Below are 57,671 nucleotides of genomic sequence, written 5' to 3' on the forward strand. Positions count from 1 at the left end.
ATGTGGTTTTCTCAAACCATGATGTGATTAAGGCTATGTTTGCAGATAATTAGCCGTTTCTGCACACCTTGGCGGTTATCTTATCTGCTGTTTCATGATCCGGTTCAAAAGTGAATACGGAGACGCAGGAAACGGGCTTTGCGCCAATCATTGAGTTGAGAAAATAGCAGCTTTCAAAGTCTTCCAGTTCCCATAGGCGTACTTCACGCTCTTCAACGGGCAGAATCTCTTTTGCTATCTCAAGGCTTATGCTGTTCAGGCGGTTGTCGGGGAGAGTTGTGACGAACTTGTTTCCCTGCTTGAAAAGAACTGCCCCTGAAGCCGCCTCGTAGACCTCGTTATCCTCACTTATCAGCAGAGAGTTGTCATATCCGCCTTTGACGGCACGTTTCAGTGCAAGAAAAGGGTGTGCCCAGTTCATTGATTTATGCCTGTTAAGGTGTGAAATCTGGTGACGGTCATGAATATTCAGCCTGTATTCACTGATATCTGTGGTGTATTCATAGGCACTTATATCTGTTTCAGTGTCCCCTTCGGGGTTGATTTCAAAGGAGTATATGTTTATTTTGGCCCGCTTGCCGTTCAGTGAGTTAGCTTCTATAACGTTCAGCATATGCTGTTCGTAGTCCAGCTCTCTGAACCTGCATCCGTATTCCTCAAGGGAAGCTCTAAGCCTTTTCAGATGTCTGTCAAGGTGGCAGATTTCTTTGCCGTTATAGAGGATTGACTCAAAGAAGCCAAAACCGTATTTTGTGGCAGGCAGACCGAATCTTTCTTCGGGTTCAGTAAGTTTTCCGTTCCTGTATATAATCATCCGAAAACCTCCATAAATTTTTCCGCTTTGTTCATGGTTTCCTTATATTCAGACTGCGGATCCGAATCACTGACTATACCGCTGCCGGAATAAAAAGTGAATGTTTTTTCACTCGTATCAAAAATTCCGGTTCTTATGCAGATTGATGAATCCATATCCTTCTCACTGCTGATCTTTATCATACTACCGCAATACAGACCTCTGGAAAATGGTTCGAGAGTATCTATTATCTCCATGCTTCGTTTTTTAGGGCAGCCAGTTATAGAACCGCCGGGAAATGCGTCAAGGAGCAAATCGATAACATCCGAACCCTTTTTAAGTGTTCCGGTGACGTTGCCGTACATCTGGAGCAGGCTGTTTACACGGAAAACTGACTTAAACCCGCTGACCTGCACTGAGCCGAAAACGGAGTTTATGCTTATATCATTGCGGATCATGTCGATGATCATTGCCAGTTCGGCACATTCTTTAGGATTTTCGGTGAGTTTTGCTGTCTCCTCCGGTTCGTCTGTTAATGTGTACAGAGTTCCCTTTATCGGCTGGCTTAATATCTGTCCGTCTTTAACTTTTATGAATCTTTCCGGTGAACTGCTCAGTATCTTATGCTGTCCAGCGTCAAAGTATGCGGTGAATGCTGCGGGGGAGTCTCCGCTTAGGCGGAAAAACTCATTTACAGGTTCAAATGCAGGGTCTTTGAAGGAGTGGGACATTGTGTAATTGAGCTGGTATGTATTGCCGTTTTTAATCTCCTCAAGGGTGCGTCTGCACCCCGCTGTGTATTTAGCCATATCAGCAGATGAGGTAATTTTATTATTCCGGCTTATATGCCTATGCTGCGGCACTTGCGGGAGGTTTTTCAGCAGGTCGGTATCTCCGGTTATATCGTTATTGGAAAAGGTTATTTCCGATGAGTATTTCTTCAGTACACCGAAGGGAAAGTTACTTTTTTTAGATGATTTCACGCCACGCAGAAACATGCCGTAGTCATATGACAAAAAGCCTGCTGCTGTGCCTTTGTTGAAAGCAAAATTCTTAATCTCATCCTTTGGGGTGTGTTCATTTATTTCCAATGTACTGACAGGCTCGATAAAACATGTACATTCATCGCCGTTACAGAGGATATCTGTTTTGTATTTTGCTGATAACCGCCGGAGCAGATCACTTTGCCAATGCATATCTTATGAATTCCTCCCCTTTTTCGGTGAGAAAAGATTCCGGATGAAACTGGAATCCGGTGAACGGTTTTGTTTTGTGACGAATAATCATCGGCAGACCTTCGGTGTTTTCTGCCGTTATATCAAAACATTCCGCCACGCTGCCGCAATAGAGGGAGTGGTAGCGGGCGACAGTGTACGAATTATTCTGCCAGATTATTGTATCTGTTTTTCCGTGTACAGGTTCAGGGGCACGCATTGTCTGACCGCCGTGTATTTCATTGAGAATCTGCATACCCAGACATATTCCGGTGACCGGAACATGAAGCGCAGTTATGAACGAGTAAAGGGGATACTCAGCAGGGCAGCCGGGACCGGGTGAGATGAACAAGTGTCCGGCTTCCGGTAATTTGCTCTGTCCAAGCTTCATCCACGGGATAACCTCGGGCTCAAAACCTGAAACCCTGAAAACAAGGTGGGCAAGGTTATGTGTAAAGCTGTCATTGTTGTCTGATATGATTATTTTCATCTGCAAATAAATGAACGATATTACCGCAAAAATCAATATTTTCCGCAGAGAGAAGGTTTGTTCTTGATATTTTCCGCCCCCGCTGTAAAATTTCAGTTTCCGGTATAATTATATTGAGGGTTCTAAAATGAAAAAGATGCTTGTTACACTTCTTGCCGTAATCTGTGCGGCATCCGCTTATGCGGCTCCCGTCAAGGTTGGTATTTCTCAGATAGTGGAACACCCCGCTCTTGACGCCACAAGAAAAGGTATAATAGATGCTGTCAGCGCATGCGGATTTGCCGAAGGCAAAGACGTTATCTATGATGTGCAGATAGCGCAGGGCAATGTTGCCACTGCAAACCAGATTGCAAAAAAATTCGTGGGAGACAAGGATGATCTCGTTATCGGGATTGCCACCCCGAATTCACAGGCTCTGAAACAGGTTGTTGAAAAATCCGGGCTTAATATCCCCGTGATTTTTTCCGCTGTAACCGATCCAGTGGGTGCCAAACTTGTTCAGTCTATTGAGAAAACAGGCGGAAACATCACAGGCGTTTCGGATCTGACTCCTGTTAAGGCACAGCTTGAGGTTTTTAAAGAATTCGGCATCAAGGTTAAAACTATAGGCATTCTCTACAACCCCGGCGAGCAGAACAGCCGTGCCCTTGTTGATCTTGCTAAAGCTGCTGCGAAGGAGCTTGGAATCAAAATCATTGATGCTCCAGTGACAAACTCCAGCGGTGTTTACATGGCTGCGAAATCTCTCGTGGGCAGAGCAGACGGCATGTACGTTCCCACTGACAACACTGTGGTTTCCGCTTTGGAATCAGCGGTTCAGGTTTCCTATGAAACAAACATCCCTCTTATCATGGGCGATACTGACTCTGTAGTCAGAGGCGCTCTCGCTGCTAAAGGGTTTAATTACTATAAACACGGTGTTCAGACCGGGCAGATAGTCTGCCGTATTCTCAAAGGAGAAAAAGCGGAGAATATTCCCGTTGAGTTTCAGCAGGATCTTGAACTTTATGTAAACCTGAAAGCTGCAAAAGAGATGGGAGTAAAAGTTCCCGAAGCAGTGATAAAATCCGCTGATAAGGTTATCGAATGAGTTTATACGCGTTTTTCGGCGCGGTTGAGCAGGGACTTCTCTTCTCTATAATGGCTCTGGGGGTTTTTATCACTTTCAGAGCCCTCGATTTTCCGGATCTCTCCGTGGACGGCACTTTCCCTATGGGGGCTGCAATATCGGCGATCCTGATTTTCAACGGCGTCAACCCATGGATTACAATAGCAATAGCTGTGGCTGGCGGTGCGGCTGCGGGTGCAGTTACTGCCATACTAAATACACGGTTTAAGATTCTTAATCTCCTTGCGGGGATTCTCACTATGATTGCTCTCTATTCTGTAAACCTGCGTATTATGGGTATGCCGAATGTACCTCTTCTGGGGTTTGATACGGTTTTTACATCCCTTGAGAATACAGGTATTCCTGCGTATATGGCAAATGTTATCATTCTCGGTATTGTTGCACTGCTTGTGGGCATATTCCTCATATGGTTTTTTCATACAGAGGTGGGGCTTGCTCTCCGTGCCACAGGCGACAACATGAAGATGGTCAAGGCTCAGGGTGCAAGCACAAACCGTATGATTCTCATCGGCGTTGCCCTTGCGAACGGTCTTGTGGCACTTGCCGGAGCCCTTGCGGCACAGGTTCAGGGCTTTGCCGATGTCAGTATGGGTATAGGTACAATCGTGGCGGGACTTGCCTCGATTATCCTCGGCGAGGCTCTTATCAGCTCTGTCGGGGTTGTGCGTGCGGTGATCGGTGTTATTATCGGCTCCATTGCATACCGTATTGCCATTGCCATGGCTCTCACTATTAAAATAGGCGGCGTAAGCCTTTCTCCCAGTGACCTTAACCTGATTACAGCCATTCTGGTTGTTATAGCTCTGATGTTCCCCGGACTCAGAAGCAAAATCGGGGTGGTGGGCAAATGATAAGCATAGATAATGTAAAAAAAGTTTTTAATAGAGGCACTGTTAACGAAAACTGGGCAGTTAAAGGCGTTTCCCTCGACATAAAGCAGGGTAGCTTCGTGACTGTAATCGGCGGCAACGGCTCAGGCAAATCAACTCTTCTGAACCTTGTGGCCGGTTATCTCAAGCCTGATGAAGGCAGAATACTCATTGATGATGAAGATGTTTCTAATGTCAATGACTACAAAAGGGCATCTTACATCGGCATAGTTTTTCAGGATCCTCTGAGCGGTACTGCAAAGTCCTTAAGCATAGAGGAAAACCTTGCAATTGCAATGAAAAGAGGGAAGAAGCGTATGTTCGGCATGGGTGTAAAAAGCCGTGACCGTGACTTCTACCGTGAGCAGCTCCGCACTCTTGATCTTGGTCTTGAAGACAGGCTGAAGGATAAGGCAGGGCTTCTTTCCGGCGGACAGCGTCAGGCACTCACTCTTCTGATGGCTACTCTTGTGAAACCGAAAATCCTTCTTCTGGATGAGCATACTGCGGCGCTTGATCCCAAAACTGCGGATAAGATACTCAAGCTCACCATAAAGCTGGTTAATGAAAACAACCTCACTGCCATGATGGTCACTCACAATATGAAACAGGCTCTTAATCTGGGCGACAGAACTGTGATGATGCAGCTTGGCAAAAAGGTGCTTGATGTGGACGGCGAAGAGCGAAGTAAGCTTACTGTTACTGATCTCCTTGAGCTTTTCAGCAGGGAGCTGGGTGACGAAGCCTACGATGCAGGCATGCTTTGATATTGTTTAATATGTTTATATAGCACTGAAGGCGGTCCTAGTGACCGCCTTTTCCGTTCCCTCCGGAGCCCCCATGTCCGCCAGAACCGCCAGAACCAGAACCTCCGCCGTGCCCTCCGCCGGAGCTGCCGTTTCCGCCGCTGCCGTGTGAGCCGCTCATATCATGCCCCATCCTTTCTGCAAGAGATTCTGAGTTCATGTACCCGGCCTGCTCGGAAAAATTCTTTCTGTAGCCGTGTATCTCTGAACCGGAAAGGTTTCTGACTGCTTTTTCAGCAACTTCTGAGGCTTTTTCATCCGGTACTCCGTAGCGTACCATTTCCCTGTAAAGCATCATAGAGGCAACGGCGGTTTCGTTTTTTTCTGATTCTTTCACAGAAATCGCTTCCGCAGCTTTCATGAGTCCCTGCTCCTTTGCTCCGGCTGTTATGGCGTCTGCAACTGCGTCAGTTACTGTTTGCTCTGCTTCTGCGGATAGACCTGCTCTTCGTGTGATACGTTCCGCAGTTTCGTAACGGGAGCGAATTTGCTCCGCTGCTCTGACAACCGCTTCTTCCGGAGCTTTTTTGGCTATTCCTTCAAGCACCTTTTCGGCATATTTTTCAGGTGCGCTGTATTTTCCTGCGGCTATCATATCTCTTATTTTTCCAACAGAGTCTTCTGAATAGCCGCTTTTCCTTGTTTCCACTGCGAGTTTTTCTGCAATATTTTTCTCAACACGCATTTTTTGCGCTGTCCGGGCAAGGGAGTCATATACATCCTCTGCCTGTGCCGCCGTCAGCCCGCAGAGCATCAATATCGTGAAGAATATAAATTTTTTCATTCCTGCCTCTCATAAATACATATCTCTCCGCCGAAATCGTCCTGCTGCTTCATTTCGCAGTCAGGCAGAAATATACTGCCGTCAACGGTGAGAAAGTAGGTGAAGTGTTCGCTTTTCTTTATCATTGTCTGCCATTTACCGTCTTTAAGCCCTGTTTTGTTTTCCTGAAAACCGTCGGCGGAATGATACAGGCTCACCTGCTCCGCATCTTTTATGCGGAACGATGCTTCAAGCATTCCGTTTTTGGCAGTGAAGCTGTGCTGGGAACATCCTACACACAACATCAGGAAAAATACGGCAGTTCTTTTCAAATTTTTTCTCCTATGCTGATTATGGAGTTTTCACCACCGAAGTCATCAGCCTGCCTGGCTTTAACTGTCGGGTCAGGCATACGTTCCTTGCCATCCACAATAAATGAATAGGCATATTCACCATTGGTTAGAGGAAGCGATACCTGCCAGTATCCGGAAGAATCTGTTTTTTTCATTTCAATGGTGTTCCATCTGCTGAAACTGCCAGCCAGCTCAACCTTTTCTGCTTCAGGTATGTGGACAATGAATCTATATTCCGCTGGTGGTTGAACATTTTCAGCAGGTGCAGAGCCAAGTCGTAAAATCAGCAAAAGAACCGCTGCTGCCGCAGTCAGAGAAGATATTCCGAAGGGAATGAGGAAGTTTCTTCTTTTTTCCCTGAATACCGGAACAGGCGGAACAATAGTTTCCTGCTTTCTGAGAAGCTTTTCTGTTTCCAGCAGTTCAATTGTTTCGTCCGAAAAAGCTCTGTCCGTTCTAACTTCCTGAACAAAAGTGATTTTCTCATCCAGATTCAGCTCGTCATCAATAAACTGGCTGATCAGAACTTCTTTTTCGCTGTTCATTTTACGCTCTCCATGAGTATTGCTTTCAACTTTTTTCTTGCTCTGTGTATTTTGATTTTTATATTAGCTTCACTTAATCCGGTTACTGTGGAAATTTCGCTGTATTTTAATCCTCCCGCTGAACAAAGAGAGATAAGCTCCCTCTCGTCTTCCGCCAGCATTGAAAGGGCTCTGTTAAGAATAACTTGCTCCTCTTTCATGCTGTATAGATCTTCCGGGGTTTCAGATGTACTGCCTATATCTTCCGGCATTTCATCATAATTTTTCTTTTTTCTTTTCATGTCAATAAAAAGACTTTTTGCTACAGTATACAGAAGAGGCAGGGAAAATTTGTCAGGATATGTTCCTGCATATTTCAGAAAACACTCCTGATAAAGATCTTCTGCATCTTCCCTGCATCCGGAAATCTTCAGCAGATAGCCGAACAGTCTGGCTGAATTTTCTTCAAAAAAGCTCCGCAGTGAACTGTTTGAGTTCATTTGTTTCCCTGTTTATTATATCAGAGCGGAAGCTGTTTCTTCCGCCCATACGCTGTGAGAATGCTTATTCTGCTGTGCCGAAGCCTGTTCCGTCCTGCGGTGCGGGCTGTGTTCCGTCTCCTGCGCCGAGTCCTGTCCCGTCTTCAGGGTGAGTTCCGGTTCCATCTCCGTAGCCGCCTCTGCCTGATTTGCTGCTCCCGTCATTGCTGCTTCCACTTCCGTCACAGTCTCCTGAACCTCCGGAGCCTCCTGTGCTGCCGCCTGATGAACCTGAATCATGGGAAGAGCCGCCTTTCCCACTTCCGCCGGATGAACCGGATTCATGGGATGAGCCGCCTTTTCCATTGCCACCGCCCATCTTTGCATAGCTTACGCCTGCAATAGAGAATACCATCATAATTGCCACTAATGCTGAGAGAATTTTTTTCATGTTGTCCTCCTTAATGTTATGAACTCATAACGAAAGGGGATCAAAAAGGTTACAGAGTATTAAATGAAAAAGCGCAGTTTTTGTTTTTCTTTGCTTCGTAAAGTGCTTTATCCGCTTCAAGGAGAAGCTTTTCTTTTGTGTCTGTATTTTCGGGAATCATGGAACACAGACCGATGCTTACTGTCATAATTTTTTCTTTGAAAGAGATGGAATGAGGAACTGCCGCACTGCGTACTTCTGTTAATATATCATCTGCTATTTTGGCTGCACCTGCCAGATCCGTATCAGGAAGAAGGATAATAAATTCCTCTCCGCCGTATCTGGCTATTATGTCTGTGTTGCGTTTAAGGGATGACTTTATTATGTCTGCCATGTGCGCTATGCACTTATCGCCTGCGCTGTAGCCGTAGTCATCATTGTAAAGCTTGAAGTCATCCAGATCAACTATAAGCAGACCCAAAGGGCGTTTGATCCTCTTTGCCATGTTCCATTCATAAAGGAATATCTCATCAAAGAAGCGTCTGTTTGCGATTCCTGTAAGCTTGTCAGTATTGGATATTTCAAGAAGGTTTTTTTCCATTTTGTCATTTTTCTCTGCAATTTTCTTCATTGATGCTGAAATAAGGCGCATTTCAACAGGGTAAAACCGTTGATTAATCTCCTTAAGGAGCGGTTTCCCTTCCGCTGATTTGGCTGAATGCACTGCAAGTGTTTCAGCAGGTTCAATTATTATTTTTCGGAATACAAATGCAGATAAAATGAACACAAGGAGAGAAAAACTTGAAAAAATCAGATAAGACAAATGCAATGTGTGCGTTATTGCCATGTTTGATTCTCTTTTTATGGGGAAAAACAGACTCAAAACAGATTTTCCGCTTAGTTCCTTCAGAGTGAGGCTTATTTTTGCAGTATCACGGGAAAGAAACTCTACTGATATTATGCTGTTTACACTTTCCTTTACATAAGCTGATGATGCTGAAAGGCTGACTCTTGAAGAGCCTCTCTCAAACCCATAGCCTGAGTATATTTCGGTGAGGAACTTTTGATCGATGACATGTCCCATGAATATAAAGCCGCCGGCAGGTTTATCCGGATTTGCAGGCTTTACCGGACTTACACTTAATAAAACAGGGGTACCTGCGGAGGGCATGCCCAGTATCATGAATTTCCGTTTGCTGAAGGCGAGTTTTTCTATATAGCTTTTATTTTTGCGGATAACTCTTACAAGTTCCTCAACATAGGGGGCACACTCATCGGCATAGGCGGAGTAATATTCTGTGTAGTCTCTTCCTAAAAAAATCATGAACTGTGTGCCGATTTGATCAAAGATGAAATCGTTCAATCCGTCTTTCATGAAGGCGTCATTACCCTGCATAATGAATCTGTAGGTTTCATCCCTGCTTCCCCAGTCTGCGGTAAAGGAATGATAATAGGCGCCTTTCTGTTCAATTATCCCAGTAAGTATATCCGCCGTTCCTGCATAGTTTTGCAGTTCAGTCTTCTCTGACACTGAATACACCATACGAAGTGGAATAAACATAAAAATAACAGGTATAAGAGTGACAGAAACAATCACTGCGGCAATAATCGATTTCAGTCGCATTGTGTATCTCCGAACGGGTTTATAATACATTAAATTATCTTAGATGAAAACTCTATTTACTGCTTAACGACTTTTTAGAGGGCTGCGTTTTTTTTGCTAAGGCAAAATTTCCTGTTGTACAGGTAAACTGAATTTGGTAAAACTGGACTTAATTTATTGGGAATGTCCCATTACAGGAGATTTATAATGTCAACTTTCGAGATGATCACCAAAACATTCGGCGATTTTCTTAATGAAAAAGCCCGTACCCAGCCCGATAACGATGCGGTTGTTTATCCTTTCCGCAATATAAGGCTAACCTATAAACAACTCGATGACAAAACAGATCTCCTAGCAAAAGGGCTTCTTGTTCTGGGTATCAAAAAGGGCGACCATGTGGCTGTATGGTCAACGAATATTCCCGAATGGATAGACATGCTTTTTGCATGTACAAAAATAGGCGCCGTTTTGGTTACTGTTAACACTCTTTACCGCACAAGCGAGCTTGAGTATGTGCTTAAACAGTCAGACTCCACACATCTTTTTGTGATGGATGGTTTTAAAAATATCAACTACACGGACACAGTGTATGAGATTATGCCGGAACTTAAAAAATGTGATCCTGCTGAGGAGTTTATGTTCGATAAACTTCCTTTCCTTAAGAGAGTTGTGTACATCGGAGAGGACAGCAGGGAAGGCATGCTTCCATATGAAAAAATTTACGAACTCGGCGCAGCAGTGAGTTTTGAAGCGCTGGAAGCTGTTAAAAAGACCCTTGATATACATGATGTAATAAATATGCAGTACACATCAGGGACTACAGGTTTTCCCAAAGGTGTTATGCTCTCGCACTTTAACATACTTAACAACGCTTACGCCATAGGGCAGGGGATGAACTTCTCTAATGCGGACAGGCTCTGCATTCCCGTTCCTTTCTTTCACTGTTTCGGAGTTGTTCTCGGTATTATGGTGTGCATAAGCCACGGCGCAGCTATGATACCTGTTGAAGCCTTTAATCCTGTCACTGTTCTTCAGTCCATTGAAAAAGAAAGATGTACAGGCGTACACGGCGTTCCGACTATGTTTATCTCCATGCTTCAGCATCTTGAAGAACAGTCCTACGATGTAAGCACTCTCCGCACAGGCATAATGGCCGGTTCTCCTTGCCCTGTGGAGGTTATGCGTCAGGTTATTGATAAAATGAACATGACAGACATCACAATTGTTTACGGACAGACAGAAGCATCCCCGGGGATGACTCAGACAATGTATTCTGATGATATGAACAAACGCTGTGAAACCGTGGGCAGAGAACTGCCCGGAGCGGAGGTTATGGTTGTTGATCCTGATACAGGTATTGAATGCCCTGCCGGTGTGCAGGGAGAAATCTGGGGCAGGGGCTACAACGTAATGAAAGGCTACTACAAGATGGAAGAAGCCACCAGGAATGCCTACAGCCATGACGGCTGGCTTAAAACCGGAGATCTCGGGGTTAAAACGGAAGACGGCTACTTTGTAATAACCGGAAGAATAAAAGACATGATAATAAGAGGCGGAGAAAATATTTATCCCAGAGAGATAGAGGAGTTTCTTTATCTTCATCCTGACATTGAGGATGTTCAGGTGGTTGGTGTGCCGGATAAAAAATACGGCGAGGAAACCATGGCATTTATCCGCATGAGAACTCCCGAAAAGCGTCTGACAAAAGATGATATACATTCATTCTGCAAAGGGCGCATAGCCGATTATAAGATACCACGCTATATAGAGATGATCAGTGATTACCCCATGACAGCAAGCGGAAAGATACAGAAGTATAAGCTTCGTGAGCTGGCTGTGGAAAAGCTTAAGCTTGGGTAGTAAAGGGTTTTGTTAATGTAATGAAAGCCATGCAGTGTTACCTGCTGCATGGCTTTTTTTCTATTTAATCTCGATAAGCACACTGACGGGCTCTTTTACTCCCACTGATTTTCCGTAGTTGTTCAAGCGGTAAATACTTGCTTCGCTTAGTACCTGCCCCTTTTTGATAAGAAGGATACGGTCTGTTGTTTCAATATCCTCCATAACCACCATACCTTCTCTGAGATCCCTTATAAACAGTGATCTCTGTACGAAATTGTCTTTAGGCGAGACAACCTTCTCCAGTATTTCAATGAGTTTTATATCGTAAAGCTCCGGTTTTTCTTTCAATAGGCGTATTGCTTCGTAAACATCCGTTCCGCCTTTGGAAAGCATGTCGAAGTCGTTTATGATACGTATTATTCTTGCGCCGATGGGTATTTTGCTTCTTTGGGCTTCAGTAAAATTCTGTTTTTCGATCAGCTCCGCCACAATCTCCATGCGGGGAATATTTTTAATAAGCTGGGCGCCTATCTTAGGCACTTCGGCGTAGGCTGCTTCTTCTCCGGGGGAGAGTGGTTTGCCGGAGTATATCTTTTCCATTGTTTCCGCAGGCACGGCTGCGCAGCCAAGCTTACAGAGCATTGCGCCGATTTCTATCTGCCATTTATTATCGATATTCAGGTTGCGGAGCATCAGGTGGACAATACGCTTTATGCGCTCACTCTGACCGAAAGCCGCAGGGTTGGTGATTGCAAGCACATCGGTAAGAACTTTTATACTTCCCTGAAGTGTTCCCCGTAAAAGCTCTTTTTCTGCAACAATAAGCTGATAATGCTCAAGACAGGCATCGATATTTTTTGAGAGAATTTCCGGGGGGCATGGTTTGGTGAGAAACCGGAACACGTTGCCGTCGTTCACCGCAGAGATAGCTGTCTCCACATCAGCATAGCCCGTAATAAGCATTCTTACAGTATTTTTACTCAGCTCATATGCCTTGGTAAGAAACTGCACTCCGTTCATGTCAGGCATTTTGAAGTCAGAAATAATGACCGCAAAAGGCTTCTGTGTATTTTCTTTAATTATCTGCAGAGCTTCTGTCGGGGAAGGTGCTGTATGTACATCATACTTAAGCCTGAAAGAGCGTTTATAAGATGACAGAATGTTCAGATCATCATCCACAAAAAGAATTTTATTGTTCACCGTAAACCTCGTTACAGATTTTTCTGCACATATTTTCGAGTTCGCCCATTTTATTTGTGAGATTCATTCTGCTGACATAAATATCATCAATGGGGCGTATGGCGTAGTTTTCATTAAGCTTGACCAACCTGTGTTCAAAAACATTTCCCAGATACACCGAGGTAAGGACCCCTGCGTTTTCATCAACAGAAAGGTTAGGACAGTGGTGCAGATGTACCGCCTGAATAACTTCTTCATCAAAACCCCATAGGCTGAGAAGATAAGCCCCCACTTCTGCATGGGATGTGCCTATTACTTCTTTTTCCATTTCCCATATGGATTTGTTCTGTGTCCTTGCTTCTTCGATAACTACTTTGTAGGTTGTATTATAGTTTGTGATCAGAACAACTTTTCCAATGTCATGAAGCAGCCCTGCAATGGATGCCATGTCTGTGTGCTGTTTGCTCAGCCCGATTGATTTGGCTATAATTTTGGAAAGCCTCGCCACAAGGAGTGTGTGGTTGCGGAGCAAATCAAGGTTAAAATACTTTATCTGCCCTGTCTTGATTTCTGTAAAAATATGCTCGTTTACAATAAAACTTCGTATAGTGTCTGCTCCGAGAAGGGCTATGGCCTTTTCAGGGCTGGTTATTCTATTTATCAGTCCGAAAAAGGATGAGTTTACCAGTTTGAGGATGTTTGCGCTCATTGAGCTGTCTTCCGCAACGATACGGGCAATTGCCGCCACTGAATAGTCAGGGTTTTCCATCTCTTTGCTTATTCTCTGAAAAGTTACTGGCATAGTGGGCAGCATGGATATGCGGGAAACGATTCTTTTGGCTTCCTCGTTATGAAGAATCTGCCGGAATTTTAATGCCTGCTCAATAGTGTCCACAACCATTTCTGCATTACACGGTTTGGTGAGAAACTGATGCGCCAGTTTTGCAGCTTCCACAAGCATTTCATGTTCCGAGTGTCCGGACAAAACGACCCTGAAAACTTTGGGGTAATTGCTGCATACTTCTTTCAGCAGTTCAAGACCGTTCATTCCGGGCATAAGCATGTCTGTAATGATCACATGAATGTTATTTTTATCAAGAACTGCCAGAGCCTCTTTTCCGCTGGAGGCAAAGTGCATGTCCCATTGGTCTTTCATCTTAAAGAGCATGCGCTTAAGACCCTGAAGGACGTTAGGTTCATCATCAACGAAGAGCAGTCTGTATTTTTCCATAAAGCTTACGCCTCTGTAGCTTTGATTTTAATGTAGAAGGTTGTTCCTTCACCCACAGCAGACTCGAAATAGATCTGTCCGTTGTGTTTTTCTGCTATTATTGTGTGACATATTGAAAGTCCCTGACCTGTACCCTTGCCCACCTCTTTGGTAGTAAAAAACGGGTCAAAGACTTTATCTGCTATTGAGGGTGGAATGCCGCAGCCAGTATCCTTAACTTTTATCACTGCCATGCCGTTTTCAATTGATGTTGTAATAGTAATCAGTCCTTTTTTGCTCTCATCTTTATTTGCCTCTTTTATGGCGTGTGCAGCGTTTACAAGGAGATTGAGAAGAACCTGATTAAAATCAACGGAATTACCGAGTATTTTAGGGTTGAGGGGAGAAAGATTAAGCTGAACTTCGGCGTCATATTTCCATTCATTTCTGGCAACGGTGACAGTATTCTGAACTGAAGTGTTGACATCTATTATCGTTTGCTCCTCTGCACCGGGGTGTGAAAACATTTTCATTGCACGGACTATGGAGGACACCCTCTCTATTCCTTCAAGAGTTTGTTCAAGAGCGAGGGGAACCTCCTCTTTTATAAAATCTATTTCAAGCATGGGTTTCAGTATTTCAAATTTTTGCCTTGTTTCAGGGTCAACCTCATTAAGAGTGTCTTCAAAAGCCTTGTAGAAACGGAGAAAGCTTTCCATTACATCTTTGATAAAGTGGGTGTTGTCTCCTATGTACTGAATAGGGGTATTGATTTCATGGGCTATGCCTGCAGCGAGCTGACCTATTGATTCCATTTTTTGAGCTATGGCAAGCTGGCGTTCCAGCATTTTCTTTTCTGTAAGGTCAAAAAAGATAATTGCATAATGGCTTTTGCCCTGCCAGCGCACCTGAAGCACCGATTTGCTTACAGGAATGAATGTGTTGTCATCCAGAGTGATTATATAGTCGGTGTGGGTATCCGCCTTGTCTTTGGTGCTGCATATGAACTGCTCACAGTTTTTGCCTGTAAGGGGCAGATTCCCCTTCTTCAGCAGCTTGTCTGCTGTTGCGTTGGAGTAAACGATTGTTTGGGTGTCGGGATCAACAAGGACAATTGCCGCCTGAATCCCTGTGAGAATGGAATCAAGGAAAAGCCTGTTCTCCTCAAGTTCAAGCACAGACAGCGTGCGCTCTGTTATATCCTGAATTATTCCATTGAGCTCTGTGAATTTCCCGTTTGTAAGGACAGGCTCGGCAGATATGTTAATATATTTGACCTTACCTTCTACAATAAAACGTACGTCAAGAGAGTACGGCATGAAATCATTTCTGCTTTTGCTCCTTTTCTCCAGAAGTTTTTGCCTGTCCTCTTCGTGTATTATCTCCATAAGCTGATTTAAGGTTATTGTGTTGTTTGTAAACCCTGTAATGTTCATTGCTTCTGCGGAGATATGGTAAGCTTCCGTTCCGATCTTATGAATCCAGCTGCCGACTTTTGCTATACTCTGCGATTTGCTGAGAAGCCTTTCACTCTCCTCAAGCTTCATCTGCATTTTTTTATTTGAGAGAGTAATTCCAATGCTGACGCTTATTCGCTCAAAAAAGCGTATTATATCTTCCGTGAATGTGCCTTTGTCATGGGAGCAAATCTGCATTGCTCCTATGACACGATCCTGCGCAGAAAGAGGAATCAGTGCCAGTGAGCGGTAGCTTTGGTTGAGATCAATATTGACAAGACCTATGTTCTTGAAAATATCTTTATATTGTTCAACAGTACCGGGAAGGTCATTGCTCCAGAAACTTCCGCCGTAGGTCATAAAAGGCAGACCCTTAAGCTCATCTCTTTTATTAAGCACAACTTCGCATATACACGATCTGCACCTGCTGTTGGCAGGAGTTTCTGTTTCGTTGCCGCATAGAACATCACACTGATTGCTCAGTGTGTCTTCGGGGTTAACAGATTCAAAGAAGGAGAATCCCTCTTCATCCATCACACGTATAGCCACTTCGTCATAACCTGTATATTCTTTTACTATAAACAGTATATCGCTTGTAATGTTTCTGAATGATTCCTGCTGGTTCAAAAGTTCAAGAATCTGAATAGCAAGCTGAAGCTTATTTTTGTGGCTTTCGTGGAGTTTTTCTCTGGTTATGGCAGAAAAAGCAAGGTTAAGGTTAATTTTAAATACATCAGGCTGCATGGGCAGACGAATATAATAGTTCGGATTAACCTCTATTTTTGTTTCCGGATAAGCCCCGCATTCATCCACAATGATTACAGGTATGGAATTGAAATCACAGAATTTCAAAACTTCAAGAAGCTGCACAATGGAACAGTCCGAAGTGAAATAATAAATTATAACAAACGGAGATGTTTTCCTGAAAGTTTTCTCAAGTTCATCCGGAGAAGAAAAAACCTTTTCAGGCGTATGTCCCGCCTGCCCGAGAAGAGATAAAAAATCATTTGTTTTGGCTTCGTTATCTGATAATACGGCAAGCCTATATTCTTTGACCACTGCACACCGCCTGAAAGTGAACTCAATTTATTCTGTTTCTTCCGGTTTGTGTTGTGTTTATGTGTGTTGGTCATATTTTACTGCAATATATGCAATTTTCAAGGTGAAATAGGCACGGTGTGTATAACTCCTAACCCTATTTGAGTACAAAAGTGTGTTTTAACAAGTGTTTATATTTTGGATAAAATTTACTGCTGAAACCATCCGGTTTCAAATCACGCTAAGTGCATTTTACTGTGCCGCATGCAGCAGAAGAGTATTGATTACAATCCCCCCGGCAGTAAGCCAGATAAACATAACAGCAGCGCATATAAGAGGAGCAGCCCCGACGCTTTTTATCCGTTCTGTCCTTGTATCAATCCCCAGAGACGCCATTGATGCCGCCAGCATAAATGTGTCTGCTGTGTTGACTGCATTAAGCATGTTCGCCGGTATATGTACAAAAGTATTAATAACAACCACGCCGACAAACATAAAAGCAAACCATGGAACCTGTATTCTTGAACCGCTTTTACCTCTGCTTACAGCGGCGCTTAACAAAAGAAGAAACGGTGCAAGAAGCATGACTCTGCCGAGTTTTGTTATCACGGCTGTTTCCGGCGCATGTACTGCTTCTCCGGCAGCAACCGCCTGTGCAACTTCGTGAATGGTTGATCCTATATATATTCCGAATTCGTTGCTGCTTAAGCCTGAAATATTAAAGACAAGAGGGTAGAGAAACATTGCCAGTGTGCCGAAAAGAACCACTGTTCCCACCGCCGCCGCTGTTTTGTGAGGTTCTGGTTTGATCACAGCTTCCGCAGCCATTACAGCCGCAGCTCCGCATATGGAACTGCCTGCTGCACAAAGAATTGCAGTGTCTCTGTCCATCCTGAGAAGTTTGGCTATCGCCAGTCCAATGGCAAATGTAGTTGTAAGCATAATGATATCAGCAAGAATGCCTGCCGTGCCAATGGCAGCTATTTGAGTGAATGTGATTCTGAAACCGAAGAGAACCACGGCAAGGCGCAGGATTCTTTTCTGGCAGAATGCGAAGCCTGCACTCCATGAAGCGGGTATAAATCTGCCAGCGGTATTTCCCGCCACTATCCCCAAAACTATTGCTATTACAACGGGAGAAAGACCGGCTTTTTTTATAAAAGATATTTCTGCTATAATATATGCAGCTGCACTTAAAAGAGCTGTAAATAGTGTTCCTTTTATGAATCCGTGATTAAGATTAACTTTCATTTTTAACTCCGCTGTTAGATTATTCTTGAAATATAGTAAAAAAATAATATAAGTAAAATATAATGATTTGATTATATCGATAAGGAAAAGTGAATGAATGTGACATTAAGACAGATTGAAGTATTTCTGGCTGTAGCCAATTTTTCGCATGTCGGTAAAGCTGCAGAAGCGCTTAACATATCTCAGTCAGCGGTGAGTATGGCTTTAAGTCAGTTTGAAGAGGCTGTAAGCGAGAAGCTTTTCGACAGATCATCCAGAAAAATTTTTCTGAATGACGCAGGGAAAAAACTGCTTCCATTTGCACGTAAAGCTTACGAGGCAGCCGCTGAGGTGGAAAACTTCAGAAGTGACGGCAGAGTAAAAGGACGCCTGAAGATAGGAGCAAGCACCACGATAGGGAATTATCTTCTCCCTTTTATAATAGGAGGGTTTGCTGAAAAATTTCCCGATACTGAAATAGTAATGGAGGTGGGCAACACCGCTGTCATATCCAAAGGCGTTATGGAACATGAACTTGACCTTGGATTTACCGAGGGTCCTGTAGATGAAGATGAAATAACGGAGTTTTTTTGGCGCAAAGACAAACTTACCGTTTTTGCTCCAGTAAGTTTTATTGAAGAAAATTATAAGCCGGATAAACCTGTCTGGATCATCCGTGAAAAAGGTTCAGGAACCAGAGAGGTTTTTGAGTCCGCCATGGAGAAAGCCGGTATCGGTTTTAAAATTAAAATGGAACTTGGACACACCGAAGCAATAAAAAAGGCAGTGGAAGCAGGGCTCGGAATAGGGTGTCTGTCGGAGCTTGCCGTCAGCGGAGAAATAGGAAGAGGTGTTTTCCGGCGCCTTAATTTCAAAAATGCAGACTTCTCAAGAGATCTCAACTTTATATTCAGAAAAGACAAGCACTTTACTGCCTCAATGAAGGCTCTTATAGATTACTGTTTAAAAGAGGGCATAAAAACAGCCGGGTACCCCGATTAAGTGCCCGGCTGTTTTGTATGTAAGGGGAGAGAGAACAAGTTGCTAAAGCTTGTCCTTTCCTATGTTGACACTTATATAATATTTTAGTTCGGATTTTTTTTCAATTTCTTTTGTAAAAAAAATCTGTCCTTCTATTATCTGTTGACACGAAAAGAGATTGAACCGTTTTTATTATATAGATGGAGGGTGCCGATTAATATGGAATTTAATTTTAAAGACTTTATCCTCACGGAATCGGAAAGAAATATGCAGGAGCTTGAAAAAGCTTTTTATAATGCAGGATATCCTGAACTTGCCTCAAGAAAGCTTTCGGAGCGTTTAAAGCTTATCAGCGAATTGCTGGACTATTTTGACTCGCCTATGCCGTCCGGAAGCTCTTTTGCGGCTGGTAATGCTTATCGTGAGCCTGTATACGCAGATATACTCAAAACTGCCTCAAGCCTCCGGTCAGAAGGGGTTACTCTTAATACATTTATAGGTTCACTCAAGATTATTTTTGAGTGTTTTGAAAACAGTTTTGTCGCCAGAGAAGAGGCGTCTGCGGACTTTCTGCGATGTTTCAGGCAAAAAGCTGATAAACTGGAACACGCAATTATTACTGACTGGATGAACGCCGGCAGCAGAACCATGAACACAATGCTGATGGAGACCAACAGAAAGCTCACTGTGGCTCAGAACAGGTATGAAAAGATTATGGAGGCCGACGGGAGCATCATACTTTTCTTTGGCGAAAACGGCATTATAACAGACTCAAATTTCAGGGCAAAATATGCCTTCGAGGAAGATCCTGCGGGGTATAATGTCATAGAGTTTCTTGGAATAAATGAAAAAGACATACCCTCGTTTATTAAGAAATACGGAGCAGTAAAGCATGAAATAGTGATGGACGGACAGTATTTCTCGGTGCGTCTTATCCCTTTGGGAAGTGTGAGTACAGGCGTAATCGAATACATGTTCATTTTTCACAATATTACAGGGATGGTTGATGAAAGGCACTATCTGGAAGAGGAAGTGATGAGAAGAATAGAAGAGCTTGAAGGCTCAAAAAAATTCTTTGAATCTGTTTTCTCTTCTGCGGGTGACGGAATAATAATTTTTGACTCAAATAATAAACTGATAAAAGTGAATAAAAAAGCCTGCCGCATGTTCGGTGTAAAAGACAGCCAATCCTGCATAACAAGCGTTAATGATCTTTTCATTACAGGCAACCAGAAGATACTGTTCAGTATAATCAGACAGCTGAAAAACTCCGAAACATGGGACGGAGAAATGGAAATGACCGGAATAGACGGAAGGTTTCATGCCCTTGTTACTCTGAACAGGTTCGATGTGGACGAAACAATATACTACTCGCTTATTGTAAGGGATATATCTCCCCTTAAAGAGATGGAGCGGGAACTTGTGGATGAAAAGAAGCATGTTGAGGAAAAGAATATCGCTCTTAAAAATATTATACAGAGTATACGAGGTCAGGATGAAGACCTCCGCTCAGAGATCCTGTTTAAAATGGAGAGTCATATTCTGCCTCTTATGGAGCGTCTCCGCAGGGAGAAAGATGAAAATGAAAAAAGCATAATTTATGCAGATATCTGTGAGAATATTTCCGGCTTGCTGGATAAGGACAATACTAAAGGGCACGCCGGCGAGGTTTTTGCCAAGCTGTCACGAACAGAGGAACGCATATGCAGGATGATAGTCACCGGCTATACCACCAAACAGATAGCTGATGAGCTTTTTGTGACTCATGATACAGTCCAGACCCACCGCAAAAATATCAGAAAAAAACTTGATATTAATAATAAAGATGTAAATCTATATACCTATCTGAAAAACCTTTCATCAACAACGGAACAATAATCATTACTTATAACTAGATCGGGTATACTCTACCCGATCCCTACCCTCTTTTTACCCGATTATTAACAGCACCTTTAAATCTAATTAGCTTGTAAAGTAAACCTAAACATTTTGGATGGCTCCTAAATGTGCGCTTATTTAAAAAAATAGGAGGAAGTATGCGCTACCTGTCGGTTAGTTGTATGCTTGCGTGTCTGCTGCTTTTCATTGCAGTTGGGGCACAGGCATTTGAGAACGGCGCGTCAAACACGCCGGACAGCTGGACGCAGCAGGTCTCTCCCGGACAGTTTAAGGAGAGCTACGAAGGTATAGGTCTTACAGATGACACTAAGGTCTACCTCACGCTGACGTCACGCTACAGACTGCGTACAAACGACTACGCAGACGATCAGGACTTTTATCAGTATCTGAGAGTCCACACAGATTCAGTTAAGCTTGGAGACGGTACAGTAAGATTTGCCGCTTTCGCAAGATTTGCTGATGACATTGACGGAGACCACAAGAAGAGCTGGGGCGATGATTATTACTATTATCACCGTGACGCTCTTGATACCCAGCTCGGCTACGATGACTGGGCTCCGAGACTTTACCACGGCTACGCCCAGTTCGACGGCGTAATCAAGAACACAGTCCTCAACGTAGGACGCTTCTATCTTTCCCACCAGAACACCTTCCAGCTTGACGGAGCAGATGCTTCAGTGAAACTCGGTGATATGGTTGAGGTCTATGCCTTCGGAGGCAAGCCCGTAAGCTACTATTACGATATTGATGACGACACTGTTTTCGGCGGCGGAATCAATGTAAAGGTGATGGAAACAACTAAGATAGGTGCCGAGTATGTCCGTCTTGATGTAACAGACATAGAAGACGACTACACTAAGCTGAGAGTTGATCAGGCTATCCCTAACGGTAATGTTGTTCTTGAGTACACGCTTCTGAATGATGCAGCCACAGTGAACGCCGAAGGCGTGTATGAAGTAGCAGCCACAGGCACCATCGTCACCCTGAAGTATGAAGGTCTTCTTGATGAGGTTGACTATGAGAACTCTTACGTAGTGAACCCTCTGACGAACACGCTTCTTGCTGCAAGCAAGTACAACAAGTATGAAGCGGCAGTTTATCAGTCATTTCTTCAGAACTTCGCAGCGGGTCTCGCCTATGAGGCTAAGGCAGTGGGCGGTAAAGAGAACTTCGACAACCGTGATTATTCGAGAATCAAAGGTAAATTCGACATTTTCGGACTCCCTTCAGAGAACACTTACATATCGTTCAGTGTAGACTACTGGGACATCAAGAACACAGCGGACTCAGACGACAACGAGCGTCTTCAGTACGGTGTTCAGATAAGCCAGAAAGTAGGACGCACTATGGATGTCTGGGCAGGAACCTCCTTCAACCGTTACGAGTATGACTACGTAAACGACAAGCGGAAGGACTCCGTGAGAAGCTACTATGTCGGCGGACAGTATCAGCCTGTGCAGTACTTAAGCCTTATGGCTGACTTGAGCATGGAAGACACAGAGTTTTATGATGATGTTGATTCCAGCCTTGACAAGAACTACACGGCAGAGCTGTGGGCTAACATTATTTTCTAGGGAGGAGATTTATGAAAGCGAAGATAACTGTACTCTCTATGGTAATGGGTATGCTGCTTATAGCGATGTATGCCTTTGCCGTGGAATCCAATAAACCCTCCAGCCATGACATGTCCTGGATGAACAGACACGGTTCAGCGAGTAAGGTAAACAAGCAGGAATGCCTTGAATGCCATACAGATCAGGTGAGCTGTATCCAGTGTCATCAGGAGGTATCTCCGAGAAACCATACGCCTTCGTGGACAAAGAAAGGTCACGGACTTGAGGCGAGATGGGACAGAAGTTCATGTACGACCTGCCATAAGGAAGACAGCTGTATAGAGTGTCACAGCGTAACCCCACCTGCGGACCACAGACCCGGCTGGGGCGGTTCGGGAGCTGGCCTTCAGAGACACTGTAACAACTGCCACTACCCAGTGCAGGACAACACATGCTTTGTATGCCACAAAACGGCGCACGCGCCTAATGCATACTAGTAAGGAGGATAATATGAGTCTTAAAGATAAACTTAATCAGGTAACCCGCCGTGATTTCCTTAAGGGAGTGAGCGCAGTAGGTGCGACAGCAGCAGTTTACGGCTGCGGCGGCTCCGGTGACGGCGGAAAAACATATATGGAAGAAGACGAGGAAAACCGTCCGACACCCCCTTCCATTACAGAAACCACAATCATGAGTTCGACCCCCCATAACTGCGGCGGACGTTGTGTAAGTAAATATTACATGAAAGACGGAGCTATCAAAAGAATAGTTACTGATGAAAGTGAAGAGACAAATGCTCTCGGCACAACAGCAAACGATCCTCAGAGACGCTCATGTGTTCGCTGCCGTTCAAGAAAACAGTGGTTCTACCGTAAAGACCGTCTTCTTTATCCTCTGAAACAGACAGGAGCGAGAGGCGATGTCAATGGATTCGTAAGAATTTCATGGGAACAGGCGTTTCAGGAAATAGGCCAAAAGCTTCATGATATAGCTATGGATCCCACCAAAGGTCCCGAATCACTTCACAGAATATACGCTTCAGCAGATTCTACTGGATGGTCATCAGGCTCTGTAAGCAGGCTTTTCGGCATGTACGGAAGCTCTCTTGGTTACAGAAACGACTATAGCTGGCCTGCTCTTGACCACGTTGCTACATTCGTTGAAGCACAGGGCTACATTCCTCTTGGAAACGCTAGAGGTGATGTTGTTAATGCTGAACATGTTTTCCTCTGGAGCTACAACGGTATGGAAGCTATCTGGGGAACACAGTCAGGCTGGTATCTGCTTCAGGCTAAAGAAAGAGGCATTCCTATGACAGCAATAGATACCCGTATCTCTATGACTGCGGGCACTCTTGCTGACGATATGGTAACTCTTGCTCCATGTACAGACACGGCTCTTGTTCTTGGTATGCTCTACTATCTTCTTACTGAAAGATACGCTGACCTTGATATACCTTTTATAAAGGCTCATGTTCACGGATTCTTTGATGATCCCGCTGCGACTTCATACCACGCTTCAGTTGCAGCAGGTGAATACGGCGTGCCTGCGGGTGCATCGCTTTCAGCATACATCCTCGGTACTGAAAGATATCTCATTGACACAACAGGTGACAACCTTGAAACGTCAATCTATCCCGACACTATAGGATACAACGTTAACGCAACAGATCCTCTGTTCGGAAAGAGAACTCGCATCTACGGTCAGACTCCCAAGACCCCTGAATGGGCATCAGCAATAACAGGCATCCCTGTTGCGAAGATTAAAGAGCTTGCTGATACTCTTCTTGATAAAAAATGTACTATCTGGAACGGTTCAGGCTTCCAGAGAAACACAGAATCAGAGCAGATCGTGTGGATTCTCCGTATCCTTTCCGCTGTTACTGAAAACTTCGGTCAGTCAGGATGCAGCTACGGTATGCAGCCATGGAGTTCGCAGATCGGCGGACCCGGAAACTACATGGGAGCAGGCGTAACACCTATTGGTCCCACAAGACCCACGACCCTTGCCAGCGCATTGTATGATGAGACAGAACTTACTGTTTCCTCTGTAGGCGCCAAGACCAACAAATCAAGTATTCCTGTATTTATGTGGCTTGACGCCATCGAATACGGCGGAACAGGTCAGTCTCGCTGGAACGACGGACAGATCAAAAACCTCAGAACAGGTATCAAGTGTATATTTAACTTTGCAGGTAACATCCTCTGCAACCAGTCGGGAGACCTTAACCTTACAAGGCAGATCCTTGCTGATAAAAACAAATGCGAGTTGATTGTTACCGCTGATCATTTCATGACTACATCAGCAGTTATGAGTGATTATGTTCTTCCCGCTACAATGCAGATGGAAAAACCCGGAACATCAACCGGCTGGTTTAGTGAAGAAGTTGTTCTGATCAACCAGGTTCTTGAAAAACCGGGCGAAGTGAAGAGTGAGTTTGAAATCTGCACAGGTATAGCTGCTGCTCTCGGAAGAGAAGCTGAATATCTCGGAGGCTTTGAAGGAACAGAAGAAGACAGGGTTAAAAAAGGCTGGGACGACAGATATAACAACGGAACATATCCCATAACATGGGCAGAATTTAAAGAAAAAGGCATACTGAAAGGACCGGTACGTATGGTTATTCAGTATGACGGATTCTACAGTGATCCCGCTGCTAACCCGCTTTCAACTCCTTCAGGAAAATTCGAGGCATATTGCCTCAGAATGATGGAAGACTATCAGGCTCGCCACTACAGTAACTACGACTCGTTCGGCACCCTTGAAAACTCCGGAACCATCATTGATGCTAAAAATCCGTTGGGAACAGACAGCATGAGATTCGTTTACCCGATTCCCATGTATATACCCACAACAGAAGGCAGACACGCAGACGGCAGCCATCCCGATCCCCTTGGTCTTGAAGACGGCGGTCTGGACTGCTCACTGCATACATGGCACATAATGTACAGATCACACTCTACGCTGAACTCTGTAGCTTACCTTAATGAGCTTTACAAGTTCGACAGAAACGGAAACCCTGCTTTCCTTCCCGAATCAAGAGCAGCAGACGGCAACGGTGCTGTAACAACATGGGAAGACGGAGTTTACGAAAGTGTATGGATTAACCCCCTTCTTGCTCAGAGCAAAGGTCTCCAGACCGGCAACAGAGTAAAAATAAGCAACGGAAGAGGCTCTATATACGCATCAGTAATCGTTTCTGAAAGAGTGCCTGACAAAATAATATTCATAGGTCAGGGAAGCTGGCAGCACAAAGTCGGTGATATCGATGTGGGTGGCTGCGCCAACACTCTTATGCACACCAGACCTTCGAGAATTTGTCAGGGTATGACGCTGGCTAACGACTGCCGCGTCAGAATTGAGAAGGCGTAGGGAGGATTTTATCATGGCTAAACAGATGGCATTTTACTTTGATCAGAACAGATGTATGGGCTGCAACGCCTGCACAGTTGCCTGCAAAGACTGGAACGATGTTAAACCCGGTCAGGCACGCTGGAGAAGACTCAGCACAGTTGAATCAGGTTCATTTCCGAACACTAAAGTTTTCAACCTTGTGCTTTCCTGCAACCATTGCGCAAACCCTGCTTGTACGGCAGCTTGCCCCGTGGGTGCAATTTATAAGAGAAAAGAGGACGGCATAGTTATAGTAGACCGTGACAAATGCCAGAACATCCGTTCCTGCGCTGTAGCGTGCCCTTACGGCGCTCCTCAGTTCGGAGACGATGAGTCCGAACCTGTTAAGAAAGCAAGCTGGGCAGTAGCTCACCCTGTGCAGAAATGTACTTTCTGCTGGGACAGGCTTGATGACGGTCTTGCGCCTTCATGTGTGGCTGCCTGCCCGTGCAGAGCGCTTGACTTCGGCACAGTAGAGGAAATCAGCGCCAAATATCCCAGTGCAGTGAGAACAGCAGTAGGTATGCCCGATTCATCAAGGGATTCCAACGGTAATGTACTCGCTTCCGGCGAAACTGTTCCCTCAATATTTTTTAAACCTAAAAATTTCTAACTTTTTCAGTCGTTCCGGCATGCCGGAACGACTTTTTTTACCCTCGTTTTACGCAAGAGGTATTTTATCCATTTTTTATCTTCGATAGGGTAGTGCATACCCGATCCCTACCCGTTTTTTTACCCGCTTTTTCATGGTCACATTAAGTTCTTTTAATCGCTAGATTAGTATCAACATTCACTTGCGGGTGTTTAGTTTATTTCTACAAGGAGGAAGTATGCGCTACCTGTCGGTTAGTTCTATGCTTGCGTGTCTGCTGCTTTTCATTGCAGTTGGGGCACAGGCATTTGAGAACGGCGCGTCAAACACGCCGGACAGCTGGACGCAGCAGGTCTCTCCCGGACAGTTTAAGGAGAGCTATGAAGGTATAGGTCTTACAGATGACACTAAGGTCTACCTTACGCTGACGTCACGCTACAGACTGCGTACAAACGACTACGCAGACGATCAGGACTTTTATCAGTATCTGAGAGTCCACACAGATTCAGTTAAGCTTGGAGACGGTACGGTAAGATTTGCCGCTTTCGCAAGATTCGCTGATGACATTGACGGAGACCACAAGAAGAGCTGGGGCGATGATTATTACTATTATCACCGTGACGCTCTTGATACCCAGCTTGGCTACGATGACTGGGCTCCGAGACTTTACCACGGTTATGCTCAGTTCGACGGCGTAATCAAGAACACAGTCCTCAACGTAGGACGCTTCTATCTTTCCCACCAGAACACCTTCCAGCTTGACGGAGCAGATGCTTCAGTGAAACTCGGTGATATGGTTGAGGTCTATGCCTTCGGAGGCAAGCCCGTAAGCTACTATTACGATATTGATGACGACACTGTTTTCGGTGGCGGAATCAATGTAAAGGTGATGGAAACAACTAAGATAGGCGCCGAGTATGTCCGTCTTGATGTAACAGACATAGAAGACGACTACACTAAGCTGAGAGTTGATCAGGCTATCCCTAACGGTAATGTTGTTCTTGAGTACACGCTTCTGAATGATGCAGCCACAGTGAACGCCGAAGGCGTGTATGAAGTCGCAGCCACAGGCACTATCGTCACCCTGAAGTATGAAGGTCTTCTTGACGAGGTTGACTACGATAACTCTTACGTAGTGAACCCTCTGACGAACACTCTTCTTGCTGCAAGCAAGTACAACAAGTATGAAGCTGCAGTTTATCAGTCATTCCTTCAGAACTTCGCAGCGGGTCTGGCTTATGAGGCTAAGGCAGTGGGCGGTAAAGAGAACTTCGACAACCGTGATTATTCGAGAATCAAAGGTAAATTCGACATTTTCGGACTCCCCTCAGAGAACACTTACATATCGTTCAGTGTAGACTACTGGGACATCAAGAACACAGCGGACTCAGACGACAACGAGCGTCTTCAGTACGGTGTTCAGATAAGCCAGAAAGTAGGACGCACTATGGATGTATGGGCAGGAACCTCCTTTAACCGTTACGAGTATGACTACGTAAACGACAAGAGGAAGGACTCCGTAAGAAGCTACTATGTCGGCGGACAGTATCAGCCTGTGCAGTACTTGAGCCTTATGGCTGACTTGAGCATGGAAGACACAGAGTTCTATGATGATGTTGATTCCAGCCTTGACAAGAACTACACGGCAGAGCTGTGGGCTAACATTATTTTCTAGGGAGGAGATTTATGAAAGCGAAGATAACTGTACTCTCTATGGTAATGGGTATGCTGCTTATAGCGATGTATGCCTTTGCCGTGGAATCCAATAAACCCTCCAGCCATGACATGTCATGGATAGACAGACACGGTTCAGCGAGCAAGGTAAACAAGCAGGAATGCCTTGAATGCCATACAGATCAGGTGAGCTGTATCCAGTGTCATCAGGAGGTATCTCCGAGAAACCATACGCCTTCGTGGACTAAGAAAGGTCACGGACTTGAGGCGAGATGGGACAGAAGCTCATGTACGACCTGCCATAAGGAAGACAGCTGTATAGAGTGTCACAGCGTAACTCCCCCTTCGAGCCACAGACCCGGCTGGGGCGGTTCGGGAGCGAGCCTCAACAGACACTGCAACAACTGCCATTACCCCGTGCAGGACAACACATGCTTTGTATGCCACAAAACGGCGCATGCGCCCAACGCATACTAGTAAGGAGGATAATATGAGTCTTAAAGATAAACTTAATCAGGTAACCCGCCGTGATTTCCTTAAGGGAGTTAGCGCAGTAGGTGCGACAGCAGCAGTTTACGGCTGCGGCGGTTCAGGCAGCGGCGGAAAAACATACATGGAAGAGGACGAAGAAAACCGTCCCTCCGCACCGTCGATAACTGAAACTGTAATCATGGGCGCTACCCCTCACAACTGCGGCGGACGCTGTGTGAGCAAATATTACGTTAAAGACGGCGTTGTAAAAAGAATTACAACTGATGAAAGAGGCGACAAAGGCATCAGTAATGGTGACGACCCTGAATATCGTTCATGTGTACGCTGCCGTTCAAGAAAACAGTGGTTCTACCGTAATGACCGTCTCCTTTACCCTCTTAAACAAACAGGCGAAAGAGGCGACATAAACGGATTCGTAAGAATCTCATGGGAACAGGCGTTTACTGAAATTGCTCAGAAAATGCAGAGCATCAAAGCTCAGTACGGCGCAGCTGCATTCCACTCAATCTACTCTTCAGGCGATTCTACCGGCTGGTCAAGAAACTCTCTGCACAGAATGCTTATGCTTAACGGCGGCTATTCATACTACTACACCAACTACAGCTTCCCTTCGCTTGAGCATATGGCTAAGTTCATGGAAGGAGCAAACGAAGGTACTCCTTTGGGCAACGGACGTCAGGATGCAAAATTTGCCGATAAACTTGTTCTTTGGAGCTTTAACCCCAACGAAACAGTTTTCGGAACAAACACAGGCTGGTATCTTCAGCAGATTAAGGAACTCGGCAAGGAAATTATCTCTGTCGATTCCAGATACTCCAAAGCAACCGCAACCTCTGCTGACACATACATCAACCTTCTGCCCGGAACAGATGCAGCGCTTCTTTCCGGTATGATCTACCACCTGCTCACCGATCGTATTGCTGATCTTGACATTCCCTGGATCAATGCGCGTATGTACGGTCTTTTCGACAACGGACAGAGCCTTCTCCGTTCCGATGTTGATGTTGCAAGATATGCTATACCTGACGGCGGATCACTCTCTGCATTTATCCTTGGTGATGAAAACGACCTTGTAACAGCAGGACACAACAACGGCACTTCTATCTATCCTGATACCATCGGTTATGAAGTAAACGATGATGACCCACTGTACGGTAAAACAGTAAGCATCTGGGGACAGAGAGCAAAAACTCCCGAATGGGCAGAAAAAATATGCGGCGTTCCCGCTCAGACAATCCGTGACCTTGCTGATATGTACCTTGATAACAAGGTTACAACATGGATCGGCGGCGGATACCAGAGGCATACAGAAGGCGAGCAGGCTATATGGCTTAACCGTGTTCTTTCTGTAATGACTAAAAACATCGGCGCAAGAGGATGTTCTTCAGGAAGAAATGCTAACAACAAATCTGCTTCTCTTCCCAACGTTCAGATGTCAAGAGGCGTAACAAACCCTGTTAATCAGGAACCTGATATCTACGATGCAACGAGAGTTACTTCTCCCCTTACTTATGTACACGCAGTACAGAGAAAGAACCTCCCCGTGTTCGTAATTCCTGATGCAGTTGAAAACGCTGCTTATCCCGGACGCAAGTCTAAATGGAACGACGGTCAGGTAAACCACGTTACTGTTCCCTACAAAGCGGTATTTGCTACGGGCGGTAACATTATGGTTAACCAGTCCGGCGATGTTAACTACAACATGGCTATCTGGAAAGACAGAAGCAAAGCAGAGCTTCTCGTAAACTGCGACCATTTCCTTACTCCCTCAGCTGCAATAGCTGACTACGTTCTTCCCGCTAGTATGATAGGCGAGAAACCCGGTGCGGTTAATGCGTGGGGTACAGGCGAAGTTGCTATCAAGATCAATAAGCTTGTTGATGCTCCCGGCGAAGTTATCAGTGAATACGAAATCTTTGAAGGTATTGCAACAGCCTTCGGTAAAGGCGCAGAATATCTTGACGGATATGCTTCAGGTCAGGAAGGCATGGAAGCCCGTCTCAGAGACGGATGGGAATCTGGCAACCTTACAGCAACTTACGGCATGAGCTATGACGAATGGTGCGAAAAAGGCGTGGCTTCTCTCCATACTACTTACACAGAAGATGATTACTTTATCAAACATAAAGCATTCATTGAAAACCCTGTGCTTGCCAACGCACTTCTTACCCCCACAGGTAAAATCGAAGCGTACTGCATGAACCTTATGGAAGACTACGAAGCACGCTACCACGACAACGTTGATACTGTTACTTCCGATGCAGGCGGTCAGACAACTCTTTACAACGGCGGAACAATCTACTCTGCACAGCATGGTGATTCAACTGCAAGAAGATTTGTTTACCCCATCGGTATGTACATACCCACAATTGAGGGAAGACACGCAATAGATGCAACTAACCCCAATGATGAGCTTGCACATGATGACCCGCTGGGAATAAGGACTACATACCCCTTTACCCTGCACACATGGCACCTTATGTACAGATCACACTCAACTCTGAACAACGTTGCTTATCTGAACGAACAGTACAAACAGGATATTGATGGTAATGCTGCTTTCCTTGATCCTAACCGTGACTGGACAGACGGCGTATGGGACGACAACGTATATGAAACAGTTGTTATGAACCCCGCACATGCTGCTTCACTCGGTCTTGAATCAGGTGACAGAGTTCTCATCAGCAACGACAGAGGTAAAATATACGCTTCAGTTCGTTTCTCCCAGACTGTTCCTCCCCATACTATATGTATAGGACAGGGAGCATGGAGCAAACAGAACTCTCAGGGAATCGATGTTGGCGGTAACGCTAACACAGTTGTAACAGCCAGACCTTCAAGAATTTGCAAAGGTATGACTTCTGCTACAGATTCCAGAGTCAAAATAGTGAAGGCGTAGGGAGGATTAAACCATGGCTAAACAGATGGCATTTTACTTTGACCAGAATAGATGCATGGGCTGCCACGCTTGCGTTGTAGCATGCAAAGACTGGAACGATGTTAAACCCGGCAAAGCAAGCTGGAGAAAACTCAGCGTAAATGAAAGCGGAGCTTTCCCGAATGTAAAGGTTTTTAACCTTGTGCTTTCCTGCAACCATTGTGCAAACCCTGCTTGTACAGCAGCTTGCCCCGTTGGTGCAATTTATAAAAGAAAAGAGGACGGCATAGTCATAGTAGACCGTGACAAATGCCAGAACATTCGTTCCTGCGCTGTTGCGTGCCCTTACGGCGCTCCTCAGTTCGGAGACGATGAGTCCGAACCTGTTAAGAAAGCAAGCTGGGCGGTAGCTCACCCTGTGCAGAAATGTACTTTCTGCTGGGACAGGCTTGATGACGGTCTTGCGCCTGCTTGTGTGGCATCCTGCCCCCAGAGAGCGCTTGACTTCGGCACAGTGGAAGAGATCAGTGCAAAATACCCCACCGCAGTAAGAACAGCGGTAGGTATGCCTGATTCATCAAAAGACTCAAACGGTAATACTCTTACTTCAGGAGATACAGTACCCTCCATCTTCTTTAAACCGAAGAATTAGGAGCCGTAACAACCAAGGATACCGCCCCCTTACAGGGGCGGTATTTCTTTTTTTAAGGTCTTGATAAATTAGGCACTAAGCTTTATTTTGTCTCTGAATTAAAAAATTAATTAAAGGACATTTGAATGATTACAGACATAAATGATAAAACTCTGGATTTGATTAAAAATAAAACCTTCAGAGAAGACGCAGAAAGATATGTAAGGCAGTATGCCGATTTCATGAAGTTTGCCGAAGATTCGGGACTCAGTGCAGTCGAGGGAGCCTCCCCAGATAGAATGGCCGTGGAGCGACTCTCTAAAACGGGTCGGATTAAGGACTATAACGCAAAAAGCCTTTCATACGGCTATCTCTCCCCCGCCTGCATTGATTGCCGAACCGGAGCAAACTCTAAAACTGTTTTCCATACGCTTACGTGCAACAGAGACTGTTACTTCTGTGCAAATATGAATCAGGAAGAGTATGAATACTATACCAAAAATATAAATAATGCCGAAGAAGAACTGGATAAAACAATGGAAGGGAAGAAGGTTTCTTCTGTTGCTCTTACCGGCGGCGAACCTCTTCTTCTGCCTGAGAAGGCCCTCGCTTTTTTCAGGCATGTTTCCGAAAAATATCCGGAGGCTCATAAACGCCTTTACACCAACGGAGATCTGCTCACTGATGAGCTGGCTGAACAGCTTGCCGGGGCAGGATTGAATGAGATCCGCATAAGTGTAAAAATGGATAAGGACGGCTATCCTGCTGAAACTCTGGAGAAGCTGAAGATCGCAAAGAAATTCATTCCTGCGGTTATGGTTGAGATGCCTGTGATTCCGGGCACACTTGAGCATATGAAAGATCTGCTCATAAAAATGGAGGAGATAGGATGTGAGGGAATCAATATCCTTGAGTTTCTTTTTCCTTGGCTTGACCCTGAAGAGTATAAAAAATTAGGCTTCAGGATAAAAGAGCGCCCCTACCATGTTCTTTATTCCTATAACTATTCCGGCGGTCTTCCCGTTGCCGGAAGCGAAGATGAATGCCTTAAACTGTTAGAGTTTGCTGTTGAAAAGAACCTGAAACTCGGTGTTCACTACTGTTCACTGGAAAACAAGCTCACATCGCAGATCTATTCCCAGAATGCCGGTGTGAAGCTGATGCCATTTGAAATAATGTCTGATAAGGATTATTTTATAAAAATCGCCCGTGTTTACGGCGGAAACGCAGGCAAGGTTCAGAAATATTTAAGAAAAGCAGGAGTTCCTTTCCAGCGTATAGCAGGAACAGGGGCTCTGGAGTTCAACCCGAAATATATTTCTGAACTGAAAGGGGTGGACGAAGTTGCCCTCACATATAATGTTGTTGAGAGCGACGGAACAAAATCCCACATGCGGGAAGTTAAGATAGATTTAGTAAATCCGGAATTATTTGATTTTGATAAGGATATATGAGGTGACGTTATGAACGTTAATGAGATATGTGAAACACACAAAGGAAGAGACGTAACATTTAATATTTTTTCAAGAGTCTTTATCGATGTGCCGGATGAAGCTTCCGATAAGCTTTTTGCCGATACCTGTGAATATCTTTTGTCTGTTGCGGAATTTTCTGAAAACGGAGACCTGAAAAAAGGCGCACAGATTCTGAATACTCTTCTGCCGGCGGATAAGTCCGCTCTTGCAGGCTGGTTTGCCGAAAACAGACTGGAGAGAGCAAAGGATTACACTTTCCTTTTCGTTCTTGGTCAGGGGTCTGTATCCACTTTTGAGTCCGTTTACCGTTCTCCTGAAAGACTCATCAAGCAGGATCCATGGAGCGAAGTTAAGGCCGTTTACGCTGAAAACTGCTTCAAAAAAGCTGAAGGAAACAGGCAGCTTGAGGATCATGTTTCTCTGGAACTGCAGTTTATGGGATTAATGAGCAAGAAAATTGCTGAACTCTTCCAGAAGGAAGATTTTGACGCTGCGGAAGCTAAACTCAATGTTCAGAAAAGCTTCTATGACAGCCATATCTTTAAATGGATTCCTGATTTTTGCGACAGAGTAATTGCAAAATCAGAAAAGCTCCACTCTCAGTTTTATGTTGCATATGCTTATCTTCTTAAAGGATTCCTCACGGAAGACATGCTGTTTCTGGAAGACCTCCTCGGAGAATAATATATGGGTGTTGTGGAAGGTGTATTTGAAAAACTTTCCGAATACTTTGTAATAAACAGTGCTTTGTGTGTGCGGGTGCGTCATAAAAACGCAGCCTGCACCGCATGTACTGATGTATGCCCTGCTGAAGCGGTGCGCATCACCCGTGCAGGCGGCAAAGTGCTTGTGGACTGGTCATTATGCACTGACTGCGGAAAATGCGTAAGCGCCTGCATGAACGGCGTGTTTACTCTCCGCAGGGCTGATGAGGCACGTCTTAACGCTTCCATTCCTGAGCAGATCAATGCTGCAGGCAGTGTAAAATACTCCTGCGCCCGTTCCAAATCCTCTGAAAACACAGCAAAAGTTTCCGCACTTGCCTACATCAACCGCAGACAGATAATAAAAGCTGCCTCAAAGGGAGCAGAAAGGCAGGAGTTCATTCACGGAGACTGTGATACCTGTCCTGCGGGCGGATGTCTTGACATGCTTTCGGAAGAGATAAAAGCTGCCTCTAAAATACTGGAGCTTTGCGGAAAAGAACCCTCTTTTCTCATTCGCAGACCGGAAGAGGCTCCCATCTCCAAAAAAAAGAGCAGGCTTGCAGAGCGCCTTGGCGGAAAACAGGATGTTAAGCTTAGTCGGAGGGAATTCTTCGGCTTTATCCGGAAAGGTGCTGAAAAATCCATGGGGAAAACCTTACAGTATCTTGGTGAAAATGACGCTAACAGACAGAAAACAGTTCTTGAAGTAAAAGAAACCGCCGCTCCTCACAGAGAATACCTGAATTCTATAGAAACACTGGGCGGAGATATTCTCATACGCAATATGCAGAGGGAAGGACTGCTGAAACGTGCTGAAATTGATTCTGAAAAATGTGTGAAATGCGGCATCTGCGCCCGCATGTGTCCGTTCCAGATATTTGAACCTGTCGTAGAAAAAATCAAAGGGCGTGATGTTACTCAGGCTATAAATGTGAAATCCGTTGGCTGTACAGGGTGCAATCTCTGCACTATATCGTGCCCGTACGGAGCAGTAAGCATTCGCTGACTTTCTTAGAAATATCTATTAACTTTAAAGAAAACACGAATTATGCTAATTTTCTGCATGGAGGAAGTGATCCATGAGAAAAACCGCCGTTTTTAAATCTGTTCTGGCTGATGACGATTCACTGGACAGAGCCTGCAAAAGTATACCGGAAGAGGCGTGCAGACATTCAGCACGCAATTATAAAGCAAACCTATACAACGGTGCGGCATCAAAACTTGCGGAGCAGACCGCAGGACCTAATCTTGTTATCCCTTGGCTGCTTCAGGCAATAGGGGCTCCGGTGTGGATTCTGGGGTTTGCAATGCCCTTAAAACAGACTTTTTCACTTCTTCCGCAGATGGTAACAGCAGGATATATAAGAACTCTCGCCGTCCGTAAAACCGTATGGACAATTTCCGGCTTTATTCAGGCTCTATGCCTCATTCTGATGATTCCCTCAGCAGCTTACCTTAGCCCTTTTGAGGCAGGGGTCGCAGTGCTTCTTCTGCTTATTATTTACAGCACGGCAAGCGGTACTGCATCTGTGGCTTTTCAGGATGTTCTGGGAAAAACCATCGATAAAGGACAGAGAGGGAAGCTTCTTTCAGCAAGGGCATTCGCCGGCGGAGTGCTGACTATTGCCGCAGGGCTTATAATAAGCCGTGTAAAGGGCGGCTCCCTTACAACTCTGTATTTGCTTCTTGTTGCGGGAGCGGTGTTATGGATTATCTCATCTTTGTTTTTTCAGAGTATAAAAGAGGAGCCGGGTGCGGTAAAAGGCGGCAGAAATGCCATTAAGGAAGCGGCTGCCGGAATTTATCTGTTTAAAAGATATAAAGGTTTCAGACGTTATCTTTATGCCAGACTTTCTCTTAATGTTATAGAAATAGCAGTTCCCTTCTACGCTTTTTACGCATCGGAACTTCTGGGTACATCAAAGGCAGGTTTGGGGCTTTTTATGATGGCGATAGGAGTGTCACAGGTTATAAGCAGTCCGTTCTGGGGCAGGGCGGCGGATGAAACAAGCAGAAAGGTACTGATTCAGAGTGCTTTGATTTCTGTTGCTGCATCAGTAGTTGCTGTGGTCTGTTATTTCCTTACGGATCAGCTTGCTGTTTATGCAGGGCTTCTTGCGGCGTTTGTGCTTATGGGGCTGGCGGAAGCAGGCGTGAGGCTTGGGCGCAAAACATACCTGGTAGACGCAACTCCGGCGGATAATAAGTCTACATTCACAGCATTCAGCAACAGCTTAGTCGGCGTTCTTTCTTTGGCGGCAGGGGTTCTAGGGCTTATTGCGGAGAAAACAGGCGCAGCGGGGATAATAGCCGTGATCGGCGTTTTGTCGCTCATAGCGGTATTTGTTTCAGCCCATATGCCCGAAGCTGACGACATGCTCAAAGAATAGTACTTAAATTTATTTATAAAAAAATTCTCTTGACTTTCTGCTGTTCAAAAGTTAGATAATTTGAACAAATATAAATCAAACTAAAATTTATAGTTATCTATAAGTCATGGAGGAGCCAATGAGCAAAGTAGGTATTTTTTACGGCAGCAGCACCGGGGTAACCAAGAGCGCAGCGGAAGCAGTTGCTAAAGAACTTAAAAAATGCAGCATAGACGCCGATGTTCACAGCGCAGGCGATACAGATATTTCAACAATAACATCATACGGCGGGATTATTCTCGGTACATCCACATGGGGCATGGGAGACTTGCAGGACGATTGGGAAGCTCTTCAGAAACCTCTTGCATCTTCCGACCTTAAAGGCAAAACAGTGGCTATTTTCGGATCAGGGGATCAGGATGGCTACCCTGATACATTCGTTGACGGAATAGGTATTCTTTATGATGCAGTATCCTCCGCCGGTGCCAGTGTTGTGGGTTCTGTTGCCACTGACGGTTACACATATGATGCTTCTCTTGCTGAGAGAGACGGCGAATTTGTCGGACTTCCTATAGACGAGGATAATCAGGCGGATATGACTGATGACCGTATTAAAGCATGGGTTGCTTCAATCTGCGAATCATTCGCAGGCTGATATGCAGGTCTTCAGCCATCACCTGTATGAATACAAGAAGGGTCTGAGGAGTCTGATCCTTCATACCGCTAAGGCGGAACTCAAGCCTATGTTTGAAAAGAAACTGGAAAGAAATGAGATCGCCTATTTTATACAGGATATTGACAGTACAAGGTTTAATATTTTTTTCGGTGATGAAAACTGCGTGAATGTTGTGAGGCAGTTCGGCGTTTCTCTGGATAAACTGACTGATGAGCAGGACTTCATTCTGGGAGTCATGCTCGGCTATGACAGGATTCTTCAGTGCAAGCGTTATTTATCCCGGAAAAATGCCGTGAAGAAGTGCGGTAAAATGGCAGTGTGATTATTCGGGTATGGCTTTCTGCCGCCGTGCCTTTATGAAGTGATAGTGTTATTCAAACCCCTGAGGCGGACATTCTCCCTGTGTCCGCCGCTTTTTTATCTTTATTACGTTTAGCTGTAAATTATTTCCATATTATTTAAACCCCTGAACAGATAAGTGTTTTAGTATTAATAAAATCTAAAAACAGCTTGACAACAGTTCGTTCTTATTATACTAGAAGGTTATTATTTAGTTAGTCAGTTCTAAGATTGTTACGAAATCCTTTGGGGCTGCCGGTTTGTGCTTTCTGCAAATTTTCACAGGTTATAACACCTGTGTTTTTGCAAAAGAATTAAAAAAGTTCCGGAGCAGGTTTTTATGAAACTCATGCGGAGATACATCATTATTGCTGCTGTTTCGGTTCTCCTTAGCGGCATAGTTCCCCACCTTTATTCGGCAGTTTTTCCAAAGAACAATCCAGAGGCTGCTGTTAAAGAATATGGACTGGCGGAAACGGTTTATGAAACAGTTTTCCCATTTGAGGTAAATACAGGGAGTCCGGACAGGTATCGGAGTCTTCATATAAGGCTCAGTGAAAAGCTGCATGCGGCTTTTATTTTCTCTGCTGTTGCAGCGGTTATTTATGCCGCAGTGAAAATTTTAGGCGGGAAAAAAGAACGCACGCTGCCGTATGATACAGCATTTGTGCTTGCCGGCGGGGTTTACGCTGTCTGCGCTTTGCTGCTTCTGGACGGATTCAGGAGGAATAAAATATGAACAAAATTATTGTCACGCTGTGCGTGATGATTGCGGGCTCAGCCGCCTTTGCTGCGGATGCGGACAAAATTCTGGATTTGCAGAAGGATATCCATGATAAAAAAAGCGGATTCTACTCTGAAAATGAGAAATGGCAGGAAGAGAAGATTAATCTCGAACAGCAGTACATACACCTTAAAAGGGCGATTGCGGAAAAAGAAGCGTATCTTAATAGCCTGAAAACCTCTGCCGCAGAGCTTAAAGCAGAAGCTGAAAGAAGCAGAACACGCATAGCCGAAGGGCAGAAGCTTAAAACCGGTCTGGAAACGGCTCTTTCATATCTCCTTGAGAAACTGGGCAGAAAAGTGACTTCCGGCGATGATGCTGCCGTGCAGGAAAGACTTGAACGCATAGAAAATCTCACTGCATTTGTTGCCGCACCTGATGTTCTCCCTTCGGAAAAAGTCCGCAGGGTTATGGAGGCTTACAAGGTCGAGGCGGATATGTCAAGATATGCCGAAATCCGCAATACCAGCATAACTGTAGGCGGTGAGCAGCTCAACGGATATCTTCTCCGGGCGGGTGCGCTTGCCTCTTTCTTTACAACTCCGGACGGAACCACAGCGGCGTTTTATAATCCATCCTCAAAGCAGTTTGAAAAGCTTGATTCCAAGTATTCAGAAGAGGTTATAATCGCAGGTGAGCTGGTTAACAGAAAAAGAATGCCGGCTCTTGTTACTCTGCCCGTGGGGAGGATAGAAGCACAATGAAAAAAACAGCACTTTTCCTTGCGGCGGTCATGATAATTCCTGCCGTTGTATTCGCTAAAGACTTGAGAGTTATATATAAAGACCTTATTCAGGAATCAGAGACTGTTTCCAGAAATATAGAAAAAGAGCTACAGGCGCTCAGAAACGACAAAACAAAAATGAAGAGTGAAGTAGCTTCCCTTGAAAGGCAGCTTGCAGCACTTGATGCCGAAGCAGACTCTCTGCGTAAAGAGAGCGAAGGCTATATAAAAGCAATCAACGGCAACCGTGAAGCTTTGGGACGTGAAAACAGCAACTTCACCCAGATTGAAGCTTCTGTTGAAGCCTCTATGCAGGACTTTTTTGTAATGGCGCAGGAATATCCCGCTTATGCAGTTCCCGGCGGGCACGACTTTTTTATGAAAGGGGAAGAGCCTCTGACCAAGCTTAATTTTCTCGCCGACAGTTATCTGGATTTCATAAATTACTCATCCTCTGTAAGTCTTCGTGATATGTCAGTTACCGATACGGACGGAACGCTGAAAGATGTTCAGGTGCTTTCTGTAGGTACCTTCGCCGACCTTTACAGGGATGGCGGGGAATACGGTTATCTTGCCAGAAGCATGGAAGGCGGATTGCAGAAAGTTGCAGGAGTTCCTTCAAAAGAGAGAGGACTCATAGAAGATTATTTTAAGGGCGATACCGATGATATGGCTCTTGATTTTTCCGGCGGAGCTGTCTTTAAACAGTGGGAAAATAAAATCACGCTTGCCTCGCAGCTCAAAAAGGGCGGTCTGCTGATCGTGCCTATTATCCTTGTTGCGGTATTTGCCGTTCTGCTCATGTTTGAGAGGACATTCAGCCTGTATTTCAAAGGGTTGGGCGGTCTTAACATTGTGGATGAGATAGCTGAAAAGCTTGAAAAAGGAAAAGCAGATGATGCACTTAACTCTGCAGAAGGGATAAAATCGACCCCTCTGGGCAGAGTGTGCATGGCGATAATCCCTTACCGCTCCTGCACATTGCAGGCGAGGGAGAATATACTCAATGAGGCTCTTCTCAAAGAAGTTCCTGTAATAGAAAGAAACCTTTCGCTGCTCTCAACCTGCGCAGCAGTCGCACCGATGCTTGGTCTTCTCGGTACAGTTACTGGGATGATAGGAACTTTTCACGTAATAACCCTTTACGGCTCCGGTGACCCTAGGCTTATGGCAGGCGGTATCTCTGAAGCACTCATAACCACAATGTTCGGACTAATAGTGGCGATACCCGTTATGCTGGCGCATACCTTTTTCGCAAGACGTGCCGAAACTCTTCTGGACAGGCTTCAGGAAGCAGGAATGAAGGTTTTTAATTCTGCGGGAACTGAAAAATGATAGGCGAAATTTTCAAAGTCGCAACCGATAACACTGTTCAGACAATGATATTTTTTCTGAACATTTATATTTGGTTCTGCATTATAGACAGACTGTTTCTTTACGGTTGGCTTCTGCTCCCCTCAAAGGGGAGCGATGTGTCACGCATTACGGAAAAGGTGCGTGCGGAGCTTAACGCTCTTCATATAGTTTATGAAAATGAGAAACAGCTTTCCCCTTATCTGGGCAAATACATAAGGCTCCTTGAACACAGGCTCTCCGGCATAAGGATAGGCACAGCCGCAGCACCTATGCTGGGGCTTACGGGGACTGTGTGGGGCATGCTGATGGCGTTTATCGTAATGGCGGAAAGCGGAACAGGCGAACCCGCAATGATTGCCCACGGCATCTCAAGTGCGCTCTCCACAACAATGTGGGGGCTTGTGGCGGCGATACCCGGGCTTATTGCTCTTCCTTTTCTTCAGAGAATGAAGATAAGGCTTATCAACAAAATAAATGCTGAAAAAATAACATATATCGGAGGGCAGTCATGCAGCGTATAGCGAGACGTTCCTCAGGCAGTTCCACTGCTATAGATATGACACCGATGATCGACCTTATTTTCCTGCTTCTGATCTTTTTCATTGTAACCACAAGCTTTGTGAAAGAAACAGGGGTTGAGGTTGAAAAACCCGTAGCCGCTACGGCTCAGAAGAGGGAGGATTCCTCTGTGCTGATAGCCGTGACAAGCGAGGGGCGCATCTTTATGGATAATGAGGAAGTGGATATAAGAAGCGTAAGAGGGAGAGTCTCTGTTATGCTTTCCGACAACCCCAAAGCAGCGGCTGTGGTTATAGCTGATAAAAACGCAAGGGTTGAGACTGTGGTTGAAATAATGGATCAGTGCCGTCTTGCCGGTGTGAACCATGTGAGTCTGGCGGCGAAGGGCGGACAGTGAGCAGGGCTTCTGCAATCGGCATAAACGTTCTGAAGTGGTTTCTGGCGTTTGTGATGACACTCCTGATCTTTGCTGTGTTCATCACCGTTAACCGTGAACATAATTTTGACACATCAGATAAGAGTGATTCTTTTCGTGTGATGATGAGTGAAAAAGCAGCGGAAAATATTCAGCAGGAGAAACACGAACTCCCCAAAGAACCGGAAACAGAACGTATGCCCACACCGCAGCCTGTTATGCAAGATATTCCATTGGAGGCAGATGTTGATGCAGGTGATACGGGTATTGCTATTCAGGTTTCGGAAGTCAAGGTTAAACCTGCTGATCTTCCCAGTATAAGCGCTCCGGTTTCGGTGCCTTCCGATGCTGTTTATAATCTGAGCGATCTGGATAACAAACCGAGACAGACTGTAAACGTCAGACCGGATTACCCCCGTTATGCTGTGAATAACAGGATAGAAGGGAGTGTAACCGTCAGTTTTACGCTGGACAGACAGGGCAATGTGGTAAATCCGCAGGCAGTTAAATCAGACCCTCCCAATGTTTTTGAAAACTCTGCCCTTGCCGCTGTGAGAAAATGGAAGTTCACCCCCGCTATTAAAGGGGGCGAGGCTGTTAATGTACGTATGGTAGTGGTCGTAAACTTTACGCTGGAGAGATTCTGATGAAAAAGCTGTTAATAATCCTCGTAGTGCTGGCATCCGCAGGTGCTTTTGCTGCCGAAGCGGAAAAAGATATATCGCCGGCGGTTCGTTCTGCTTATAACAAAGCCCATGATTACTATGACAAAGGCGAGTTAAGCAAGGCTGAGGAAGCTGTAAAAGAATACAGAACCAAATTTCCCGATACTCCACATGGTCTTCTCAGCATGATTATGGGTAATATCTGCCTGAAAAAGCAGGATAAAAAATGCGCAATGAAAGAATTTGAAGACAGCGCAAACTTCTATGAAAACAACAGGCAGATGTGGGAAAACGCCTCGCTTCTTGCATACGAAAATAAAGAATATAAAAAAGCCGAACAGCTTCTCGGCAAACTTGCCTCCCTCGGCGGTCTGAATATGCAGGAAAAGAAAATACTCGTTTCTGTATACTTCGCACAGGAACAGTGGAGCAAAGCGGCATCTCTGTTTACTCCTGCGGAGTTTAAAAGCATGGATGATTCCGATGCCAGAGCTGTTCTGATGGCAACCCACAGAGCAGGAAGGAAGGATTCCTTCTACTCAATGCTCAAAGAAAGGATAGAAACATCGCAGAACCCTGAGTGGTGGAAGTTTTATGCCGCTTTTGCCCTTGATGATAAGAGAATGAAAGAGGGCGTATCTGCTATGAAGACATATGTAAGGGCAGGCGGTGTGACAGCGGAAGAAAAAGTAACGGCTGCACGTCTTCTCGCAAGAGCCAAGGTTTATGATGAGTCCGCAGAACTATTCAGCGCAGCTATGAAAGAAACCCGTCTGGAGTGCCGTGACATGGTTTTCGCCGGCAATGTAGCGAGAAAAGCCGGACAGTTTGAAAACTCCATTAATATTCTGGACAAGGCTGTAGCCGCCGGATGCTCAGACAGGGCCTTAAGTTCAAAGGCTGTGGCATACTTTTATAAAAAGGACTATGGAAGAGCAGCAGAAACATTTGTGAGAGCAACAGAAAAAGAAGGCAACAGAGCTTACGGCTCTTATATGGCTGGCTTGTCATATTATAAAGCCGGAGATAGTGTAAATGCCCGCCGTTTCCTTAAAATGGCAGGCAGAAACAGCGAATACGGCAAACGTGCCGCTAAACTCCTTGAATATATGGATGAAAACGGCAAAAACAGTTAAGAATTATTTACCTCATTCGATATCTTAAAAGCCGTCCGCATTTACCGGCGGGCGGTATCTTTTTATGAAAGAATCCTTTTTTATCCTAGCTAATTTTTATCAATAATAATGTTTTATTTTCTTTACAAGCTTTACATATATTAAATATCATTTTTAACAGTGTCTTATCGGCGCTATGTCCCAGAAATTGATTTTGATCAATTTATTCCTACTAATATCATATATTATTTGTTTAGAACATAATTCTAAAAGGTGTGATTGTTATGAGGAAAGTGATTTTACTTTTGTTCGCCGTCCTTGCTGCGGTTTTTACAGTATTTCTTCCTTCGGATTCTGAAGCAGGAATTCTTACTGAATCATCAGGGAGAGCCCCCGCATGTATTTCCTGTCACTCCGTTTCTGCAATGGGGCTTGAGAGAGGCTACCTGGCATCAGATATAAGCGGATTTATTGATGATTTCGGAGTTGAAGGTGCGGTTGATTTTCTCACGGACATCCCGATTGAGGCAATGGCTGCTGCATATGCGGCAAACCCGCTCACTGAAAGTGATATAGAGGGGCTTGCAGCGGATTTTGCAGAAGGGAGCAGGATGTCTCTGTTCAGCCATGTTGCGGTTGGTGCAGTGATTGCTGCTGTCTTAACGCTGTTTATGCGGTTTGTTTTCAGACAGAGAGGAGGCAGAAAATGACAGTAAAGAAATCCGAACACATGAAAGATATACATAAACCTGAAGAAAGGGCAGCAGAAGATTTTTACAGACTGCGTAACTGCTACGATAAGGTTGTAAGAAGTACCCACGGAGTAAACTGCACGGGAAGCTGCAGTTGGAATATTTATGTGAAAAACGGCATTGTCACTAACGAGCTGCAGGCAGTGGACTACCCGCAGATCGGTCACGATATTCCTAATTATGAACCCAGAGGATGCGCCAGAGGAGCATCTTTCTCATGGTATCTTTACAGCCCGCTGCGGGTAAAATATCCATATGTGAGAGGCCGGCTGCTTGATCTCTGAAGTGAGGCACGCAAAAGCTTTTCAGACCCCGTTGAGGCATGGCAGTCAATAATGGCTGACGATGCCAAAAGAAAGTCTTTCCAGCAGGCAAGAGGAAAGGGCGGACTCCGGAGAACAGACTGGGATACGGCTTTAGATATAATTACCGCTTCAACAGTTTATACGATTAAAAAATACGGACCAGACAGAATAACAGGTTTTTCTCCCATTCCGGCTATGTCTCAGGTCAGCTATGCGTCCGGGGCAAGGTTTCTGCAGCTCATAGGAGGCTCGTGCCTCAGTTTTTATGACTGGTACTGTGATCTTCCCGCTGCCTCTCCTCAGGTATGGGGTGAGCAGACAGATGTGTGTGAAAGCGCCGACTGGTACAATTCCATGTACACAGTGCTTATGGGCTCAAATGTCAGCATGACAAGAACTCCGGATGCTCATTTTCTTGCGGAATCAAGATATAAAGGCACAAAGGTTGTCGTTCTTTCTCCTGATTACAGTCAGGCGGTGAAACATGCTGATTTGTGGGTTCCTCTTAAAAAAGGTCAGGATGCCGCTTTCTGGCTTGCGGTGAATAATGTCATAATCAACGAATTTTACCGCAGCAAAAATACCCCGTATTTTACAGAATATGTAAAAAAATACACAGACCTCCCTTTTCTTGTGAAACTTGAGGAAACAAAAGACGGCTTTAAGGCGGGGAAATATCTTCGTTGTTCTGACATAGGCGCTTTTGCAGAAGAGGAGAACGCAGCCTGGAAAATGCTTCTTATGGATGAGGAAACAGGGACACTGTACTCTCCGAAGGGAACTATAGGTTACAGATGGGCAAAGGAAAAAGGGAAATGGAACCTTGAAACCTCAGATGGTATAGATGGCAAGGAGAGAACTCCGGTTCTTTCGTTTAATGAAGAGGAGATCACTCTTTGTACAGACAGTTACGGGTATGACGGCGAATATACGCCCGCAGGAAGAAAAACAGGTGCTAAAAAAATCAAGACTGACGGCGGTGATATTTATGTGGCGACTGTTTTTGATATTCTCAGGGCGAATCTAGGAGTCGGGGAGGATTATTACAAGGATGCTCCGTACACTCCCGAATGGCAGAAGAAATATACGGGCATTGATCCTGAAACAGTTATAAAAGTTGCACGGGAGTTTGCAGAGAATGCGGAGAAGACCCACGGGCGAACCATGATTATCATCGGTGCAGGTGTAAACCAGTGGTACAACTCAGATCTTTCCTACAGAGCTGCTATAATGGCGCTCATGCTGACAGGGTCAGTCGGGGTAAACGGCGGAGGGCTGGCACATTATGTCGGTCAGGAGAAAGTTGCCATGCTCTCATCCTGGTCTGCTCTTGCAATGGCAGGGGACTGGTGCAAGCCTCCCAGGCTTCAGAATGCGCCTTCGTTCTGGTACATACATTCGGATCAGTTCAGGTATGAAGGATCAGTTTTTGACTATTTTGCCGTGCCGGACAAAGAGAAGTTTAAAGAACAGCATTCCGCCGACTTCAACGCAAAAGCTGTCCGGCTGGGCTGGTTGCCCTTTTATCCGCAGTTTTGCGGAAGTTCCCTTGATATAGCTGCGGAGGTTTTGTCCGAAGCAGGAGGAGACAAAGGAAAAGCTGCGAAAATAACCGCTTCAAAATTAAAGAAGGGTGAAGTCAAATTTGCTGTTGAAGAACCTGATAATCCGGTGAATTTCCCCCGTGTATGGTACATCTGGCGTGGAAATGCAATCTCCTCCAGCGCAAAAGGACACGAATATTTTCTAAAGCATGTTCTGGGGACAGATCATTCCGTTCATGCGGAGGAAACCGGATATATGTTTGAAAATATAAAAGGTGTTAAGGGAGCAGAAGGCAAAGTTGATCTTATTGTTGATCTCAATTTCCGTATGGACACCTCTGCGGTTTATTCGGACATAATACTTCCCGCTGCAACATGGTATGAAAAAAACGACCTGAATACCAGTGATATGCACACCTTCGTACATCCTTTGACTCAGGCTGTGCCGCCCCTTTGGGAATCAGCCGGAGACTGGGAAATATTCCGCCGCATAGCACAGAGGTTTTCCGAAACTGCCGCCCCTCATTTTGACAAACCGGTTTATGACCTTGTTGCAACACCTCTGGGGCATGATTCACCTGATGAAATAGCTCAGGAGTGCATTTCAGACTGGAAATACGGGCATGAGAACCCTGTTCCGGGGAAAAATATGCCGAAGCTTGCCTTTGTTGAAAGAGATTACCGAAAAATACATGAAAAATACATAACCCTTGGCAAAAACATCAGAGACAACGGTCTGGGAGCCCACGGAGTAAGCTGGGAAAGCGGAAGTGAGTACGATGATCTGAAAAAAATAAACGGTGCGAGACTTCTGGAAGGTGAGGAGATGGCAGATATATTCACCGATACAAAAGCAGCATCCGCCATACTGCGTCTTGCACCCGAAGGCAACGGTCAGGTATCGGTCAAAGCGTTCCGTGATCTTGAAGAAAAAACCGGCAGACCTCTTGTCCATCTGGTTGAAGGCTATGAAAATTATTCTGTTACATTCGATGAAATCATACGCCAGCCACGCAGAATAATAAACTCTCCCTGCTGGAGCGGAAAGGTTGACAAAGGAAGAACTTACGCTCCTTACACCCTGAATGTGGAAGATCTGGTTCCTTGGCGCACTCTGACAGGAAGACAGCAGTTTTATCTGGATCATGAAATGTATATTCAGGCGGGAGAGAACCTTCCCGTTTACAAGCCGGAGCTGGACATTGCGGCTCTCAACGAAACAGAGAACGGTGAGGGGCTTGTTCTGAATATGCTTACTCCTCACGGCAAATGGAATATTCACAGCACATACTTTGACAATGAAAGAATGCTCACCCTTTCCCGAGGAGGTCAGTGTGTATGGATGAGTGCCGAAGATGCTCTTAAAGGATGCATAGAAGACAACGACTGGGTTGAAATGAGTAATCAAAACGGAAATGTTGTGTGCAGAGCTGTGGTAAGTGTGCGCATTCCGGAAGGTATGTGCCTTATGTATCACGCTCCGGAACGCACCATAGATGTTCCGCTGAGTCCTTCAACGGGAAAAAGAGGCGGAGTCCATAACAGTCTCTCCCGTGTGAGGCTGAAACCTACACTGATGGCGGGCGGATATGGGCAGTTTACCTACTATTTTAACTATTGGGGACCCATAGGAGTAAACCGGGAAACGTTTGTAAAATTAAGAAAACTTAATGAAGTGAGGTACTGATTATGGATATCAGGGCGCAGCTTTCGATGGTTCTTCATCTTGATAAATGTATAGGTTGTCACACCTGCTCAGTGACCTGCAAAAATCTGTGGACAAACAGAAAAGGCGCTGAATACATGTGGTGGAATAATGTTGAGACCCGTCCCGGAACGGGTTATCCGAAAAACTGGGAGGATCAGGAAAAATACAGAGGCGGTTGGGAGCTGAAAAACGGTTTTCCTGTACTGAAAAACGGATCAAAATGGGGGATTCTGTCACGTATTTTTCACAATGCTGATCAGCCTGTTATGAAGGATTATTATGAGCCTTTTACGTATGATTATGCAAATCTCACTGATGCTCCCGAAGGTGTTAATCAGCCTGTTGCCAGAGCAAAATCACGCATAACCGGAGAAAACATCAATATAGAATCCGGACCTAACTGGGATGATGATCTCGGCGGTTCATCTTCCTATGCGGCAAATGATCCTAATTTTACCGAAGAGGACAAGGCGCTGATCAGTGAGTTTGAAAAAGTCTTCATGACTTATCTTCCACGGCTTTGCAACCACTGCCTTAATCCGGCTTGTGCTGCGGCATGCCCCTCCGGCTCAATATATAAAAGAGGAGAGGACGGTATAGTTCTCAACGATCAGGAAAAATGCAGAGCATGGCGCTACTGTGTGAGTGCGTGCCCTTATAAAAAAATCTATTACAACTGGGACAGGGGAAAATCTGAAAAATGTATATTCTGCTATCCTAAAAGTGAAAACGGCGAGCCTTCTGCCTGCGCTCATTCCTGTGTAGGAAGAATCCGTTACACCGGTGTTCTTCTGTATGATTACGACAGGCTAATTGAAGTGCTTGATGCTCCGGAAGATACTCTCGTAGATGCGTTGAAAAGCTGTATTCTCGATCCTTCAGATCCGGATATCAGGAAAATGGCACTGAAAGCAGGCATTGCTCCCGATTGGCTTCATGCGGCTGAGGAGTCTCCCGTTTATGCATTTGTAAAGGAGTTCGGTCTCGCTCTTCCGCTTCACCCCGAATTCAGAACATTTCCCATGGTATTTTATGTTCCTTCTCTCTCTCCTGTTTTGCGGAAGGCGGAAACTGATATGACAATGGAAAACCTGCGTATCCCTGTGAAGTACCTTGCTTCGATGTTCACCGCAGGAAATACGAAAGCAGTGGAGGATACTCTTAGAAAGCTTCTCGGAATAAGGAATTTTATGAGGGGCAGGGAGCTTGGGGACAACGGACTTATGGAAAACGGAAAGTCCCTTTCAGGATGGGACGGTAATGTTCTGGAAAAGGCATACAGGCTTACTGCTCTGGCAAACTTCAACGGCAGGTTTGTCATTCCGAAAACCCGCAGAGAAAATAACTGCACTTATGATATGCAGGGATCGGAGGGGGTTTTAAACCATGAAAATAAGCGGAAATGAGATTTTTGAATCCTTCGCTGTCCTGACGGATTACCCCCGGAGCGCAGAGGAGATACGAACGTGCATAGTTAAGCTTGAGCGTGCAGGGCTGCTGGAAAACTGTCTTGAAATGTTTTCAGCAGATACCGATGGACTCAGGGAGGACTACACAAGGCTTTTTGACTTCAGCAAGGACACGGCGCCTTATGCGGCATTTCACATCTTCAGTGACGAAAGGCAGCGGGCATCTTTTATGTCTGAGCTTTCCGGCAGATACCGCTCAGAAAAATTTGTTCATAAAACAGGTGAACTGCCGGATTACATTCCTTCTGTTTTGTCTTTTATAAGCGTTAAGGGGCTTAACGGATGCGCAGACCTTTTAAAAGTTGTTTCCGAAGCATCCGAGCGTATAGCTGCCTCCCCGCTGCTGGAAGGTGAAGGGTACGGACTGGTTTACGGTTCTCTGAAAAAATTTACTGAAACATGTATTCAAGGAGGAGCAAATGAGCTGGAATACGGTTTTTAATATATTGCCATATGCAGCCCTCACAGCGGCGGTTTTGGGAACAGCAGCGGCTTACAGAAAAAACAGATACGGGATAAGCGCCCGTTCGGACGGCTTTATGGAAAACAAGAAGCTGTGGGGCTCTGTTCCGTGGCATTATGGAATACTGATTGTTCTCGCCGGGCACCTTGTGGGGATAATAATGCCTTCGGCGGTGCTGTCTGCAACTTCAAACCTTAAGGTGCTTGCGGCTGCGGAGTCTTTGGCTTTCGCTGCGGGTCTTCTTTGCCTGATCGGTCTGGGGTTTCTGATTATACGGAAACTTTCGGACCGTTATGCTCTCTCCCGCACTCTCAAGGCCGACTGGCTTGTGCTTGCGCTCCTTCTGTTCCAGATCCTGAGCGGTCTTTATATTTCCGCTTTCCATAAATGGGGGATAAACTGGTATGCCTCAAACGGGGCGCCGTACATCCTTTCCCTGTTTAAACTCAGTCCGCAGGCGGATGCGGTGGCTTTTCTGCCTGTTGCTGTGAGGCTCCATATTCTGAATATGTTTCTGATGATCGCCGTTTTGCCTTTTACCAGACTAATTCATGTTTTTGCAGTTCCTTTCAGGTACCCTTTCCGCCCTTATATTATTTTCAGATGGAACACTAAGGAGGATGTATGAGCATCACGGTTAAAGGTTCTCCCCTTAAAGGACTCTCAGGGGCAACAATGGGCTTTTTCTTCGGTTTTGCTGCTGTTGCCCTGTTTGGTCCAACGGCGAAAAAACTTCAGGTGATAATGGGCATAAGCCCGGCGCAGGTGGGGCTGCTGGTCGCGATACCTGCCCTTTCCGGCTCACTTCTTCGTATACCTTTTTCTGCATGGGTTGATAATGACGGCGGACGCAAGCCTTTCATGCTGCTTCTGCTTATAGCCCTTACGGGGATGATAGGTCTTTCGGGGCTCTTTCTCACAAGGTATCCGGATAATATGACAGCAGATCTTTACCCTCTGATTCTTTTCTTCGGTTTTCTGAGCGGCTGCGGCATAGCAACTTTCTCTGTGGGGATAAGCCAGGTAGCCTACTGGTTTCCCCAGAAGAAACAGGGTTGGGCTCTTGGGACTTTCGGCGGTCTGGGTAATCTTGCTCCCGGTATCTTTTCATTTCTTCTGCCTCTGGCGCTTTCCATGATGTCGCTTCCGGCTGCTTATGTTGTCTGGAGCCTTATCCTTTTCACAGGTGTATGCGTTTACTGGTTTACAGCTTTTAACGCTCCTTATTTTCAGGCAGTGGCAAACGGGGCATCAAAAGCAGAGGCAAAGCACTTTGCAGAAAATCTCTATGAGGAAGCTTCACAGAAGCAGGAGCTTTTTCCATCAGGAGGGGTTCTCTACACCCTTGCAAAGTCTGCTTCCAATCCCTATACGTGGATTCTTGTTCTTTTATATTTTGTGACCTTCGGCGGATTCATAGCGCTTACTGCATGGTTTCCCACATTCTGGCAGTCCCTTTATGGTTTTTCTGTGACTTCCGCAGGATTGCTAACAGCCTTTTATGCTGTCCTTACTTCTCTTTTCCGTGTTCCGGGGGGCAGTTTTGCTGATAAAATAGGGGGAACGGGTGCTTCACTCGCTTCTGTTGCTGTTCTCGGTGCAGGGGCTCTCATTGTTTTTTTCACAGGCAGCTTTGCCCTTACAGTTTTCGGTATAATGCTCATGGCCGTGGGGATGGGTGTTAATAATGCTGCGGTCTTCAAGCTTGTTCCGAAATATATACCGGAGGCTATAGGCGGTGCGGCTGGCTGGGTGGGAGGACTGGGCGCATTCGGCGGTTTTGTTCTTCCTCCGGTGCTGGCTTCCTATGTAAGCCGTAACGGAGATGCGGGGTACAGGCATGGTTTTGTAATATATGCTGTTATGGCTGTGCTTTCCGTTTTGCTTATACTTTATCTCAAAAAAGCTGAAAAAAGGGGCTGACTGTTATGAAGGATATAATTTTTCAGATGGCGGAAAAATGTGACGACGGCATACTGTATGTGGATGCTGACGGGAGTATACGCTACTGGAACAGAGGATGCGAAATGATTTTCGGTTTCAGTGCTGATGAAGTCACAGGCAGCAACCTTGATGTTATCATTCCCGAAAAGCACAGAAAAAGGCACTGGGACGGTTTTTACAGAGTTCTTGAAACAGGTCAGACAGCGTACAATGGCAAAATGCTGAAAGTTCCCGCCTTAAGGAAGGACGGTGCGAAGCTTATCATTGAGTTCAGCATGCAGCTCCTAGAGCTTAACGGAAAGAACGCAGGCTTTACAGCCGTGATACGGGATGTGACCCCTAAATAAAAAAAACGGGCGGAGCTGATCCGCCCGTTTATAAACGCCCTCGACATGATTCGAACATGTGGCCTATTGATTAGGAATCAATCGCTCTATCCTCCTGAGCTACGAGGGCGTGAGAAAAACTTCTATAACATGGCAAAATCATTGTCAAGAAATAATAAGGCATCGGTGCTTTTTTAATTGGATTAAACAGAAAACATTGCTTTTAGTGATAAAGCTGCTTTATTCGCTCATAATAAACTATGTCTTCTTTTTCAGAGGCTTAGAACATACTTATCTTGCGCTTGCAGCCTTCTGCATGGTATTATTCAGGCATTATGGGAGAAGTAATTACTTTTGCGAATAAAAAAGGAGGGAGCGGCAAAACATCTGCCGTTCTGAATATAGGAGCAGCCGCCGGAGGCAAAGGGAAAAAGATTCTTATGATCGACCTTGATCCGCAGGCTCACCTTTCCTACTGGTCCGGCGTAAATACCTACGATACATACCCTAATATTTACGGGGCAGTGCTTGGGGAGTACACTGCGGCGGATGCTGTTTTTAAACCGGCACACGGTTTGTATGACATTATTCCTGCCTCAACAGGCTTTTCTCATCACGATCTGCGCAAACTTCTTGATGGAGTCAGTGTTGAGGCGAAGCTGACCAGATGTATTTTCGATATTAAAGAAAAATATGACTATGTACTTATAGATACACCGCCAACTGTTGCCGTGCTTACCCTGAATGCCCTTGTGGCGTCCAGATTTGTCCTTATACCTGTTTTGCTTAACTTCCTTGCCATTGAAGGGCTGGCGCAGCTTGCACAGAATATCTACCGCATAAACATGGCGCATAACCCGGATCTGCGGATAATGGGTATAATTCCCAATCAGCATGATATCAGGAGCAACCACGCAAAAAAGGTGATGAAAGAGCTTTACGAGAACTTCGGTGAGGATATGGTAACTCCCCGCATAAGAAGCGATGTGAAAATCGCCGAAGCTCCGGAAGCAAGACTGCCTATGAATCTTTATGCCCCGACCAGCAGAGGCGCTATGGATTTCAGTATTCTGACCGATTACATCCTCAGTAAAATAGAGGAGGAGGCGGGAGTGAAAAGATGAAGCGCTGCGTAGGAATAGATTTCGGCACAAGCAACTCTATGATAGCCGTCTGCAGAGAAGGCGGCGGAATAGATATAATAAGCTCCGAAAGCGGCAAGAGGTATCTGCCGTCTGTTATATATTTCAAAAATGAAAATGAGGCTGTGATAGGCGATAACGCCAAGAGTATGCAGCTTCTTGAGTCTGAACATACCATTGCCAATATCAAAAGATACATGGGAACAGATATGCTGTTTCCTCTTTACGGCAGGGAGTACAGGGCGGAGGAACTTGCATCTCTTATCTTCCGCAAGCTTAAGAAAAGCTTTGTGGACTACTGCGGTGAAACCGAAGCAGATGCTGTGGTCACTGTGCCTGCTTATTTTGATCACTACCAGAGAGAAGCGGTGCGCTCTGCCGCTGAAAATGCAGGTTTTAATGTTCTGCGCCTTTTAAACGAACCCACATCCGCTGCCCTTTTTTACAACAACATCGGCAAAAACACAGGCGATGTCTGCATGGTTTTCGACCTTGGCGGAGGCACGCTGGATATAAGCCTTATCGAGATGAAGGAGGACTGCTGCAAAGTCCTTTATACCGGCGGTTCAACTGAAATAGGCGGTGTGGATTTTGATGTTGCCGTTGCTGAATACTTTATAGAAAACTTCCGCCGTCAGCATGATATAGACTTGAAAAGCGACCCCATAGCATACCAGCAGCTTTTGTTTCAGGCAGAAAAAGCTAAGATGGAGCTTTCCTCTCTGAATGAGGTAAACCTTGTTGTACCTTATATTACGGTTACTAAAAAAGGCGCCCTGCACTTTAAAGAGACGATCACCAGAGAGACTTTCGATGCGATCACTTCATCTCTCACTAAGGGGATCAGGAACATTATCGAAAACCTGCTTGAGTCAAACGGATTAAAGACAGATGATATCGCAAAGGTTCTGCCTGTGGGCGGAGCTTCAAGAATACACAGTGTGCGCAGGCTTGTGTCGGATATTTTCGCTGATAAAGTGAGAAAAGATATGAACCCTGAAGAGGCTGTCGTCAGCGGTGCTGCGGTTAATGCCGCCATGATTTCCGGCGTTATAAAGGATAAGGTCTTTTATGATGTTACATCTCACAACCTTGGTGTTGAGGATGATAACGGGAATTTTGAAGTTATACTTAGAAAGAATGAAGTTTATCCGGTGGAATTTAGTATGATTTTCACCACACCCGAACTGGAAAGGAAAAATATTACTGTTCATGTGCTTCAGGATATGGCAAAATCCTCATTAAATACAGGAAATTCCCTCGAAGAAAACCCTGAGCATTTTGCTAGTTTGGGCAGATTTTCGGTGGAGCTGGATGAAAATGACGAGAGTGAGCCTTTAATAGACATTTCTTTCATGATAGATGAAAGCGGTATTATAAACGTCAAAGCCAAGGATGTTCATACCGGAAAAGAAACAGATTTTACACTCAGGCTTAAAATAGAAAACGAAATATTGGATACATTGGAAATATTCTGAAATTATTCGGAGGAAACTATGAAGAAACTGGCTAAGCCGTCGAGCCTTGAAGGCAGAACCGGGCTTGTGAAGAAAGAGGGAGAAGAGCTTCAGAGAAAAAGAGATGAAGCAAAAAGAAATGCCGCTGAAAAAGCGCGCAGCAGAACCCTTGCCAAGCAGCAGGCAAATGCGGAAAGGCTTGCCACAGCTTCGGAGGAGATGGCTTCAGCCATTGAGCAGTCCAGCAGTGCGGCCACCCAGCTCGGTTCAGCCATGGTTCAGGTAACTGTGGCATCTGCACAGGTCAGCAGAACCTCCGACAATATCAAAAACGAAACAGTTCAGCTTGAACAGGTGAGCCGTAAGGTTTTTGATAACTCAATAAGATACGATGCAGCTGTAAGCCGGATGAACGACCGTGTTGAAAACACCGTGAACGCTGTGAAGGAACTTAGAGAAAGTGTTGATAATACGACTAATAAGGTTGTGGAATCCACTTCTCTTGTCGAACAGCTTAAGGAAAAAGCAGGCTCCATTGAGCAGATTGTTCAGGTTGTTAAAAAAATAGCCGACCAAACTAACCTTCTTGCCCTCAATGCCGCTATCGAGGCAGCAAGAGCAGGGGAACACGGCAAAGGCTTCGCCGTTGTGGCGGATGAGGTGCGTACTCTGGCGGAAGTTTCAGAAGGCGCAGCAAAAGATATTAAAATAGTCATAGACTCATCACTTGACCAGGTAAGCCGTGTGGTGGAAAAGGTCAATACCTTTACCAAACGCTCAAAGACAAACCTCTTCAAAGCTGATTTCATAAGCAATAAATGTACTGCCATCAATGATGCTGCCAAGGTTATGCGTGAGCAGGTAAGCAAAATTAAGACTGATTCAGAAAAGATTTGCATGGAATCGGGCAAATCCCTTGATATTGTAAACCGTCTTGCGGCAGCAACAGAACAGAATGCCACCGCATCTGAGGAAGTGAGCAAATTCACCGAAGAGCAGGCAAAGGCATTTGCCGAGCTTACTGCGGCGGCTAATGAAATTGCTGAAATGTCTGAAGAGCTTAAAAACTCCACTGATATGTCTAAATCATCCGAAGAGGTTGCAGCGGCAGCGGAAGAGCTTTCCGCTACGATTGAAGAACTCAATGCCTCTGCGGAAGAGATTCTTAAGGCAATTGATCAGATAGACACCGGAACACAGGAAATGGGTGAAGAACTTGGCGGAATTAAGTACGAGTTTAACACTATGCAGAAGCTCCTCGACGAAGGTAACGAGTGCTGGGCTGTTATGATGGTTGAAGGTGAGAAAATTCTGACAGATCAGGAAGATATAAAAGCTCTTGATCACATTGTATTCATAAACCAGCTCGAAGAAGCGATCAATAACAACACTGTATTTGAAGGACAGCTTGACCCCACAAAATGCCCGTTTGGTGCATGGTATCTTACATACAAGCCACACGACCATGACGAGGAAAAATGCTACCATGCAATCCGCGAACCTCACAACCATGTTCACCTCGGTGCGGGAGAAATAGTGCGTCTTATGGCTGAAGGAAAGCTTGGGGAAGCAAGAGAGATTTTTAAAAATAAAGTCCTGCCCGGCGTTGAAGGCTTCAAACAGGAATACAGAGGTTTTCATAACGGAATAGAGCTTGTGGCTCTTGGTTTTGTGAAAAGCATTGAAAGCATCAGAGAGATAAGCACAGAAGTCAAACAACTTTACAAGTCATTCAGCAGTATAAGAAAAATTGTTGATACAATAAATAATGTCGCTATACAGACAAACATGCTCGCTGTTAACGGAAGCATTGAAGCAGCACGTTCAGGTGAGTTCGGCAGAGGTTTTTCTGTCGTTGCATCAGACATACGCTCCCTCGCCAGCGAGTCGGCAGACAATGCGGATAAAATGAAGGATATTCTTGAGGAAATGTACGAACAGACAGACAATTTCCAGACGGAGCTTCAGGAGATAGGTCAGCTTATCCGTGTGCAGATTGAAAAATCGGAAGTTGCCGTTGTAAACCTTGTTGAAACAGTCAGACTCAGAACAGCCGCCGCAGAGACACGCAGAGTTTCTCAGGCATTCTTTGAAGAAGGCGAAAGCATGGTTGTGAGGGTGAACGAGGCATGCAATGAAAGCCTTGAAGTGGCGGAAAAACTTAAAAAACTCACAGATGAAGCCAAGCTTGCTGCTGATGAGCAGGTGAAAGGACTTAATGAGATTTCTGCCGCTGCGGAGGAGGTTGCTTCTCTTGCTGATGAGATGCAGGCTTACTGATTTTTAAGGAGCAGTTATGGCTAAATTAAGCCCCGAAGAGGTATTAAACGGGGCGGAGCATTCTGATAAAAAGTATGTTTCGTTTACCGTTGGTTCAGAATACTTCGGAATACCTATAGATGAGGTCAGGCAGATTATCCGCCTGCCAAAAGTTACCCGTGTACCTAAAATGCCGGCTTTTGTTTTAGGCATAAGCAACTTAAGAGGCAGTGTTCTCCCTGTTCTGGATCTTTCTCTGCGTCTTGGTTACATAAACCAGTGTGTCCACGGTGAGGATACAAGGGTAATTGTCACAGAAAAAAACGGTCTTGAGATTGGCTTTGTAGTGGAATCCGTAAGTGAAGTTAAGTCCACAGAATCCGGCTCTTATGAAGAACTTCCTGAAATGCTCAACGGCGGTGCTGATAAAAAGTTTATTGCCGGTGTTTTGAAAATGCACACAAAGGAAGGGACAAGGCTTGTACAGGTTCTTGATTCCGGTGAGTTGGTGAATATATCGGAATTTCAGCGCAGGTTTGATGAAGCCGCCGTTCAGAGAGGGATGCCGATCAAGGCTGAAGTGCCTGATAAAGAAATGTCCGACTACAGACGTTTTATAAGCTTTGAGATAGACGGACAGGGCTACGCAATTGAAATACATAAAATAAATGAGATTATCCGCCTGCCGGAATATGTTACTGTTCCCGGAATGGAAAGCTATGTCATAGGTATATTCTCCCTGCGTGAGCAGGTGATTCCTATGATCTCGCTTCACAAAAAATTCGGCAGGAAAGCCTCACCAGAAACCGAAGACACAAGAGTGGTTATAATTGAGATCGAAAACACGCTTGTGGGTTTCGTTGCTGACAAAGTCAGCGAGGTATTGAGCGTATCCGAAGCATCCATAGAAGAACCCCCCAAGGTATTTGCTGAAAGCGGAAACGAAATTTCAGCAATTATCAAGGCAGAGCAGGGCGAAAGGCTTGTTATGATTCTGGAAAGCTCTAACCTGCTCAGGAACAAAGAGATCGAAGCTCTAAAAAAACTAGCAAAACAGGAAGGAGGAAGTTTGGTTATGGCAGATTCATCAGGTTCTTCCGCCGAAGAAAAACAGATAGTGACCTTCACTATTGAAGATGAGGAATACGGCATCTTTATTGAGAAGGTTCAGGAAATAAACAGATATACCAATGTGACCAGAGTACCGAAAACCCCTGCATTCGTGGAAGGAATAGTAAATCTCAGGGGCGAGGTTATACCGCTTATAGACTTAAGAAAACGCTTTGAACTCCCCGTCAGGGATAAGGATGAATTCACCAGAGTGATAATAGCCAACCTTTCCAGCATTCGTGTGGGCTTTGTTGTGGATTTCGTAGATGAGGTTCTCCGTGTGTCGGCTGACAGTATAGACTCTGTTCCGGCTGTTCTCGGCGCAGGTGTTGACAGCCAGTTTCTTGAGGGTGTGGTCAATTTAAGCGGAGAGCAGAGGATGATCCTTCTTCTGAATGTTGATGAGCTTTTCAGCAAAGCGGAGAAGAAGAAACTCGAAAAGATAAGCTCTTAAAAAGTATTTCAGAGACTTTTAAAAACTACTGCGGGTACCGGATGATAAAAGTTCTTATAGTGGATGATTCCGCTCTTATGCGGAAAAAAGTC

Annotated in this window: 53 protein-coding genes, 1 tRNA gene and 1 pseudogene (2 of these 55 only partly in view); 41 read left to right on the forward strand and 14 right to left on the reverse strand. The window is 45.2% G+C overall.

Annotated features, from left to right (window positions below; genetic code table 11):
- On the forward strand, window positions 1–53 hold the 3' end of the coding sequence (locus ACYRYY_RS12910) for a hypothetical protein (protein WP_460216006.1). Its footprint begins 955 nt before the window's first position; the window shows 53 of its 1,008 coding nt (coding positions 956–1,008); the start codon falls outside the window, past its left edge; its stop codon occupies window positions 51–53.
- Here ACYRYY_RS12910 and ACYRYY_RS12915 read toward each other — a convergent pair.
- Genes ACYRYY_RS12915 through ACYRYY_RS12925 form a run of 3 tightly spaced genes read right to left on the reverse strand, consistent with a single transcriptional unit; the run spans window position 50 to window position 2,533 of the window.
- Window positions 50–814, reverse strand: a complete 765-nt coding sequence (locus ACYRYY_RS12915; RefSeq protein WP_460216007.1) for an aminotransferase class IV — start codon at window positions 812–814, stop codon at window positions 50–52. The two genes, ACYRYY_RS12910 and ACYRYY_RS12915, sit on opposite strands and share 4 nt — an antisense overlap.
- A complete protein-coding gene (locus ACYRYY_RS12920) occupies window positions 811–1,989 on the reverse strand; it encodes a chorismate-binding protein (RefSeq protein ID WP_460216008.1) in 1,179 nt (392 codons plus the stop codon). The genes ACYRYY_RS12915 and ACYRYY_RS12920 overlap by 4 nt, the downstream gene beginning before the upstream one ends.
- A complete protein-coding gene (locus ACYRYY_RS12925) occupies window positions 1,973–2,533 on the reverse strand; it encodes an anthranilate synthase component II (RefSeq protein ID WP_460216009.1) in 561 nt (186 codons plus the stop codon). Before ACYRYY_RS12925 ends, ACYRYY_RS12920 begins: the two co-directional genes overlap by 17 nt.
- Before the next feature lie 91 nt (window positions 2,534–2,624).
- Here ACYRYY_RS12925 and ACYRYY_RS12930 point away from each other — a divergent pair, with 91 nt between their 5' ends.
- The 3 genes from ACYRYY_RS12930 to ACYRYY_RS12940 are packed head-to-tail and all read left to right on the forward strand — an operon-like array spanning window position 2,625 to window position 5,262.
- Window positions 2,625–3,587 carry an ABC transporter substrate-binding protein gene (locus ACYRYY_RS12930; RefSeq protein WP_460216010.1) on the forward strand — a complete coding sequence of 321 codons (963 nt, stop codon included), beginning with the start codon at window positions 2,625–2,627 and terminating at the stop codon, window positions 3,585–3,587.
- Window positions 3,584–4,477, forward strand: coding sequence for an ABC transporter permease (locus tag ACYRYY_RS12935; protein WP_460216011.1), 894 nt, complete (start codon window positions 3,584–3,586; stop codon window positions 4,475–4,477). The genes ACYRYY_RS12930 and ACYRYY_RS12935 overlap by 4 nt, the downstream gene beginning before the upstream one ends.
- Complete coding sequence (locus ACYRYY_RS12940; protein WP_460216012.1) at window positions 4,474–5,262, forward strand: ABC transporter ATP-binding protein; 789 nt, start codon at window positions 4,474–4,476, stop codon at window positions 5,260–5,262. Before ACYRYY_RS12935 ends, ACYRYY_RS12940 begins: the two co-directional genes overlap by 4 nt.
- 37 nt (window positions 5,263–5,299) lie before the next feature.
- Here the strand turns inward: ACYRYY_RS12940 and ACYRYY_RS12945 are convergent, their stop codons facing one another.
- The 6 genes from ACYRYY_RS12945 to ACYRYY_RS12970 all read right to left on the reverse strand — a co-directional run bounded on the left by ACYRYY_RS12945 (window position 5,300) and on the right by ACYRYY_RS12970 (window position 9,474).
- Window positions 5,300–6,085, reverse strand: a complete 786-nt coding sequence (locus ACYRYY_RS12945; RefSeq protein WP_460216013.1) for a hypothetical protein — start codon at window positions 6,083–6,085, stop codon at window positions 5,300–5,302.
- The gene (locus ACYRYY_RS12950) at window positions 6,082–6,396 is read right to left on the reverse strand and encodes a hypothetical protein (RefSeq protein WP_460216014.1); all 315 of its coding nucleotides are present in this window, start codon (window positions 6,394–6,396) and stop codon (window positions 6,082–6,084) included. Before ACYRYY_RS12950 ends, ACYRYY_RS12945 begins: the two co-directional genes overlap by 4 nt.
- Window positions 6,393–6,962 (reverse strand): glycogen-binding domain-containing protein, encoded by a 570-nt coding sequence (locus ACYRYY_RS12955; RefSeq protein ID WP_460216015.1) that lies wholly within the window; start codon window positions 6,960–6,962, stop codon window positions 6,393–6,395. Before ACYRYY_RS12955 ends, ACYRYY_RS12950 begins: the two co-directional genes overlap by 4 nt.
- On the reverse strand, window positions 6,959–7,441 hold the full coding sequence (locus ACYRYY_RS12960) for an RNA polymerase sigma factor (RefSeq protein ID WP_460216016.1): 483 nt from the start codon (window positions 7,439–7,441) through the stop codon (window positions 6,959–6,961). The genes ACYRYY_RS12955 and ACYRYY_RS12960 overlap by 4 nt, the downstream gene beginning before the upstream one ends.
- A 64-nt stretch (window positions 7,442–7,505) precedes the next feature.
- A complete protein-coding gene (locus ACYRYY_RS12965) occupies window positions 7,506–7,871 on the reverse strand; it encodes a hypothetical protein (protein WP_460216017.1) in 366 nt (121 codons plus the stop codon).
- A 49-nt stretch (window positions 7,872–7,920) separates the two neighbouring features.
- The gene (locus ACYRYY_RS12970) at window positions 7,921–9,474 is read right to left on the reverse strand and encodes a sensor domain-containing diguanylate cyclase (protein WP_460216018.1); all 1,554 of its coding nucleotides are present in this window, start codon (window positions 9,472–9,474) and stop codon (window positions 7,921–7,923) included.
- 186 nt (window positions 9,475–9,660) lie between these two features.
- Here ACYRYY_RS12970 and ACYRYY_RS12975 point away from each other — a divergent pair, with 186 nt between their 5' ends.
- Window positions 9,661–11,313 (forward strand): AMP-binding protein, encoded by a 1,653-nt coding sequence (locus ACYRYY_RS12975; RefSeq protein ID WP_460216019.1) that lies wholly within the window; start codon window positions 9,661–9,663, stop codon window positions 11,311–11,313.
- 60 nt (window positions 11,314–11,373) lie between these two features.
- On the opposite strand, the gene ACYRYY_RS12980 is transcribed toward ACYRYY_RS12975, so the two are convergent.
- The 4 genes from ACYRYY_RS12980 to ACYRYY_RS12995 all read right to left on the reverse strand — a co-directional run bounded on the left by ACYRYY_RS12980 (window position 11,374) and on the right by ACYRYY_RS12995 (window position 17,430).
- On the reverse strand, window positions 11,374–12,495 hold the full coding sequence (locus ACYRYY_RS12980) for an HD domain-containing phosphohydrolase (RefSeq protein ID WP_460216020.1): 1,122 nt from the start codon (window positions 12,493–12,495) through the stop codon (window positions 11,374–11,376).
- Complete coding sequence (locus ACYRYY_RS12985; protein WP_460216021.1) at window positions 12,485–13,705, reverse strand: HDOD domain-containing protein; 1,221 nt, start codon at window positions 13,703–13,705, stop codon at window positions 12,485–12,487. Before ACYRYY_RS12985 ends, ACYRYY_RS12980 begins: the two co-directional genes overlap by 11 nt.
- A gap of 5 nt (window positions 13,706–13,710) precedes the next feature.
- A complete protein-coding gene (locus ACYRYY_RS12990) occupies window positions 13,711–16,200 on the reverse strand; it encodes an ATP-binding protein (protein WP_460216022.1) in 2,490 nt (829 codons plus the stop codon).
- Between the two features lie 231 nt (window positions 16,201–16,431).
- Window positions 16,432–17,430 carry a YeiH family protein gene (locus ACYRYY_RS12995; protein WP_460216023.1) on the reverse strand — a complete coding sequence of 333 codons (999 nt, stop codon included), beginning with the start codon at window positions 17,428–17,430 and terminating at the stop codon, window positions 16,432–16,434.
- Window positions 17,431–17,523: 93 nt separating this feature from the next.
- On the opposite strand from ACYRYY_RS12995, the gene ACYRYY_RS13000 reads away from it, so the two are divergent.
- The 31 genes and pseudogenes from ACYRYY_RS13000 (at window position 17,524) to ACYRYY_RS13150 (ending at window position 51,178) form a co-directional block, all read left to right on the forward strand.
- Window positions 17,524–18,411 (forward strand): LysR substrate-binding domain-containing protein, encoded by an 888-nt coding sequence (locus ACYRYY_RS13000; protein WP_460216024.1) that lies wholly within the window; start codon window positions 17,524–17,526, stop codon window positions 18,409–18,411.
- Between the two features lie 198 nt (window positions 18,412–18,609).
- Window positions 18,610–20,268 carry a LuxR C-terminal-related transcriptional regulator gene (locus ACYRYY_RS13005; RefSeq protein ID WP_460216025.1) on the forward strand — a complete coding sequence of 553 codons (1,659 nt, stop codon included), beginning with the start codon at window positions 18,610–18,612 and terminating at the stop codon, window positions 20,266–20,268.
- A gap of 158 nt (window positions 20,269–20,426) precedes the next feature.
- Entirely contained in the window at window positions 20,427–21,863 is a 1,437-nt protein-coding gene (locus ACYRYY_RS13010; RefSeq protein ID WP_460216026.1) for a hypothetical protein, read from the forward strand.
- An 11-nt stretch (window positions 21,864–21,874) separates the two neighbouring features.
- Window positions 21,875–22,339 (forward strand): hypothetical protein, encoded by a 465-nt coding sequence (locus tag ACYRYY_RS13015; protein ID WP_460215815.1) that lies wholly within the window; start codon window positions 21,875–21,877, stop codon window positions 22,337–22,339.
- 13 nt (window positions 22,340–22,352) lie between these two features.
- The gene (locus tag ACYRYY_RS13020; RefSeq protein WP_460216027.1) at window positions 22,353–25,214 is read left to right on the forward strand and encodes a molybdopterin-dependent oxidoreductase; all 2,862 of its coding nucleotides are present in this window, start codon (window positions 22,353–22,355) and stop codon (window positions 25,212–25,214) included.
- Window positions 25,215–25,227: 13 nt separating this feature from the next.
- Window positions 25,228–25,848 carry a 4Fe-4S dicluster domain-containing protein gene (locus ACYRYY_RS13025; RefSeq protein ID WP_460216028.1) on the forward strand — a complete coding sequence of 207 codons (621 nt, stop codon included), beginning with the start codon at window positions 25,228–25,230 and terminating at the stop codon, window positions 25,846–25,848.
- Window positions 25,849–26,065: 217 nt separating this feature from the next.
- Window positions 26,066–27,502: a hypothetical protein gene (locus tag ACYRYY_RS13030; RefSeq protein WP_460216029.1), complete on the forward strand. Its 1,437-nt coding sequence runs from the start codon at window positions 26,066–26,068 to the stop codon at window positions 27,500–27,502.
- A gap of 11 nt (window positions 27,503–27,513) precedes the next feature.
- Window positions 27,514–27,978 (forward strand): hypothetical protein, encoded by a 465-nt coding sequence (locus ACYRYY_RS13035; RefSeq protein ID WP_460216030.1) that lies wholly within the window; start codon window positions 27,514–27,516, stop codon window positions 27,976–27,978.
- Window positions 27,979–27,991: 13 nt separating this feature from the next.
- Complete coding sequence (locus ACYRYY_RS13040) at window positions 27,992–30,892, forward strand: molybdopterin-dependent oxidoreductase (protein ID WP_460216031.1); 2,901 nt, start codon at window positions 27,992–27,994, stop codon at window positions 30,890–30,892.
- Between the two features lie 13 nt (window positions 30,893–30,905).
- Window positions 30,906–31,523 carry a 4Fe-4S dicluster domain-containing protein gene (locus ACYRYY_RS13045; protein ID WP_460216032.1) on the forward strand — a complete coding sequence of 206 codons (618 nt, stop codon included), beginning with the start codon at window positions 30,906–30,908 and terminating at the stop codon, window positions 31,521–31,523.
- Window positions 31,524–31,648: 125 nt separating this feature from the next.
- Window positions 31,649–32,956, forward strand: a complete 1,308-nt coding sequence (locus ACYRYY_RS13050; protein ID WP_460216033.1) for a radical SAM protein — start codon at window positions 31,649–31,651, stop codon at window positions 32,954–32,956.
- Between the two features lie 9 nt (window positions 32,957–32,965).
- Window positions 32,966–33,661, forward strand: coding sequence for a TorD/DmsD family molecular chaperone (locus ACYRYY_RS13055; RefSeq protein WP_460216034.1), 696 nt, complete (start codon window positions 32,966–32,968; stop codon window positions 33,659–33,661).
- A gap of 3 nt (window positions 33,662–33,664) precedes the next feature.
- A complete protein-coding gene (locus ACYRYY_RS13060; RefSeq protein WP_460216035.1) occupies window positions 33,665–34,690 on the forward strand; it encodes a 4Fe-4S dicluster domain-containing protein in 1,026 nt (341 codons plus the stop codon).
- 73 nt (window positions 34,691–34,763) lie between these two features.
- A complete protein-coding gene (locus ACYRYY_RS13065; RefSeq protein ID WP_460216036.1) occupies window positions 34,764–36,074 on the forward strand; it encodes an MFS transporter in 1,311 nt (436 codons plus the stop codon).
- A gap of 118 nt (window positions 36,075–36,192) precedes the next feature.
- Entirely contained in the window at window positions 36,193–36,708 is a 516-nt protein-coding gene (locus ACYRYY_RS13070; RefSeq protein ID WP_460216037.1) for a flavodoxin, read from the forward strand.
- Window position 36,709: 1 nt separating this feature from the next.
- Complete coding sequence (locus ACYRYY_RS13075; protein ID WP_460216038.1) at window positions 36,710–37,051, forward strand: DUF2023 family protein; 342 nt, start codon at window positions 36,710–36,712, stop codon at window positions 37,049–37,051.
- A 357-nt stretch (window positions 37,052–37,408) separates the two neighbouring features.
- Window positions 37,409–37,807: a hypothetical protein gene (locus ACYRYY_RS13080; RefSeq protein WP_460216039.1), complete on the forward strand. Its 399-nt coding sequence runs from the start codon at window positions 37,409–37,411 to the stop codon at window positions 37,805–37,807.
- Complete coding sequence (locus ACYRYY_RS13085; protein WP_460216040.1) at window positions 37,804–38,556, forward strand: DUF3450 domain-containing protein; 753 nt, start codon at window positions 37,804–37,806, stop codon at window positions 38,554–38,556. Before ACYRYY_RS13080 ends, ACYRYY_RS13085 begins: the two co-directional genes overlap by 4 nt.
- On the forward strand, window positions 38,553–39,911 hold the full coding sequence (locus ACYRYY_RS13090) for a MotA/TolQ/ExbB proton channel family protein (protein WP_460216041.1): 1,359 nt from the start codon (window positions 38,553–38,555) through the stop codon (window positions 39,909–39,911). The genes ACYRYY_RS13085 and ACYRYY_RS13090 overlap by 4 nt, the downstream gene beginning before the upstream one ends.
- Complete coding sequence (locus tag ACYRYY_RS13095) at window positions 39,908–40,453, forward strand: MotA/TolQ/ExbB proton channel family protein (protein ID WP_460216042.1); 546 nt, start codon at window positions 39,908–39,910, stop codon at window positions 40,451–40,453. The genes ACYRYY_RS13090 and ACYRYY_RS13095 overlap by 4 nt, the downstream gene beginning before the upstream one ends.
- Window positions 40,441–40,848: an ExbD/TolR family protein gene (locus ACYRYY_RS13100; protein WP_460216043.1), complete on the forward strand. Its 408-nt coding sequence runs from the start codon at window positions 40,441–40,443 to the stop codon at window positions 40,846–40,848. The genes ACYRYY_RS13095 and ACYRYY_RS13100 overlap by 13 nt, the downstream gene beginning before the upstream one ends.
- Window positions 40,845–41,513, forward strand: coding sequence for an energy transducer TonB (locus tag ACYRYY_RS13105; protein ID WP_460216044.1), 669 nt, complete (start codon window positions 40,845–40,847; stop codon window positions 41,511–41,513). Before ACYRYY_RS13100 ends, ACYRYY_RS13105 begins: the two co-directional genes overlap by 4 nt.
- On the forward strand, window positions 41,513–42,667 hold the full coding sequence (locus tag ACYRYY_RS13110; RefSeq protein ID WP_460216045.1) for a tetratricopeptide repeat protein: 1,155 nt from the start codon (window positions 41,513–41,515) through the stop codon (window positions 42,665–42,667). Before ACYRYY_RS13105 ends, ACYRYY_RS13110 begins: the two co-directional genes overlap by 1 nt.
- 263 nt (window positions 42,668–42,930) lie before the next feature.
- Window positions 42,931–43,356, forward strand: a complete 426-nt coding sequence (locus ACYRYY_RS13115; protein WP_460216046.1) for a hypothetical protein — start codon at window positions 42,931–42,933, stop codon at window positions 43,354–43,356.
- Window positions 43,353–43,682: a hypothetical protein gene (locus ACYRYY_RS13120; RefSeq protein ID WP_460216047.1), complete on the forward strand. Its 330-nt coding sequence runs from the start codon at window positions 43,353–43,355 to the stop codon at window positions 43,680–43,682. The genes ACYRYY_RS13115 and ACYRYY_RS13120 overlap by 4 nt, the downstream gene beginning before the upstream one ends.
- A 15-nt stretch (window positions 43,683–43,697) precedes the next feature.
- Window positions 43,698–46,934: pseudogene (locus ACYRYY_RS13125) on the forward strand (nitrate reductase subunit alpha); the annotation flags it as partial.
- A gap of 2 nt (window positions 46,935–46,936) precedes the next feature.
- On the forward strand, window positions 46,937–48,361 hold the full coding sequence (gene narH, locus ACYRYY_RS13130) for a nitrate reductase subunit beta (RefSeq protein ID WP_460216048.1): 1,425 nt from the start codon (window positions 46,937–46,939) through the stop codon (window positions 48,359–48,361).
- Window positions 48,342–48,866 carry a nitrate reductase molybdenum cofactor assembly chaperone gene (locus ACYRYY_RS13135; protein ID WP_460216049.1) on the forward strand — a complete coding sequence of 175 codons (525 nt, stop codon included), beginning with the start codon at window positions 48,342–48,344 and terminating at the stop codon, window positions 48,864–48,866. The genes narH and ACYRYY_RS13135 overlap by 20 nt, the downstream gene beginning before the upstream one ends.
- The gene (gene narI, locus ACYRYY_RS13140) at window positions 48,844–49,515 is read left to right on the forward strand and encodes a respiratory nitrate reductase subunit gamma (RefSeq protein ID WP_460216050.1); all 672 of its coding nucleotides are present in this window, start codon (window positions 48,844–48,846) and stop codon (window positions 49,513–49,515) included. The genes ACYRYY_RS13135 and narI overlap by 23 nt, the downstream gene beginning before the upstream one ends.
- Window positions 49,512–50,810, forward strand: coding sequence for an MFS transporter (locus ACYRYY_RS13145; protein ID WP_460216051.1), 1,299 nt, complete (start codon window positions 49,512–49,514; stop codon window positions 50,808–50,810). Before narI ends, ACYRYY_RS13145 begins: the two co-directional genes overlap by 4 nt.
- A gap of 5 nt (window positions 50,811–50,815) precedes the next feature.
- Window positions 50,816–51,178, forward strand: coding sequence for a PAS domain S-box protein (locus tag ACYRYY_RS13150; RefSeq protein WP_460216052.1), 363 nt, complete (start codon window positions 50,816–50,818; stop codon window positions 51,176–51,178).
- Window positions 51,179–51,213: 35 nt separating this feature from the next.
- Here ACYRYY_RS13150 and ACYRYY_RS13155 read toward each other — a convergent pair.
- Window positions 51,214–51,287: transfer RNA gene (locus tag ACYRYY_RS13155), tRNA-Arg, on the reverse strand.
- A gap of 205 nt (window positions 51,288–51,492) precedes the next feature.
- On the opposite strand from ACYRYY_RS13155, the gene ACYRYY_RS13160 reads away from it, so the two are divergent.
- The 5 genes in view from ACYRYY_RS13160 to ACYRYY_RS13180 are tightly spaced (at most 41 nt apart) and all read left to right on the forward strand, a layout consistent with a single transcriptional unit that may run on beyond the window.
- Window positions 51,493–52,281 (forward strand): ParA family protein, encoded by a 789-nt coding sequence (locus ACYRYY_RS13160; protein WP_460216053.1) that lies wholly within the window; start codon window positions 51,493–51,495, stop codon window positions 52,279–52,281.
- Window positions 52,278–53,777 (forward strand): Hsp70 family protein, encoded by a 1,500-nt coding sequence (locus ACYRYY_RS13165; protein ID WP_460216054.1) that lies wholly within the window; start codon window positions 52,278–52,280, stop codon window positions 53,775–53,777. The genes ACYRYY_RS13160 and ACYRYY_RS13165 overlap by 4 nt, the downstream gene beginning before the upstream one ends.
- 18 nt (window positions 53,778–53,795) lie before the next feature.
- Entirely contained in the window at window positions 53,796–56,036 is a 2,241-nt protein-coding gene (locus ACYRYY_RS13170; RefSeq protein WP_460216055.1) for a methyl-accepting chemotaxis protein, read from the forward strand.
- A gap of 16 nt (window positions 56,037–56,052) precedes the next feature.
- The gene (locus ACYRYY_RS13175; RefSeq protein ID WP_460216056.1) at window positions 56,053–57,579 is read left to right on the forward strand and encodes a chemotaxis protein CheW; all 1,527 of its coding nucleotides are present in this window, start codon (window positions 56,053–56,055) and stop codon (window positions 57,577–57,579) included.
- Between the two features lie 41 nt (window positions 57,580–57,620).
- A protein-coding gene (locus ACYRYY_RS13180; RefSeq protein ID WP_460216057.1) for a protein-glutamate methylesterase/protein-glutamine glutaminase crosses the window boundary here: on the forward strand, window positions 57,621–57,671 show its 5' end (the start). It continues 1,011 nt past the right edge of the window; only the first 51 of its 1,062 coding nucleotides appear in the window; its start codon is at window positions 57,621–57,623; its stop codon lies beyond the right edge, outside the window.

It is taken from the genome of Geovibrio sp. ADMFC3 (assembly GCF_054687035.1).

Coding starts and splice junctions, on each gene's coding strand:
- ACYRYY_RS12915 (WP_460216007.1), bottom strand. CDS start 814: ATGATTATATACAGGAACGGAAAACTTACTGAACCCGAAGAAAGATTC.
- ACYRYY_RS12920 (WP_460216008.1), bottom strand. CDS start 1,989: ATGCATTGGCAAAGTGATCTGCTCCGGCGGTTATCAGCAAAATACAAA.
- ACYRYY_RS12930 (WP_460216010.1), top strand. CDS start 2,625: ATGAAAAAGATGCTTGTTACACTTCTTGCCGTAATCTGTGCGGCATCC.
- ACYRYY_RS12935 (WP_460216011.1), top strand. CDS start 3,584: ATGAGTTTATACGCGTTTTTCGGCGCGGTTGAGCAGGGACTTCTCTTC.
- ACYRYY_RS12940 (WP_460216012.1), top strand. CDS start 4,474: ATGATAAGCATAGATAATGTAAAAAAAGTTTTTAATAGAGGCACTGTT.
- ACYRYY_RS12945 (WP_460216013.1), bottom strand. CDS start 6,085: ATGAAAAAATTTATATTCTTCACGATATTGATGCTCTGCGGGCTGACG.
- ACYRYY_RS12955 (WP_460216015.1), bottom strand. CDS start 6,962: ATGAACAGCGAAAAAGAAGTTCTGATCAGCCAGTTTATTGATGACGAG.
- ACYRYY_RS12960 (WP_460216016.1), bottom strand. CDS start 7,441: ATGAACTCAAACAGTTCACTGCGGAGCTTTTTTGAAGAAAATTCAGCC.
- ACYRYY_RS12965 (WP_460216017.1), bottom strand. CDS start 7,871: ATGAAAAAAATTCTCTCAGCATTAGTGGCAATTATGATGGTATTCTCT.
- ACYRYY_RS12970 (WP_460216018.1), bottom strand. CDS start 9,474: ATGCGACTGAAATCGATTATTGCCGCAGTGATTGTTTCTGTCACTCTT.
- ACYRYY_RS12975 (WP_460216019.1), top strand. CDS start 9,661: ATGTCAACTTTCGAGATGATCACCAAAACATTCGGCGATTTTCTTAAT.
- ACYRYY_RS12985 (WP_460216021.1), bottom strand. CDS start 13,705: ATGGAAAAATACAGACTGCTCTTCGTTGATGATGAACCTAACGTCCTT.
- ACYRYY_RS12995 (WP_460216023.1), bottom strand. CDS start 17,430: ATGAAAGTTAATCTTAATCACGGATTCATAAAAGGAACACTATTTACA.
- ACYRYY_RS13000 (WP_460216024.1), top strand. CDS start 17,524: ATGAATGTGACATTAAGACAGATTGAAGTATTTCTGGCTGTAGCCAAT.
- ACYRYY_RS13005 (WP_460216025.1), top strand. CDS start 18,610: ATGGAATTTAATTTTAAAGACTTTATCCTCACGGAATCGGAAAGAAAT.
- ACYRYY_RS13010 (WP_460216026.1), top strand. CDS start 20,427: ATGCGCTACCTGTCGGTTAGTTGTATGCTTGCGTGTCTGCTGCTTTTC.
- ACYRYY_RS13015 (WP_460215815.1), top strand. CDS start 21,875: ATGAAAGCGAAGATAACTGTACTCTCTATGGTAATGGGTATGCTGCTT.
- ACYRYY_RS13020 (WP_460216027.1), top strand. CDS start 22,353: ATGAGTCTTAAAGATAAACTTAATCAGGTAACCCGCCGTGATTTCCTT.
- ACYRYY_RS13025 (WP_460216028.1), top strand. CDS start 25,228: ATGGCTAAACAGATGGCATTTTACTTTGATCAGAACAGATGTATGGGC.
- ACYRYY_RS13030 (WP_460216029.1), top strand. CDS start 26,066: ATGCGCTACCTGTCGGTTAGTTCTATGCTTGCGTGTCTGCTGCTTTTC.
- ACYRYY_RS13035 (WP_460216030.1), top strand. CDS start 27,514: ATGAAAGCGAAGATAACTGTACTCTCTATGGTAATGGGTATGCTGCTT.
- ACYRYY_RS13040 (WP_460216031.1), top strand. CDS start 27,992: ATGAGTCTTAAAGATAAACTTAATCAGGTAACCCGCCGTGATTTCCTT.
- ACYRYY_RS13045 (WP_460216032.1), top strand. CDS start 30,906: ATGGCTAAACAGATGGCATTTTACTTTGACCAGAATAGATGCATGGGC.
- ACYRYY_RS13050 (WP_460216033.1), top strand. CDS start 31,649: ATGATTACAGACATAAATGATAAAACTCTGGATTTGATTAAAAATAAA.
- ACYRYY_RS13055 (WP_460216034.1), top strand. CDS start 32,966: ATGAACGTTAATGAGATATGTGAAACACACAAAGGAAGAGACGTAACA.
- ACYRYY_RS13060 (WP_460216035.1), top strand. CDS start 33,665: ATGGGTGTTGTGGAAGGTGTATTTGAAAAACTTTCCGAATACTTTGTA.
- ACYRYY_RS13065 (WP_460216036.1), top strand. CDS start 34,764: ATGAGAAAAACCGCCGTTTTTAAATCTGTTCTGGCTGATGACGATTCA.
- ACYRYY_RS13070 (WP_460216037.1), top strand. CDS start 36,193: ATGAGCAAAGTAGGTATTTTTTACGGCAGCAGCACCGGGGTAACCAAG.
- ACYRYY_RS13075 (WP_460216038.1), top strand. CDS start 36,710: ATGCAGGTCTTCAGCCATCACCTGTATGAATACAAGAAGGGTCTGAGG.
- ACYRYY_RS13080 (WP_460216039.1), top strand. CDS start 37,409: ATGAAACTCATGCGGAGATACATCATTATTGCTGCTGTTTCGGTTCTC.
- ACYRYY_RS13085 (WP_460216040.1), top strand. CDS start 37,804: ATGAACAAAATTATTGTCACGCTGTGCGTGATGATTGCGGGCTCAGCC.
- ACYRYY_RS13090 (WP_460216041.1), top strand. CDS start 38,553: ATGAAAAAAACAGCACTTTTCCTTGCGGCGGTCATGATAATTCCTGCC.
- ACYRYY_RS13095 (WP_460216042.1), top strand. CDS start 39,908: ATGATAGGCGAAATTTTCAAAGTCGCAACCGATAACACTGTTCAGACA.
- ACYRYY_RS13100 (WP_460216043.1), top strand. CDS start 40,441: ATGCAGCGTATAGCGAGACGTTCCTCAGGCAGTTCCACTGCTATAGAT.
- ACYRYY_RS13110 (WP_460216045.1), top strand. CDS start 41,513: ATGAAAAAGCTGTTAATAATCCTCGTAGTGCTGGCATCCGCAGGTGCT.
- ACYRYY_RS13115 (WP_460216046.1), top strand. CDS start 42,931: ATGAGGAAAGTGATTTTACTTTTGTTCGCCGTCCTTGCTGCGGTTTTT.
- ACYRYY_RS13120 (WP_460216047.1), top strand. CDS start 43,353: ATGACAGTAAAGAAATCCGAACACATGAAAGATATACATAAACCTGAA.
- narH (WP_460216048.1), top strand. CDS start 46,937: ATGGATATCAGGGCGCAGCTTTCGATGGTTCTTCATCTTGATAAATGT.
- ACYRYY_RS13135 (WP_460216049.1), top strand. CDS start 48,342: ATGAAAATAAGCGGAAATGAGATTTTTGAATCCTTCGCTGTCCTGACG.
- narI (WP_460216050.1), top strand. CDS start 48,844: ATGAGCTGGAATACGGTTTTTAATATATTGCCATATGCAGCCCTCACA.
- ACYRYY_RS13145 (WP_460216051.1), top strand. CDS start 49,512: ATGAGCATCACGGTTAAAGGTTCTCCCCTTAAAGGACTCTCAGGGGCA.
- ACYRYY_RS13150 (WP_460216052.1), top strand. CDS start 50,816: ATGAAGGATATAATTTTTCAGATGGCGGAAAAATGTGACGACGGCATA.
- ACYRYY_RS13160 (WP_460216053.1), top strand. CDS start 51,493: ATGGGAGAAGTAATTACTTTTGCGAATAAAAAAGGAGGGAGCGGCAAA.
- ACYRYY_RS13165 (WP_460216054.1), top strand. CDS start 52,278: ATGAAGCGCTGCGTAGGAATAGATTTCGGCACAAGCAACTCTATGATA.
- ACYRYY_RS13170 (WP_460216055.1), top strand. CDS start 53,796: ATGAAGAAACTGGCTAAGCCGTCGAGCCTTGAAGGCAGAACCGGGCTT.
- ACYRYY_RS13175 (WP_460216056.1), top strand. CDS start 56,053: ATGGCTAAATTAAGCCCCGAAGAGGTATTAAACGGGGCGGAGCATTCT.